The organism is Acidimicrobiales bacterium (genome assembly GCA_036270875.1).
Lineage (GTDB): Bacteria > Actinomycetota > Acidimicrobiia > Acidimicrobiales > AC-9 > AC-9.
This window is the reverse complement of the sequence record DATBBR010000128.1, coordinates 1-43441: the sequence shown is the minus strand read 5'-3', so window position 1 is coordinate 43441 and position 43441 is coordinate 1. Positions and strand designations below refer to the sequence as shown.

General features: G+C 69.3%; 43 protein-coding genes and 1 pseudogene. 23 read left to right on the top strand and 21 right to left on the bottom strand.

All coding sequences use genetic code 11. The annotated features are described in order from the left end of the window. The first annotated feature begins 164 nt into the window (after window positions 1-164). Together VH112_12785 and hypF are read left to right on the top strand one after the other, a co-directional pair. Window positions 165-842 (top strand): SIS domain-containing protein, encoded by a 678-nt coding sequence (locus VH112_12785; protein HEX4541109.1) that lies wholly within the window; start codon window positions 165-167, stop codon window positions 840-842. A gap of 2 nt (window positions 843-844) precedes the next feature. After that, window positions 845-3100 (top strand): annotated as a pseudogene (gene hypF, locus VH112_12780) (carbamoyltransferase HypF). 48 nt (window positions 3101-3148) lie between these two features. On the opposite strand, the gene hypE reads toward hypF, so the two are convergent. From hypE to VH112_12705, 15 genes are all read right to left on the bottom strand, one after another. Continuing rightward, window positions 3149-4339: a hydrogenase expression/formation protein HypE gene (gene hypE, locus VH112_12775; GenBank protein ID HEX4541108.1), complete on the bottom strand. Its 1191-nt coding sequence runs from the start codon at window positions 4337-4339 to the stop codon at window positions 3149-3151. Continuing rightward, a complete protein-coding gene (hypD, locus tag VH112_12770; protein ID HEX4541107.1) occupies window positions 4336-5463 on the bottom strand; it encodes a hydrogenase formation protein HypD in 1128 nt (375 codons plus the stop codon). Before hypD ends, hypE begins: the two co-directional genes overlap by 4 nt. A 65-nt stretch (window positions 5464-5528) precedes the next feature. After that, a complete protein-coding gene (locus VH112_12765; protein HEX4541106.1) occupies window positions 5529-5807 on the bottom strand; it encodes a HypC/HybG/HupF family hydrogenase formation chaperone in 279 nt (92 codons plus the stop codon). Next, window positions 5785-6165 carry a hydrogenase maturation nickel metallochaperone HypA gene (locus tag VH112_12760; GenBank protein ID HEX4541105.1) on the bottom strand — a complete coding sequence of 127 codons (381 nt, stop codon included), beginning with the start codon at window positions 6163-6165 and terminating at the stop codon, window positions 5785-5787. The genes VH112_12765 and VH112_12760 overlap by 23 nt, the downstream gene beginning before the upstream one ends. Window positions 6166-6172: 7 nt before the next feature. After that, window positions 6173-6685 (bottom strand): YceI family protein, encoded by a 513-nt coding sequence (locus VH112_12755; protein ID HEX4541104.1) that lies wholly within the window; start codon window positions 6683-6685, stop codon window positions 6173-6175. A gap of 138 nt (window positions 6686-6823) precedes the next feature. Continuing rightward, window positions 6824-7381: a hydrogenase maturation protease gene (locus VH112_12750; GenBank protein HEX4541103.1), complete on the bottom strand. Its 558-nt coding sequence runs from the start codon at window positions 7379-7381 to the stop codon at window positions 6824-6826. Next, window positions 7378-8754 (bottom strand): hypothetical protein, encoded by a 1377-nt coding sequence (locus VH112_12745; GenBank protein ID HEX4541102.1) that lies wholly within the window; start codon window positions 8752-8754, stop codon window positions 7378-7380. The genes VH112_12750 and VH112_12745 overlap by 4 nt, the downstream gene beginning before the upstream one ends. Further along, the gene (locus VH112_12740; GenBank protein HEX4541101.1) at window positions 8751-9392 is read right to left on the bottom strand and encodes a DUF6084 family protein; all 642 of its coding nucleotides are present in this window, start codon (window positions 9390-9392) and stop codon (window positions 8751-8753) included. Before VH112_12740 ends, VH112_12745 begins: the two co-directional genes overlap by 4 nt. Next, a complete protein-coding gene (locus VH112_12735; protein ID HEX4541100.1) occupies window positions 9385-10017 on the bottom strand; it encodes a DUF5947 family protein in 633 nt (210 codons plus the stop codon). Before VH112_12735 ends, VH112_12740 begins: the two co-directional genes overlap by 8 nt. Beyond that, entirely contained in the window at window positions 10014-10613 is a 600-nt protein-coding gene (locus VH112_12730) for a hypothetical protein (protein HEX4541099.1), read from the bottom strand. The genes VH112_12735 and VH112_12730 overlap by 4 nt, the downstream gene beginning before the upstream one ends. Window positions 10614-10646: 33 nt before the next feature. Beyond that, window positions 10647-12434: a nickel-dependent hydrogenase large subunit gene (locus VH112_12725; protein HEX4541098.1), complete on the bottom strand. Its 1788-nt coding sequence runs from the start codon at window positions 12432-12434 to the stop codon at window positions 10647-10649. A 79-nt stretch (window positions 12435-12513) separates the two neighbouring features. Further along, window positions 12514-13566, bottom strand: coding sequence for a hypothetical protein (locus tag VH112_12720; GenBank protein ID HEX4541097.1), 1053 nt, complete (start codon window positions 13564-13566; stop codon window positions 12514-12516). Between the two features lie 186 nt (window positions 13567-13752). After that, entirely contained in the window at window positions 13753-14028 is a 276-nt protein-coding gene (locus tag VH112_12715; protein HEX4541096.1) for a hypothetical protein, read from the bottom strand. Window positions 14029-14033: 5 nt separating this feature from the next. Beyond that, the gene (locus tag VH112_12710) at window positions 14034-14987 is read right to left on the bottom strand and encodes a helix-turn-helix transcriptional regulator (protein HEX4541095.1); all 954 of its coding nucleotides are present in this window, start codon (window positions 14985-14987) and stop codon (window positions 14034-14036) included. Window positions 14988-15154: 167 nt separating this feature from the next. Beyond that, window positions 15155-15685 carry a type 1 glutamine amidotransferase domain-containing protein gene (locus VH112_12705; protein HEX4541094.1) on the bottom strand — a complete coding sequence of 177 codons (531 nt, stop codon included), beginning with the start codon at window positions 15683-15685 and terminating at the stop codon, window positions 15155-15157. Window positions 15686-15817: 132 nt separating this feature from the next. Between VH112_12705 and VH112_12700 the strand changes: the two genes are divergently transcribed. Next, on the top strand, window positions 15818-16165 hold the full coding sequence (locus VH112_12700; protein ID HEX4541093.1) for a hypothetical protein: 348 nt from the start codon (window positions 15818-15820) through the stop codon (window positions 16163-16165). A gap of 33 nt (window positions 16166-16198) precedes the next feature. Here VH112_12700 and VH112_12695 read toward each other — a convergent pair whose 3' ends face one another. Beyond that, complete coding sequence (locus VH112_12695; protein ID HEX4541092.1) at window positions 16199-16573, bottom strand: hypothetical protein; 375 nt, start codon at window positions 16571-16573, stop codon at window positions 16199-16201. Then, entirely contained in the window at window positions 16573-17253 is a 681-nt protein-coding gene (locus VH112_12690; GenBank protein HEX4541091.1) for a PhoU domain-containing protein, read from the bottom strand. The genes VH112_12695 and VH112_12690 overlap by 1 nt, the downstream gene beginning before the upstream one ends. A 218-nt stretch (window positions 17254-17471) precedes the next feature. Here VH112_12690 and VH112_12685 point away from each other — a divergent pair, with 218 nt between their 5' ends. The 5 genes from VH112_12685 to VH112_12665 all read left to right on the top strand — a co-directional run bounded on the left by VH112_12685 (window position 17472) and on the right by VH112_12665 (window position 21805). Continuing rightward, on the top strand, window positions 17472-18602 hold the full coding sequence (locus VH112_12685) for a glycosyltransferase family 4 protein (GenBank protein HEX4541090.1): 1131 nt from the start codon (window positions 17472-17474) through the stop codon (window positions 18600-18602). After that, entirely contained in the window at window positions 18599-19402 is an 804-nt protein-coding gene (locus tag VH112_12680) for a M48 family metalloprotease (protein HEX4541089.1), read from the top strand. The genes VH112_12685 and VH112_12680 overlap by 4 nt, the downstream gene beginning before the upstream one ends. 78 nt (window positions 19403-19480) lie before the next feature. Further along, on the top strand, window positions 19481-20365 hold the full coding sequence (pdxS, locus tag VH112_12675; protein ID HEX4541088.1) for a pyridoxal 5'-phosphate synthase lyase subunit PdxS: 885 nt from the start codon (window positions 19481-19483) through the stop codon (window positions 20363-20365). 26 nt (window positions 20366-20391) lie between these two features. Next, window positions 20392-21045, top strand: coding sequence for a pyridoxal 5'-phosphate synthase glutaminase subunit PdxT (pdxT, locus tag VH112_12670; GenBank protein ID HEX4541087.1), 654 nt, complete (start codon window positions 20392-20394; stop codon window positions 21043-21045). A gap of 10 nt (window positions 21046-21055) precedes the next feature. Further along, window positions 21056-21805, top strand: coding sequence for a YebC/PmpR family DNA-binding transcriptional regulator (locus tag VH112_12665; GenBank protein ID HEX4541086.1), 750 nt, complete (start codon window positions 21056-21058; stop codon window positions 21803-21805). Window positions 21806-21968: 163 nt separating this feature from the next. Here the strand turns inward: VH112_12665 and VH112_12660 are convergent, their stop codons facing one another. Beyond that, the gene (locus tag VH112_12660) at window positions 21969-22490 is read right to left on the bottom strand and encodes a MarR family winged helix-turn-helix transcriptional regulator (GenBank protein HEX4541085.1); all 522 of its coding nucleotides are present in this window, start codon (window positions 22488-22490) and stop codon (window positions 21969-21971) included. A gap of 126 nt (window positions 22491-22616) precedes the next feature. On the opposite strand from VH112_12660, the gene ruvC reads away from it, so the two are divergent. The 13 genes from ruvC to VH112_12595 all read left to right on the top strand — a co-directional run bounded on the left by ruvC (window position 22617) and on the right by VH112_12595 (window position 37459). Beyond that, window positions 22617-23132, top strand: coding sequence for a crossover junction endodeoxyribonuclease RuvC (ruvC, locus tag VH112_12655; GenBank protein ID HEX4541084.1), 516 nt, complete (start codon window positions 22617-22619; stop codon window positions 23130-23132). Continuing rightward, the gene (gene ruvA, locus VH112_12650; protein HEX4541083.1) at window positions 23129-23719 is read left to right on the top strand and encodes a Holliday junction branch migration protein RuvA; all 591 of its coding nucleotides are present in this window, start codon (window positions 23129-23131) and stop codon (window positions 23717-23719) included. The genes ruvC and ruvA overlap by 4 nt, the downstream gene beginning before the upstream one ends. Then, on the top strand, window positions 23716-24789 hold the full coding sequence (ruvB, locus tag VH112_12645) for a Holliday junction branch migration DNA helicase RuvB (GenBank protein HEX4541082.1): 1074 nt from the start codon (window positions 23716-23718) through the stop codon (window positions 24787-24789). Before ruvA ends, ruvB begins: the two co-directional genes overlap by 4 nt. A 33-nt stretch (window positions 24790-24822) precedes the next feature. Beyond that, complete coding sequence (gene queA, locus VH112_12640) at window positions 24823-25872, top strand: tRNA preQ1(34) S-adenosylmethionine ribosyltransferase-isomerase QueA (protein HEX4541081.1); 1050 nt, start codon at window positions 24823-24825, stop codon at window positions 25870-25872. Next, entirely contained in the window at window positions 25869-26993 is a 1125-nt protein-coding gene (gene tgt, locus VH112_12635) for a tRNA guanosine(34) transglycosylase Tgt (protein ID HEX4541080.1), read from the top strand. Before queA ends, tgt begins: the two co-directional genes overlap by 4 nt. Before the next feature lie 61 nt (window positions 26994-27054). Further along, the gene (gene yajC, locus VH112_12630) at window positions 27055-27480 is read left to right on the top strand and encodes a preprotein translocase subunit YajC (protein HEX4541079.1); all 426 of its coding nucleotides are present in this window, start codon (window positions 27055-27057) and stop codon (window positions 27478-27480) included. Between the two features lie 14 nt (window positions 27481-27494). Further along, on the top strand, window positions 27495-28967 hold the full coding sequence (secD, locus tag VH112_12625; GenBank protein ID HEX4541078.1) for a protein translocase subunit SecD: 1473 nt from the start codon (window positions 27495-27497) through the stop codon (window positions 28965-28967). Next, complete coding sequence (gene secF / locus VH112_12620; protein HEX4541077.1) at window positions 28964-30259, top strand: protein translocase subunit SecF; 1296 nt, start codon at window positions 28964-28966, stop codon at window positions 30257-30259. Before secD ends, secF begins: the two co-directional genes overlap by 4 nt. Window positions 30260-30394: 135 nt before the next feature. Continuing rightward, entirely contained in the window at window positions 30395-32614 is a 2220-nt protein-coding gene (locus VH112_12615; protein HEX4541076.1) for a bifunctional (p)ppGpp synthetase/guanosine-3',5'-bis(diphosphate) 3'-pyrophosphohydrolase, read from the top strand. Window positions 32615-32636: 22 nt separating this feature from the next. Next, window positions 32637-33917 (top strand): histidine--tRNA ligase, encoded by a 1281-nt coding sequence (hisS, locus tag VH112_12610; protein ID HEX4541075.1) that lies wholly within the window; start codon window positions 32637-32639, stop codon window positions 33915-33917. Continuing rightward, the gene (aspS, locus tag VH112_12605) at window positions 33914-35734 is read left to right on the top strand and encodes an aspartate--tRNA ligase (GenBank protein ID HEX4541074.1); all 1821 of its coding nucleotides are present in this window, start codon (window positions 33914-33916) and stop codon (window positions 35732-35734) included. The genes hisS and aspS overlap by 4 nt, the downstream gene beginning before the upstream one ends. Further along, window positions 35731-37170, top strand: a complete 1440-nt coding sequence (locus tag VH112_12600) for a replication-associated recombination protein A (protein ID HEX4541073.1) — start codon at window positions 35731-35733, stop codon at window positions 37168-37170. The genes aspS and VH112_12600 overlap by 4 nt, the downstream gene beginning before the upstream one ends. Before the next feature lie 88 nt (window positions 37171-37258). Beyond that, a complete protein-coding gene (locus VH112_12595; protein ID HEX4541072.1) occupies window positions 37259-37459 on the top strand; it encodes a hypothetical protein in 201 nt (66 codons plus the stop codon). Window positions 37460-38007: 548 nt separating this feature from the next. Here VH112_12595 and VH112_12590 read toward each other — a convergent pair. From VH112_12590 to VH112_12580, 3 genes are all read right to left on the bottom strand, one after another. Beyond that, window positions 38008-39510 carry a peptidoglycan DD-metalloendopeptidase family protein gene (locus VH112_12590; protein ID HEX4541071.1) on the bottom strand — a complete coding sequence of 501 codons (1503 nt, stop codon included), beginning with the start codon at window positions 39508-39510 and terminating at the stop codon, window positions 38008-38010. A gap of 377 nt (window positions 39511-39887) precedes the next feature. Next, window positions 39888-41171, bottom strand: a complete 1284-nt coding sequence (locus VH112_12585) for a peptidoglycan DD-metalloendopeptidase family protein (GenBank protein HEX4541070.1) — start codon at window positions 41169-41171, stop codon at window positions 39888-39890. 486 nt (window positions 41172-41657) lie between these two features. Continuing rightward, window positions 41658-42068, bottom strand: a complete 411-nt coding sequence (locus VH112_12580) for a hypothetical protein (GenBank protein ID HEX4541069.1) — start codon at window positions 42066-42068, stop codon at window positions 41658-41660. A gap of 466 nt (window positions 42069-42534) precedes the next feature. Here VH112_12580 and VH112_12575 point away from each other — a divergent pair, with 466 nt between their 5' ends. Both VH112_12575 and VH112_12570 read left to right on the top strand, forming a co-directional pair. Then, entirely contained in the window at window positions 42535-42936 is a 402-nt protein-coding gene (locus tag VH112_12575) for a hypothetical protein (protein ID HEX4541068.1), read from the top strand. A 3-nt stretch (window positions 42937-42939) separates the two neighbouring features. After that, window positions 42940-43188, top strand: a complete 249-nt coding sequence (locus VH112_12570; protein HEX4541067.1) for a hypothetical protein — start codon at window positions 42940-42942, stop codon at window positions 43186-43188. Window positions 43189-43441 lie beyond the last annotated feature (253 nt).

Sequence of the window (43441 nt, the reverse complement as noted above, 5' to 3'; positions counted from 1 at the left end):
GATCAGGCGACGGCTGTACGACTGGTCGAGTTGCTGGGCGACGGACTGGCCCTCGTCGACACGGGGTCGACCATCGAGCAGGTGAGCGTCGCGCTCGTCGACGCCACTGTCGGTGACCGTCTCCTCGTGCACGCCAAGGAGGCGATCGCCGTGATGGAGGACGGATGAGTCGCGAGGGGGATGTGGCCTCCGGGGGTGTCGAGTCCCTGTACCCCTTCCTCTACGAGGCCGGCACCAGCGTGAGCTCCGTGCTGGAAGAGGTCGCCCGTTCGACCGCAGAGAAGGCCGCCGAGATCGTGGCCCTTCGTGCGACCGTCGCTGAGCGGTACGGAAGCCTGCTCGGCGAATGCGCTGGCCGACTGTCGAGGTCGTTCGCAGGAGGCGGCAGGCTGCTGGCTTTTGGCAATGGCGGGAGCAGCACCGATGCCCAAGACGTGACCCAGACGTTCCTGAGCCCGCCCTCTGGGACAGCGCTCCCCGCCCTTTGCCTGAGCAACGACGTCGCGGTCCTCACCGCTCTTGCCAACGACATCGGCTTCGACGTGGTCTTCGCCCGCCAGATTGCCGCCTTGGGTCGCCCCGGGGACATCGCCCTGGGCATCTCCACCAGCGGCGGCTCCGAGAACGTGCTCGCCGGCTTCGCCGAGGCCCGCCGTCGCGGTCTCGTGACCGTCGGCCTCGCCGGTTACGACGGGGGCAGAATGAGGGATGCCGGCACTGTCGACTACCTGTTCGTGATCCCGTCGTCATCGGTGCACCGCATCCAGGAGGCGCAGACGACCACCTATCACGTGCTGTGGACGCTGACCCAGCAGGCTCTCGGGGAAGGTGGTGTCCACTGATCATGGTGGAGGCGGGCGGTCCTGGAGGCCGCCGGGTACGGTCGCGAATCCTTGTCGATGGGATCGTGCAGGGAGTGGGGTTCCGCCCCTTCGTGCATGCACTGGCGAACGACCTGCAGCTGGCGGGGATGGTCGGCAACGACACCACGGGCGTCTTCGTCGAGGTCGAGGGGAGTCCGGCGGACGTGGCCCGGTTCACCGAGTCGTTGCAGACCCGGGCGCCCCCGCTGGCGCTGGTCGAGCGGGTGAGCGCCGAGCGCGTGGAGCCGACGGGGCAGGTCGGGTTCGCGATCGTGGAGAGTGCGGGCCGCGGTGAGCGGCAGACCCTCATCGCCCCCGACACCGCCACCTGTGAGGACTGCCTGGGCGAGTTGCTCGACCCGGCTGATCGCAGGCATGGCTACGCCTTCATCAACTGCACGAACTGCGGACCACGGTTCACGATCGTGACGGACGTGCCCTACGACCGGCCGTCCACCACCATGGCGGGCTTCGCCATGTGTGCCGAATGCGCCCGTGAGTACGACGATCCTGCGAACCGGCGCTTCCACGCCCAGCCGCTCTGCTGCCCGGTATGCGGACCGACCCTGCGGCTGATCGACCGAGACGGGCGCTCGGTCGACGGCGACCCCTTGGAGGCTGCCGTGGCCCTCCTGCGCCGTGGAACGGTCATTGCCATCAAGGGACTGGGCGGCTACCACCTTGCCGCCGCAGCCGACGACGACGATGCCGTGGCAACCCTGCGCGCTCGCAAGCAGCGGGAGGACAAGCCGTTCGCGGTGATGGTTGCCGACATCGAGCAAGCCCGCGGGCTCTGTCACGTCTGGCCGGCCGAGGAGGCTCTCCTGGCCAGCTCGAGGCGGCCGATCGTGCTGGTCAGCCGCCGGAGCGATGCCGCGATCGCCGCCTCGGTCGCTCCGGGCAACCGGTTCGTGGGCGTGATGCTTCCGTACACCCCCCTGCACCACCTGCTCGCTCGCCAGTTGGGGCGTCCCTTCGTGCTCACCAGCGGCAACGTCTCCGACGAGCCCATCGCCTACACCGACGCTGACGCACTCGAGCGACTGGCGCCGATCGCGGATCACTTCCTGGTCCACGACCGGCCGATCCACACGCGCACCGACGACTCGGTGACGCGGTCCTTTGGTGGCCGCCAGCTGCTGTTGCGTCGCTCTCGGGGCCATGTGCCCCAGCCGCTCACGCTCCCGTGGTCGTTCCCCCGCCCGGTGCTCGCGTGCGGGGCCGAGCTCAAGAACACCTTCTGCGTCGGCAAGGACCGCCGGGCGTTCGTCTCCCATCACATCGGCGACCTCGAGAACTTCGAGACCCTCCGCTCGTTCACCGATGGCATCGATCATTTCTGCCGTCTCTTCGATGTCCGTCCTGATCTCGTGGCCCACGACCTTCACCCGGAGTACCTGTCCACAAAGCACGCCCTGGACCTGGACGGGGTCGAGCTCGAGGGCGTTCAGCACCACCACGCCCACGTGGCCTCCTGCCTGGCTGACAACGGCCAGCGTGGACCTGCCATCGGTGTCGCCTTCGACGGTCTCGGCTATGGGACCGACGGCACCATCTGGGGAGGCGAGCTCCTCGTGGCCGACCTGGCCGGATTCGAACGGGTTGGCCACTTCGAGCCCGTGCCCATGCCAGGAGGCACGGCAGCCATCAGGGAGCCATGGCGCATGGCGGCAGCATCACTCGACCTCTGCGACGAGATCGGAATCCCCGACGATCTCGACGTGGTGCGGAGGAACCGCCGCCGCTGGGATGATGTCGTCCAGCTCGGCCGGGCGCGGGTCAACTCGCCGCTGACATCCAGCGCGGGCCGGCTCTTCGACGCCGTGTCCGCCATCCTGGGCGTGAGGGACACCGTCAACTACGAAGGCCAGGCGGCTGTCGAGCTGGAGCAGCTCGCCGACCCGAACGAGGCGGGCGTCTACCGGGCCGCCATCGGCGGAGACTGGCCCTTCCGTATTGCCGGAGTCGATCTGGTGCGTGCGGTCGTGGATGAACTACGCGCCGGTGAGGACCCCGGGATCATCGCGGCGCGCTTTCACAACGGCGTCGCCGCGACAATCGTCCACGCCTGCGAGGTCATCCGCGCCGAGACCGGGTTGCGGACGGTGGCACTCTCGGGCGGGGTGTTCCAGAACGTCCTGCTGCTCGAGAGGACGGTGGGCGGCCTGGAACGCACCGGGTTCGGTGTGCTCCTCCATTCCCGGGTCCCGCCGAACGACGCCGGCATCAGCCTGGGTCAGGCTGCCGTGGCCGGGGCGAGGGACGCCGACCGCCAGTCCGGTGGGTCAGCAGATGCGGGGAAGAGGGTCGCCCACCAGCACGTCGACGATCCGGGTCCCCCCGAAGGTCGTCTTCAGCAGGACGAGACCGGGCGGATCGTCCTTCACCCGGCCGATGACCGCAGCGCCCGCGCCGAGCGGGTGGGACCGTAGGGCCTCCAGGGCCTGGTCGGCGGCGGCACCGTCCACCACGGCGACCAGCCGCCCCTCGCAGGCGACATAGAGAGGGTCGATGCCAAGGATCTCGCAGGCCCCGGTCACCTCCGGTCGCACCGGTACCGCTTCCTCGTCGAGAACAACGGCGGTGTTCGAGGCCTTCGCGACCTCGTTCAGGATGGTGGCCACTCCGCCCCGGGTGGCGTCGCGCAGGGCGTGCACCTCTGTCGTCGCATCCAGCAGGCGCTCGACCAGGTCGTGCATCGGGGCCGTGTCGGAGCTGACGTCGGCCTCGATCTCCAGCTCACCGCGAGCCAGCATGATGGTGACTCCGTGGTCACCGATGGGGCCGGAGACGATCACCGCGTCACCCGGGCGAGCGCGGGACGCGCCGAGCTGGAGGTCGTGGCGGATCACGCCGATCCCGGCGGTGTTGATGTAGCAACCGTCGGCCTTGCCCCTCTCGACCACCTTGGTGTCGCCGGTCACCACCGCGACGCCGGCCGAGGACGCGGCCTCGCTCATCGATCCGACGATCCGTTCCAGGTCGACAAGCGGGAAGCCTTCCTCCAGGATGAACCCGGCCGACAGGTGGAGGGGCTGCGCCCCCGACATGGCGAGGTCGTTCACCGTCCCGTTCACGGCCAGGTCGCCGATGTCGCCACCGGGAAAGACCAGCGGCGATACGACGAAGGAGTCCGTGGTGAACGCCAGGCGCACGCCGTCGACGACGGGGGTGGCCTGGTCCTCCAGGCCTTCGAGGAGGGGGTTGCGGAAGGCCTCGAGAAACACGGCTTCGATCAGCGTGTGGGTGGCCTTTCCCCCTGAGCCATGGGCAAGCGTGATGCGCTCGTCCTTGACCTTGGCCTTGCGATGTCGGGCCTTGTCGATGCGCTCGAGGACCTGCTGCTCGCGGCTCAGGTGCGCTGCGCCGGCGCGGTGCTCAGCGGGTGCTCCGGGCTCTGTATGAGCGTGCGTTTCCCCGGCGGGCCCATCCTCCGGCCGCTCCTCGGTGGGCGCGTCGGTCCGCTCGGGGCTCACGTCCTGATCGCCTCCTTCACGCGGTCGCGGGAGAATCTCCCGAAGTTGTAGTACGCGGCACAGGCTCCCTCGGAGGACACCATGCAGGTGCCGATCGGTGTCTCTGGTGTGCAGGCGGTCCCGAACACCTTGCACTCCCACGGCTTGATGACGCCCTTCAGCACCTCTCCGCACTGACAGGCCTTGGGGTCGGTCACCCGCACCCCTGGGACCTCGAAGATCCGCTCGGCGTCAAAGGCGGCGTAGCTGTCCCGAACCTTGAGGGCCGAGTGGGAGATGAAACCCAGCCCCCGCCACTCGAAGTAGGGGCGAAGCTCCATCACCTCGCTGATGACGGCGAGCGCCTTGGGGTTCCCCTCCCAGGGCACGACGCGGGAGTACTGGTTCTCCACCTCGGCCCGGCCGCCCGCGAGCTGCTGCATGATCATGTAGACGGACTGCAGGATGTCGAGCGGCTCGAAGCCGGCGCAGACCAGGGGCTTGGCGTGCAGGCGGGCAATGAAGTCGTAGGGCCTGCACCCGATGACGGTGGACACGTGACCGGGCCCGATGAACCCGTCGAGTCGCAGGTCGGGAGAGTCCAGGATGGCCTTGATGGCGGGGATGATGGTGACGTGGTTGCAGAAGATCGAGAAGTTCTCGATTCCCTCCGATGCTGCCCGCAGGACCGTCATCGCTGTTGACGGGGCCGTCGTCTCGAAGCCGATGGCCATGAACACGACCCGCTTGTCGGGATTGTGCCGGGCCACCTTCAGGGCATCCAGCGGCGAGTAGACCATGCGGATGTCGGCGCCCTTCGCCTTCGAGTCGAAGAACGAGCCCCGACCGCCGGGCACCCGCATCATGTCTCCGAAGGTGGTCAGGATGACGTCGGGCTGCTCGGCGATGGCGATGGCATCGTCGACCCTGCCCATTGGGATCACGCAGACCGGGCAACCGGGGCCGTGGACGAGCGTGATGCTCTCGGGCAGGTAGTCGTCGATGCCGTGCTTGTAGATCGTGTGGGTGTGGCCGCCGCAGACCTCCATCAGCTTGTAGTGGCGAGCCGGCTCGCACAGGGCGGTGATCTGGGCGGCCAGCGCCTGTGCCTTCTCGGCGTCTCGGAACTCATCGACGAAGCGCACGGGTTGTCACCTCCTTGTCGGGTTGATCACGACGGGATGCGGGCGCCGAAGCCAGTGGCGAGCGGTCATGGTCCGTCGATCCCGGACTCCTGGAGGGCCCGCAACTCGTCGTCGTAGGCCTGGCCGATCCCCTCAAGGAACTCGAGTGCGGCCCTCGCTTCATCCTCGTCGATCTTGGACATGGCAAAGCCGACGTGGATGAGCACCCAGTCGCCGGGCGACACCACCTCGTTCTCCAGGAGGCCCACGTTGATGGAGCGTCGCACCCCGCTCACGTCGACGGTGGCCAGGTCGGGCTGGTCGGGAAGGAGCTCTACCACCTCACCGGGTATGCCCAGGCACATCGGCACTCCTTTCCACCCGCAGTGGTGCATCGACCTCTATCGACTCGAGGATCAGCTCGTCGCCGCCGCTGAGCTCGAGATCTGTCGCCCCGCAGCCCGCGCAGGCCACGGGCGGCTCGGCCGACTCGGTCGTCAGCCCGCACGACGCGCACGTGCCGCGCACCGGGAGCACGACCAGGTGGAGCTCCGCCCCCTCGGCGAGGGTGCCCTCGGAGGCCAGGGCGAACGCCTGGTCCATTGCCGGCTCGACCACACGGTGCAGCGTGCCGACGCGGACCGTGAAGGCCGACACCCGTCGTCCGGCGGCCCGACGTTCGACCGTATCGAGAATTGCCTCGCACATCCCGAGCTCGTGCATGATCAGCTCACCCCTCTGCCTCGGCGACCACGTGGACCCGGACCGTCACATCCGGATGAACCTTGAGCATGAGGAACTTGGGCGGCTCGATATCGAAGTCCCGGACGTCGAAAGTCTGCTCTCCGTCGATCACCAGTGTCCTGCCGTCGTTGACCTCCACCGTGACCTCCCCGTGCTCGCGCTGGGTGACGCCGTGGAACTTGAGCTCGCCGGCCACGTGATAGCGGTCCGAGGAGTCCAGCTCCCGCATCTCCTTGACCTCTCCGACGATGGTGGGAAACCGGCGTGCGGAGATGCGGCGCAACATCTCCCCGTCGTACAGGGCGTTCCCTGACTTGAGCCGCTCCACGTCCAGCTCGAGGCGGATGCGCGGAGGGACCGACAGGTCGAGTCGTCCGTCCAGCAGCTGGACGTCCATCTCGCCGTGCAGGCCGTCCGCCTCTCCGTGGATCGGGTGCACGCTCGAGCGGGACTCGGTCCAGACGTGGGACCGGCCCGGGTCGATGCGGAACCGTGTCATACCACCCACCGCTTCGCTCCAGCATCCCGCGCTACATGTTCCTGATCCTCAGGTACCTCGCCAGGTCGGGGAGGCTCTGCACCACCACCACAGCCGCCCCGATCAGCAGCGAGGCCGTGAACAAGCGACGTAGCATGTTCAACTCTCCCTTCTCGCTCTGGCACCACCAGACGATCCTGATGCCGACGCGACCGGGTCCGCGCTCGCCCGCTCGTCTTCGAGCAGCGCCAGCACCACCCGGACAGCCTCGCCGACCGCCCCGCGGACAGGCGGGCTGAGCCCGATTCCCTCATCGACGTCAGCGGGCTCACATCCAACGACGAGCACCCGGGTAGCCACCCCGAGCGCCCCGACCATCTCGAGGACCGAGCCGGGCTCCATGGCGTGCGCGTCAGCCAGCGCGCTTGCGATCGCGGCCGGCTGATCCGTCGGGCCGTCTCGGGTCTCGTCCCGATCGGCCTCCATGACAAAGACCGTCCCCGGCTCCTCGCCGCGGGGGCAGGCGTCCACGAGGATGGCGGTCTTGTATCCCTCCAGGAGCTCGTAGGCGAGGTGTATGCCGCCGATACCGAAGTCGGTGAGCGTGACCTCGTCAGGGAGAGCCTCGCTTGCCAGGCGCCTGGCCACCTCCGAGCCGAAGCCGTCGTCGCCGAGGAAGATGTTGCCCACCCCGGCCACCAGCACCCGGTCGTTCACGAGTCCCCCCCGACCGGCTCGACCTCATCCGGTCGGAAGTAGAGGAACCGGCCGTGAGCCTGTTGGAGGTCGGCACCGGGGTCGTCCTCGAGGGTCACGGCGAGATAGGTCTCGTCCTCGACGTCGGAGAAGACAGCCTCGACCTTGGCCAGTCGGCCTTCCAGAAAGAGATCTTGGGCATCAGCCCGTCGTGCCCCCGGGCGGAGCCGTACGCGGCTGCCGCCACACACGGCGGCACCGCTGATCCACACCATGTCGGACTCGGGCGAGACCGATTCGTCCCTGCCGGGATCCCACCAGGGCACACCGGTCGACGCCTCCGTCCCGGCGGAAGGACTCGATGCCTCGGTCCCTCCGCTCGTCCCCCGTAGGTAGCGAATGGCGCCGTGCAGGCGGTCCATCATCTCCGGAGGCATGGCGTCGACCCGGTCGATCAGCTGCGCCGCCCGGGCATCGGTCGCTCGGGCCTCCCGCTTCTCCTCCTCGGTGAGAGCCATCGTCCGAAGGCTCAGGATCTCGTCGATCTCGGTGCCGTCGAAGAGCTCTCCGGGACTCTCAGGTGCGATCTGGGGGTAGTCGTACAGGATGATCGGCGACGACAGCATCACGTCCTTCGCACCCTCGTCGCCGACGAGCACCGGCCAGGTATGAAGGTTGGCGCAGGACTCGACATCGCCTCGAGCCCACTCGGGAGGCTCGAGACACGAGATGAACGACGCGTCCTCGAGGGACAGCAGGCTGTGAACGGCCGCCAGAGAGCGCAAGAGAGCCTCGTCCCGGGTGGCCGCCGGATCATGCCACTCGGTCACGTTCTCGACCCGCAGGCGGACCTTGAGCGCGCCGAACGGGCCTCCGGCGGGCTGAGCGCTCAGGCGCAGCCGCCCCGAGAGCGGCTGGCGGCGCCGCACGATACGTCCCACTTGCCGGCCTCCGGCGCTGACGGGCTCGGCATCGACACCGCTCGGAACCTCGAAGGGCACCACCACTTCGTCGACGAGGGCATCGAGGATCGACGCCGAGGCGCGGACCTCGTGCTCGACCCCCTCGTCCCAGCTCACCAGGACGGAGCCGTCGACCTCCAACGACTCGACGGGCCGGAACGCGCCGGCCCCGACCTCCTCCTCGACGGTCCGGGCCTGCACCTGGATGAACCGCAGGTCGACCTGGAGCACCGGATCGTCACCCGGCTCGAGGAGGCATTCCGTCTGGTTGGCCCACGGCTCGGAACAGCTCTCCTCGCCGTGGGGCCGCGGGACGAGCACACCGAACTGCCACCGGAGCCGGTTCTTCTGTGCCGACGCCCGGTACGGATAGAGCACGTAGCCCTCGTAGAGGACCGCGTCGGCAACCCTGCGGGCCATGTCGAGGCTCATGGTCGGCCCTCGTCGGCCTGCTTGAGCAGCATCTCCAGGGCGTCGTCCCAGGTGGGCAGGGCCATCCTCGACTTGAACCCCTGCAGGGAGTCGAGGGTCTCCCGCCTCATCCGGATCCAGGCGCTGTTTGGGAAGTAGAGGTCCATCACCTCGCGCCACACCCGCACGGGCAGGCGGTAGGAGGTCTCCTTCTCCCACGGCACCGGCTCGACCGAGAAGCCGCTCGGGGCCCTGAGGAAGACCGTGCCACTGAAGAGCAGCAGGAGCGGTACCTCGCCATGGTCCAGGGCGTGGAAGTACTTGCTGGCCGCCACGTCGAAGTCGTAGGTGCACGGCACCGGCATCTCGACATTCGTGGTTCCCTGGAACTCCGGGACCATGAGGGAGACGTTGGTGAACTGCAGTGGCTTCAGCGTGTCGCCCCACCGCGGTCGCTCCCCGAAGAGGTCGGACAGGCGCTCGGCCTCCGTGTCGCTGTACTCGCGGCGCTGGGGCTGGATGCGGATCTGGCACCGGAGCACGACGGCGTGGACACGCTCTCCCGTCGTCTCCGCCACGCGGAGCTTGAACTGGATCGTGGGCGCCGCCGCGAAGCGCTCTGGCCGGGCGTCGATGCACTCGAAGACGAGGTCACTCATCTCCGTCTGCCCCTACGGTGCGGCTTCGCTCCCGCAGGGTGGAGAAGAAGCTGTCGATCTCTTCCCAGACCTCCGAACCCCCGTCGAAGCCCTTCCAGCGGATCCGCACCCGGCCGACGAGCTCGTAGGAGGCGTCGATAGGGGCGAGGTAGCACTCGACGCGATCGCCTGTTCGGCGGAGCAGTAGCGCTTCCACATCGGGGGCTATGGAGCCAAAGGAGGGGTTGGCCTCCATCACCTGCTGCCACGTCTCCAGCGGCAGCAGGGACTCGGTCGCCCCGGCAGGGCTCGGATAGAAGGCGACGAACCGTCCGAGAGAGGAGTTGAGGAAGAAGAACGCCATCCCGACCGGGATCTGGAGCTCGTCCCACTGCCGCTCGCTGAGCGCGAGCGATGCGTCGTAAAGATGGCGGTCGGGAACGGCCCTGTACTTGCCCCCGGCCGCGCCCTCGTGAGTGAACAACAAGTTGCAGGCCGTGCAGGTGCAGAGCAGATTTCTCGACTCGAGGTTGACGACGTGACGGTGGTCGCCGCCCAGCGCCTCGTCACACATCTCGCAGTGCTCGCCGGCACGTCTCGGGGGCGCGGCCTCGCGGAAGCGCCGCAGGTCCGGGGCAGACCTCATGGCCCCACCGCAGTCGGCCGCGTGCCGTCGCCTCCGCGATGCGCCGCCCCGTCTCGGGGCTTGGGCCGCAGCGATGCGGCCGGGATGAACACGGAGGGGGGCGGCTGCTGGGGTGGCCCCTCGACCTCGATCCCGCTCACTTCGGGAGCTGCCTCCTCGATGCCATGCTCGAGCGCCAGCCTGGCGGCGGCCGAGAGCGGGGAGCCGTCACAACCCGGCCCAAGGTGGAGGTGGGCGACCCCCGAGTCGTCGAGACCGGCCAGGTCGACACCTGCGCCCAAGCCGAGATCGGGGCCCAGACGGTCGAGGACGGCCTGCACCCGATCCTCGGTGGGCACCGGGTGCAGGCCGTGGAGGACGAGGAGGCTGGCGACGAGCTCGTCGGAGGCCAGTCGGTCGAGCAGGGCGCGTCCGGCTGCCCCGTCCCCGCCCACCATGTCGACGACCCGCTCCAAGGCGCCCCCGTACAGCTCCACCAGCAGGCGCACCACCTCCTCAGCGCGGTCCCGCACCGAGGCGTCGGCCGCCTTCAGGAGCTCCTGGAGCAGCTCCTCGATCCGTGCTCCCACCTCACGGAGGTCGGGCGGGTCGGACATCGGTCCTCGTCGAGCGGACACCCCGAGCCCGGACTACGGCGTGTTCATCATGGTGGGCGAATGGAGCTTCTTCAACACCTTGCCCTTGCCGAGGAACATGTGGACCCCACACGGCAGGCAGGGGTCGAAGCTCCGAACGGCGCGCATGATGTCGATTCCCTTGAAGTTCTCCGGCTTGTTCTCCTCGAAGATCGGGGTGTTCTGGACGGCATCCTCGTATGGCCCGGGTGTCCCGTAGACGTCGCGAACGCTCCCGTTCCACGGCGTCGGGGGGTACGGGTGATAGTTGGCGATCTTGCCGCCCCGGATCACCATGTGGTGGGACAGGACGCCGCGCACGGCTTCGGTGAAGCCGCAGCTGATGGCCTCCTCCGGTACCTTGAACGGCTCCCAGGTCTTGGTGTTGCCAGCGCGCACCTCGCCCAGCGCCTTCTCCACGAAGTGAAGGGCACAGGCGGCGGCGTAGGCCTGGAAATAGGTGCGGGCCCGGTCTCGCTCGATGGCGTTGCTCCACTGGGGGATCTTCCACTCGAACCTGGCCTCGGGCTTGGTCATCGTCTTGGGCAGGTTGATGACCACGCTGTTGCCGGTCGCCTTCACGTAACCGATGTCGACCAGCCCGGAGAGGGCCGTCGACCACAGGCGGGCGATCGGACCGCCACCGGTGTCGAGGGCGAGATGGTCCTTGCCGTCGAACCAACGAGGTGACATCACCCAGCTGTACTTGTCGTCGAAGTCCCGCTTCTGGGGCTTGGGGATCGTGTGCTGGTTCCAGGGGTGACGACGGTCTACGGGGTTGCCCAGCGGGTCGCGGTTGACGAACATCTCCTGGTCCCCCCAATCCTCGTAGTACGAGCTGCCGAGGAGGATCCGGATGCCGAGGTTGATGTCGACGAGGTCGTTGGTCACCAGCTTGCCGTCCACGACCACGCCGGGGGTCACGAACATCCGCCGTCCCCAATCGGTCATGTCGCGGTACTGGAAGTTGCAGTACTCGGGATCGTTGAGGCTGCCCCAGCAGCCGAGGAGCACACGCCGCTGGCCGACCTTCTCGTACCCGGGGAGGGCCTCGTAGAAGAAGTCGAAGAGATCGTCGTGCATCGGCACCGCACGCTTCATGAACTCGACGTACCGCATCAACCGGGTCAGGTAGTCGGTGAACAGCTGGACGGTGGCGACCGTTCCCACGCCGCCGGGGTACAGCGTCGACGGGTGGACGTGCCTGCCCTCCATCAGACAGAACATCTCCCGTGTCTCGCGGCTCACCTGCAGCGCTTCGCGGTAGAACTCGCCCGCGAGGGGGTTGAGCGACCGCATGATGTCTCCGATGGTGCGGTAGCCGTGGTCGCCCGCGTGGGGTGACGCGGTGCGGTTGGCCATGTCCAGGACGCCCGGATTCGTCTCCTTGACCATCCGCTCACAGAAGTCGACCCCCACCAGGTTCTCCTGGAAGATGTTGTGGTCGAACATGTACTCGGCGGACTCACCGAGGTTGACGATCCACTCTCCGAGATGCGGTGGGCGTACGCCGTAGGCCATGTTCTGGTTGTAGCAGGAGCAGGTGGCGTGGTTGTCGCCGCAGATGCCGCAGATCCGGCTGGTGATGAAGTGGGCGTCTCTCGGGTCCTTGTCCTTCATGAAGATGCTGTAGCCGCGGAAGATCGACGACGTGCTGTAGCACTCGGCGACCTCCTTCTTGCTGAAGTCGATCTTCGTATAGATGCCGAGGCTGCCGACGATCCTCGTGATCGGATCCCATGACATCTCCACGAGCCCGGTGCGAGCCTCGTCGGTCTTCTCTCCCCGCAGCTTCGTGGCCATCTTCCTCATGCCTCCCTTGGGCGCCCTGTTGGCTGGGTTCGGTCGGTCCTGTCCGCGTTCCTCGGTTCTCCTCGTCGGCTCACCACGGCGGGCGGTAGCCGGTCGTCAGCTCGCGCCCTCGCTTGCGCCACTTGGGCTCCTCGTCGACGGTCTTCTCGGTGACGCCGCGAAGGGTGCGGATGAGCTTGCCGTAGATGGAGCTGGCGGTCGATGAGACGTGGGCGCCAGGGGGTTCGTCCATGAAGGGCATGAACTTGTCCGGAAAGCCGGGCATCGTGCATGCGATGCAGATGCCGCCCACGTTCGGGCACCCGCCGATGCCGTTGATCCATCCCCGCTTGGGGACGTTGCATTTGACGACCGGCCCCCAGCAGCCGAGCTTCACCAGGCAGGTCGGCGAGTCGTAACCGGTGGCGAACTGACCCTGCTCGTAGTAACCGGCGCGGTCGCAGCCCTCGTGCACGGTGGCGCCGAACAGCCAGCGCGGCCGGAGCGCCTCGTCAAGGGGGATCATCGGAGCCTGTCCGGCCGCCTGGTACAGGAGATAGAGGATCGTCTCCGAGAGGTTGTCCGGGTGGGTCGGGCACCCGGGCACACAGACGATCGGGAGGCCGGCCTTGGACTTCCAGTCCCATCCCAGATAGTCGGGCACACCCATGGCGCCGGTCGGGTTGCCGGCCATGGCGTGGATCCCGCCGTAGGTGGCACACGTACCGGCGGCCAGGATGGCCAGCGCCTTGGGAGCCAGCCGGTCGATCCACTCGCTCGTCGTCATGGGCTGGCCCGTAGCCGGGTTGTTGCCGAACCCGCACCAGTAGCCCTCTGACTTGATGGACTCGTTGGGGATGGACCCCTCCACGACCAGCACGAATGGCTCCAGCTCGCCGCGGTCCGCCTTGTGGAACCACTCGATGAAGTTGTCTGCGCCCTGCTCCGGCCCGCACTCGAAGTCGATCAGGGGCCAGTGCACCGCGACCTTGGGCAGCCCGGGGAGCGCACCGAGCGCGATCTCCTCGATCGTCGGCTGGGTCGCCGAGGTCAGGGCGACCGAGTCGCCGTCACAGCTCAGCCCGGCGTTGATCCACAGCAGATGGACCACGGTCTCATCGGGTGGGGCTTCTACCGTCGTCACTCCGCACCTCCCGCGCTCAGCCGACACTGACTGCAGACCACCGCGTGGCCGCCACCGCGGACGCGCCCGGCTCGGCGGAAGTCTGGAAGTTGATCTAATGCTGTCGGCAGGCGCAGTCAATGGGTGCGTTCGGTACCCATTGGGCCGGGAGCGGAGTGCGGGACGACCCGCCGGACCCGAGCCCGGTCAGGCGCCGCGCGAGGGAGGATCCATGCCGGCCACGGGGTTCCGCAGGCGGCCGAGGAGGTCGGTGACCGTCTGGGGCCGTTGGGTCTCGGGAGCGAGCGATTCGCCCAGCTCCTGGAGGGCATGGCTCAGGTACGACCGCAACGCCGAGACGAGGGCCTCGAACTCCTCGGAGTCCCGCAGGACCCGGATGGACGCCGCCACCTCCTCGAGCCCCTCGGTACCAGCTCTGGCGCCGAGGGCGTACCCCACGGCGAAGGCGACGAGGATTCCCACGGCCGTCAGATCGCCAATCCGGCCTCGACGTGCAGGTGCACCTTCACGTCGGGATAGATCTTGAGCAGCGGCATCGTCGGGAGTGACATGGCGAAGTCCCGGACGTCGACGGTCTGTTCGCCCGTCACGATCATCGTGCCCTCATCGAGCAGGGCCGCGGTCACGGCGCCACCAAGGCGCCGGGTCACGCCGTGGAACGTCACGTCGCCTTCGAGCTGGTATCGGTTGCCGTCTCCCATGCGAGAAACCTGATGGAGGTCGACAACCGCGGTCGGGAACCGGCGGGCGTCGGCTCTGCTGAGGAGCTCGGCATCGTAGAGGGCGTTGCCCGAGCTGAGCTGCTCGAGCGAGACCTCCAGCCACGCCGTGGGAGAGCTGTCCACGGCGACGAGCCCGTCGAGGAGCTCGGCGTCGATCCAACCCCGCACCCCCGTCGTCCCGAAGGCAATCGGCCCGATGCTGGACCTGGCCTCGATCACCACGGCCGAACGGTCGTTGATGACGTCGAAACGGTGCCGCTCCCCGGCTGGACCGACCTCGGCCGGATGCCCGAAGCCGTTGACCGATTCGTCTGATGTGTCCGGCGACGTTCGCTCCACCGACTCGCCAGGCACCGTCTTGACGACGGCCAGCCTGTGGGCATTGCAGTACCAGTACTTCTCGAGCACAAGATCCAGGCTGGCCCGTTCCTGGGCGATCACCGACATCCAGGCCTCGAGGGCTTGCTGGCCTTCTGCCGTAAGGGCGTACACGTGACGGGCCGAACCCGCTGTTGGTGGCTCGAGCCAGGAGCGGACCAGACCGTCACGCTCGAGCTCGGCGAGCGCCCGGTAGACCTGGGGGCGCTCGACTGGACCGAACCCAAGGGCCGTGAGCGGCTCGATCAGCCGATAGCCGTGGCGTGGCTTCTCGGCAAGGAGGAGGAGGATGGCGGGATACAGAAAGTGCCGCGGCGGCACCAGCGTGAACTGGCAACGGGTGGGTGGCAGACGATCAGGGCCCGCTGCGTCTTCGGCTGTTCGACGGCTCGCCGTCGCCATCGCTGCTTTTCATAGCTGGAACAGGCCGGAGGTGTCAATGGTCGGGTGGCTCTGACGTCGTATCTTCGACGGCGCCGACCTGGGGGCTAACCCGTCTCGGCATCGAGCGCAGTGAGCAGCGCCTTCATCCAGGGCCCCAAGTCTGCGGGGGTTCGGGCCGAGATCAGGTTTCCGTCGACCACCGTCGCCTCGTCGACCCAGTCGACCCCCGCGTTGACCATGTCGTCGCGAATGGCATCGACGCTCGTCGCCCGCCGACCCTTGACCACCTGGGCCGAGATCGGGACCCAGCCGGCATGGCAGATGAAGGCGATCGGCTTCGCCGCGGTGTCGAAGCTGCGCACCAGCTCGAGGACGGCCTCTGAGCGACGGAGCTTGTCGGGCGCGTAACCGCCGGGAATGATCAGCGCGTCGAAGCCGTCACAGCTGACATCGTTCACCGTGGCGTCGACGGGCACGGGTCCGTGGCCCTTCTTGCCGGTGACCGGGTGATCGTCGAGCCCGGCGGTCGTGACGTCCACGCCCTCCTCGGCGAGCCGGTACAACGGATAGAGCAGCTCCATGTCCTCGAAGAGATCGGCGGCGAGCAGCAGGACCGTCTTGTCTGAGAGAGCCATGGTCCGACCTTACAGATGCAATGACAGCTTCGTTCGTTGCTCATCTGAAGGTAACCATTTCGCCACCCCAGCCTTCTAGGGTGACGAGCGGTCGCCCCGACCAGGCCAGTCACGGAGAGGAGAGGCGTAACCATGGACACACCGGTGCAGGAGTCCACGCAGGCCGCTCGCAGCGCAGCCCGACGCTCCCTGATGCCCGCGGGAGACGGCCAGGGCCCGTCCAACGGCGAGGTCAAGCTCACCGACCAGATCGTCCTCTCGACCGCCGCCCTGGCGACCGAGGGGATGGATGTCGCCCGCACGGCGATGACCGGTGTCGTGCAGGCCGTCGACACCATCGTCCTGGCCACGTTGGACACGGCCGAGTCGTTCGTGAAGTCGAGCCCGGTCGAGCCGATGGCGGCACCGACGATCGACGTGGCCCGGCAGGTGTGGAGCACGAGCACGGCCACGTTGAACGAGGTCCTGGCCCAGGTCTGAGCGGACTCGACCCGTAGGGCGGGACAGGCTGGCTCAGTCCGCCCCGACCCGGATCCGTACGTCACGGGCGGGAAGCGCCTCGATGAGGAACGTCGCGGCGCGCCGGAGGAACGGATAGGCGTCGGCGCCGCACGGCTCCTCGTCGAGCTCCCCGGCCGCGAGCAGGAAGGCGTCGAGCCCAGCCCAGGAATCGACCAGGGCCTTGGTCACGTTCGTCGGCAGCGTCGAGTCCATCGCCGCCGTGCCCAGGGCCTGGCTGGCGGCCGCGAGGAGCCGCTGCGCTCTGAGGAGGTCGCCCCCATGGTCACCGCCGGGGTCGTAGGCCAGGAGGTGGCGTCGGGCCCAGATGGCGTGTGAACGGGCCCGTTCGATGAGCTCGATGCTCTCGGAAGAGGGGGGAGAGCTCATCATGCGCCGCTTGGCAGGGTCTCGAGCCGCCGGGCCACGTTCACGGCATGATCGCCGAGCCGCTCCATGAAGCGGGCGACGAGGCCCATCTCGATGGCGGTTGCCACGGGAAGCGCGGTCGTCGCCAGCTCGACGGTCAGCGTCACGTGGAGGTCGTCGAGCTCGTCGTCCCAGCGGCGGAGGCGCTCGGCCATCGTCCGGTCGCGCTGGAGGTAGGCCGAGGAGGCGGCCCTCCACATCATCGTCGCCCGATGGCCCATGCGCTCCACGAGGTCACGGCTCGTCGGCGTGAGGGACCGGGCCAGGCCCTGCCTGGCCCGCCACCGGATGTGGTCGACCAGATCCCCGCTGCGCTCGAGCTCGGGCACGATCTGGAGGATCACCAGCAGGCGCGCCAGTCGCGGCTCCGACGGGGGCGTGCGGGACACCACCTCGGCTCGGATCAGGTCTTCCACAGAGTGGAAGACGGCATCGACCTCCTCCTCCTCGGCCACCAGCAGCGCGGCGGCCTGGCGGGCACTGGCCAAGAACGCGGTCGTCGCCCCCGTGATGCCCTCGGCCACCAGACTGAACAGGCGAATGACCTGGCCGTCGAGGGCGTCGATATCGCTCGCAGGTTCGACCAAGGTGGTCTGATGAAGCCCCGACTGCTCGCCGGATACTTGGCCAAGCACGGTCATGGCGGCGCCCTCCCTCGGGTAGACGAATCGTGAGGGTAGGCGGGGCGCCCTGTGTGCATCCAGGGCACAACTTGTGGATTTGCCGTGGGTATCGCGACACGGAGCGCCTCGGGCGGAGATGCTTCACCCAGCCGAAAGCTCCTGTTCACCACGGGTTCGGACCGGAGGCGGCGATGTCGGCGGTAACGGCCCTGGTGGCCCGGGGCTACCGTTGATCCGTGCGCGTCGCCCAGGTGTGCCCGTACAGCTTGACGATCCCCGGTGGCGTGCAGGGCCAGGTGTTGGGTCTGGCGCGCGCCTTGCGGTCACAGGGCCACCAGGTGCGGGTGCTGGCGCCGTGCGATGGGCCACCGCCCGACGGCGGGGTGGCGCCGCTCGGCCGGTCGATCCCGCTGGCGGGCAACGGCTCGGTGGCGCCGCTGGCGCCCGACCTGCCCTGCGCGCTGCGAACGATTCGGACGCTCCGCGACGAGGACTTCGACGTGGTGCACCTGCACGAGCCGCTCGCCCCGGGTCCGGCCCTGACGACCCTTCTGTACAGCGACCGGCCCATGGTCGGCACGTTCCATCGTTCGGGCGCCAGCTTGGCGTACTCGGTGCTGCGTCCGCTGGTCCGGACCGCCGTGGCCTTTCTGGCCTGGCGCTGCGCCGTGTCGGCGGACGCCCAGGCGACGGCGCAGGCGGCCCTCGGCGGCGTCTACGAGCCGGTGTTCAACGGGATCGAGACGGAGCGGTTCGCCAAGGCCACGGCGTGGCCGACGGCTGGTCCCACGATCGTCTTCATCGGCCGCCACGAGCCCCGGAAGGGAGTCGAGACCCTGCTGGCGGCCTTCAGCCGGCTCCCGCCCGACACCCGCCTGTGGATGGTGGGTGAGGGCCCACAGACCGCGGAGCTGCGCCAGCGGACGCTCGCCGACACCCGGATCGAGTGGCTGGGGCGGATCGGCGACTCGGAGGTGGCCTCCCGGCTCCGGGGCGCAGAGGTCTTCTGCGCACCCTCGCTGCACGGGGAGTCCTTCGGAGTGGTGCTGCTGGAGGCGATGGCAGCACACACGGCCATCGTGGCCAGCGACCTTCCCGCCTACCGCAAGGTCACTGGCGACGGTCGCGACGCCCTGCTGGTGCCACCCGGTGACGTGGACGCGCTCGCTGCTGCGCTGCGCCTTGCCCTGCAGGATCGCGGGCTGGCGGAGCGGCTGGCCATCGCCGGCGAGGCGAGAGCCGGCGGTTTCGCCATGGACAGGCTGGCCGAGCGATACGTGCAGATCTACACCGAGATCATGCGCCAACCGGCCCGAGTCGACGCCCGAGGCCGCCCGTATGCCGGCCGGGCCATGCCGGATCGATGAAGGGTCAGGGAGCGACGCTGTCGAGAAAGCCGTCGAGCGGGCCCGAGGCGCCGGGACGGGCTGCGATCGCCGCCAACCACAGGCGAGCCGTGCTGCTCGCCGCGTTGCCGGCCCTCGTTGTCTTCGCGGCCGGCGTGGCGATCGCAGGTGCCCTCGTGTCCGTGGTCGTCGGTCTCGTCCTCGGCGCTGTCGCCGGAGCAGGCACCGGGTTGGCTATCTGGTGGGGGGGAGCGGCGGCGGCCGTCCGCTTGACGGGTGCGCGAGTGGTGGGGGTCGACGAGCAGCCGAGGGCGCACAACCTCATCGACGGGTTGTGCGCCGCGTCCGGGATCCCGAAGCCGACGCTGCGTATCGTCGACGACCGGGTCCCCAACGCGATGGCCGTCGGGGTCCACCCTCGGCGGGCGACCATCGTGGTCACGACCGGCCTCGTGTCGTCGCTGGCGCGGATCGAGCTGGAGGCGGTGCTGGCCCACGAGCTCAGCCACGTCAAGACCGGTGACATCCTCCCCGGCACCGTGGCCGTCCCATCTCTGGGGGCGGTGGCTGTCCTGTTCCCCGCCGCCGCCCGCCTGCCCTTCTGGGGCGCAGGGGACCAGCGCGAACCGCTCGCCGACCTCGCCGCCGTCGACCTGACCCGCTATCCGCCTGGGCTGATCTCGGCGCTGCAAAAGATTGCCGACCACCCTCGCCGGTCCGGCCGCTCCCGGCGGGCACGCGCCAGGGCAACCGATCATCTCTGGATCTTCGCTCAGGGACGCCCGCTCGACGAGCGCCTCCAGGCGCTGCGGGAGCTCTGAGCGGGGCCGACGGCCAGTACACTGACGGGTGTGGGCGAGAACGCACCAGTGAGCGGGCCAGCGACGGCGCGGGGAGCCGTGGACGCGCGAGTGACGGCGACCAGCCGGGTGAAGCGCGGCCTGGCGGAGATGCTGCGGGGCGGCGTCATCATGGATGTCGTCGACGCCGAGCAGGCCAAGGTGGCCGAGAGCGCCGGTGCCGTGTCCGTCATGGCGCTCGAGAGGGTGCCGGCCGACATCCGTCGTGACGGTGGGGTCGCCCGCATGAGCGATCCCGCGCTCGTCGAGGCCATCCAGGGCGCCGTGACCATCCCGGTGATGGCGAAGGCGCGCATCGGCCACTTCGTCGAGGCGCAGATCCTGGAGGCCCTCGGTGTCGACTACGTGGACGAGAGCGAGGTGCTGACGCCGGCCGACGAGGCTCACCACGTCGACAAGTGGGCGTTCTCGGTGCCCTTCGTCTGTGGCGCGACGAACCTCGGGGAGGCCCTGCGCCGCATCTCGGAGGGGGCTGCCCTCATCCGTTCGAAGGGCGAGGCGGGGACGGGCAACGTCGTCGAGGCGGTGCGCCATCTGCGGTCCATCCTCGGCGATATCCGCCGCGTCACCCAGGCCGACCCGGCCGAGCTGTACGGATGGGCCAAGCAGCTCCAGGCCCCTGTCGCCCTCGTGCAGGAGATCGCGGAGACGGGACGGCTTCCGGTGCCGCTTTTTTGTGCGGGCGGGCTGGCGACTCCGGCTGACGCCGCGCTGGTCATGCAGCTTGGTGCGGAGGCCGTCTTCGTGGGGTCTGGCATCTTCAAGAGCTCGGACCCCGCCCGGCGAGCCCGGGCGATCGTCGAGGCGACCACGCATTTCCGCCGACCCGACATCCTGGCCCAGGTCAGCCGCAATCTCGGCGAGCCAATGCCTGGCAGCGAGATCGACGGCCTCGAGGTGCGGCTGTCCGAGCGAGGCTGGTGACCGGATGAACGAACGGGTGCCGCCAGGTGAAGGTCGGGGTCCTCGCGCTGCAGGGCGACGTCCGGGAGCACGCCGGGGTCCTGTCTGACCTCGGAGCCGACCCGATCGAGGTCCGGTCTCCCCAGGAGCTGGCTGGTATCGACGCCCTGATCCTCCCTGGCGGGGAGTCGACCACGATGTCGATGCTGCTGGAGTCGTCAGGACTGTTCGCTCCCATCGCTGACCGTTTGGCGGAGGGCATGCCGGCCTTCGGCACCTGCGCGGGCATGATCCTCCTTGCCACGGAGGTCCTGGACGGGCGGCGCGACCAGCGCTGCTTCGGGGCCATCGACCTGTCGGTCCGCAGGAATGCCTTCGGCCGTCAGGTCGAGTCCTTCGAGAGCGATCTCGAGGTGAGCAAGATGACGGGCGGACCCATGCGAGCGGTGTTCATCCGGGCTCCCGTCGTCGAGCGCACCGGCCCCGGCGTCGAGGTCCTCGCTAGCGTGGCGCGCCCGGTGGGCGAGGCCGGCCCGGGAGGCCGGTCCGTGGGCGAGGCCGGCCCCGAGACGCAGCCGGTCGTGTGCCGCCACGGGAGCGTGCTGGTCGCCGCGTTCCATCCCGAGCTGGCGGGCGACTGGCGCCTGCACGAGCTCTTCCTGTCGAGCGTCGGCTCCACCACCGGCCGCCAGGTCCAGTAGGAGGGTTGCCATGTCCGGTCATTCGAAATGGGCGACCATCAAGCACCGCAAGGGCGCTCAGGACAAGGCGCGGGGGAAGCTGTTCGCCAAGATCCTCCGCCAGGTCGAGGTGGCGGCGCGGGAGGGCGGGGGAGACGTCAGCTCCAATGCGACGCTGCGGACCATGTTCGGCAAGGCGCGGGATGCGTCGGTACCGACCGACACCATCGAGCGCGCCATCAAGCGGGGGACCGGCGAGCTCGAAGGTGTCCGGTACGAGTCGGTCACCTACGAGGGCTACGCGCCGGGCGGCGTGGCCGTCATCGTCGAGTGCCTGACCGACAACCGCAACCGCACGGGCGCCGACGTCCGCAGCACCTTCACCCGCAACGGCGGGTCGATGGCTGAGCCCGGTGCGGTGTCGTGGCAGTTCGAGCGCAAAGGCGTGGTGATCATGCCGAAGACGGTCGCGGAGGACGACCTCATGCTGGCGGCCCTCGAGGCGGGGGCGGAGGACCTCTCCGACGAGGGCGACACCTGGCAGATCACCTGTCCCCCGACAGAGCTCGGGCGCCTGCGAGCCGCCCTGGACGAGGCCGGTTTCGCCTACGACTCCGCTGATCTCACCATGCTGCCCACCCAGACGGTGCCCCTCGCCACCGAGTCCGACGCCCGGCGGGTGCTACGGGTCATCGATGGGCTCGAGGAGGATGACGACGTGCAGAACGTCTACTCCAACTTCGACATCCCGGACTCCATCCTGGAGCTCGTCGAGGCCTAGTCGCCGAGGGTCTGGTCGCCGGAAGGAGCCGCCTCGGGACCGTTGTCCCGTTTCACCTTTGGTCGAAAAGGGTCGCGGCTGCTGCGAGCGCATCGCCCACTTTCGACAAAAGGTGGAACGAGCGGAACCTGCCGGTCGCGCCCGGCGTCGGCGCGAGGGTGCCCTATCCCGGCTGGGCGACGGCGGCATGGGCGCCGAGGTCCGAGAGCGGGCCGGCGCTGGCGAGGCGCAGGAGCAGGTCGTGAAGCGTCCTCCGCTCCCGCTCGTCGAGCTCGGCGAACATCTCGTCGCGCAGGGCTGCGGCCACCTCCTGGGCTCGGGTGCGCACGGAACGTCCCGTCGCGGTGAGGTGGATGGCATAGCGGCGGCGGTCCGTCGGGTCGCGCCGGCGCTCGAGGAGCCCGGCCGACTCGCAGTCGTCGATGACGGCCACCATGGAGCTCGGGTGGATCCGCAGCCGGTCGGCCAGGTCCTGCTGGGCGACCCCGTCGTGGGCGCCGAGCACGGTGATCACGGCGAACTGGCGGGGATCGAGGCCGAGGGGCTCCATGGCCCGAGCGAAGCGGCGGCTGGTGGCCAGGCCGAGCTTGGACAGGAGAAACCCAGTGTGCTGCGCCAGCTCAGCGGGCACGCCGCCGATGAGTGGCTGGGTGACCCGCTTCTCGCCGGCAGCCGAAGCCCCCATGTGCCACACGTTACAGCGCGGCGATAGTTTGGCCGAGAAACGATCAGCTGGCCACAGGCGTCGCGGGGCCGGTGGGTCGGGGCACGATCCGCGCCGTCGGGCGTGGGCTCAAGTAGGCTCGAACGAGTGTTCGTGCTCGGGATCGATCCTGGGGTGTCGAGGTGTGGCTACGGCTGCGTCGCCGGCGGTGGGGGCGAGCTGTCGACGGTCGTCGCCGGCGTCATCACCACGGAGGTGGGGGCCCCTTTGCCCCAGCGGCTGGCCGACCTGGCCCGGGAGCTGCGCCTGCTGATCGCCGAGCTGTCGCCGTCCGCCGTCGCCGTCGAGCGGGTGTTCTTCCAGACCAACGCCCGCACGGCCATGTCGGTCGGGCAGGCCAGCGGCCTGGCCCTGGTGGCGGCGGCCGAGGCCGGGTGCACTGTCGCTCAGTACACGGCGAACGAGGTCAAGCAGGCGGTGACCGGCTACGGATCGGCGACCAAGGAGCAGGTGCAGCGAATGGTGGCCGTCCTTCTGGGCCTCCCGGATCCGCCTGCGCCGAGCGATGTGGCCGACGCACTGGCCCTGGCCATCTGCCACCTCACCGTCGCCCCTCGCGCCCGGCGGATCGATGCGGCCGCCACGAAGGGCGGCCCAACGTGATCGGCTCGCTGCGCGGCGTGGTGATCGACCGCGGCGAGGGTGAGGTGCTCGTCGAGGTGGGCGGCGTGGGTTACCGCGTGACGGTCCCGACGTCCACGCTCGTCCCCTTGGAGCTCGGCGCCCCCGCCTTTCTGCACGTGCACACCCACGTGCGTGAGGACGCCATCGTGCTGTACGGGTTCGCGACCCGCGAGCAACGTCGTTGCTTCGAGGCCCTGGTCGGCGCCCACGGAGTGGGACCCTCGCTGGCGCTCGCCATCCTCTCGGCGCACTCACCGGTGTCGTTGCAGCGGGCGGTGCTGGCCGACGACATCGACGCACTGGTGCTCGTCCCCGGCGTCGGCCGCAAGACCGCCGCTCGCCTGCTGATCGAGCTCAAGGCTCGCCTCGATCTGCCCGACCTCGGCGCCGAGCCCACGACCGCGACTCGGGGCGGAGCGGGGGTTCGCGCCGAGGTCCGCGCCGCGCTGGCGGGACTGGGTTACGGTCCCGAGGAGGTGCGACAGGTGCTGCAGTCGGTGCCCGCGGAGGGTGCGACCGAGGAGGTGTTGCGGGCGGCCCTCCGTGAGCTGGCAGCAGCGCCGTGAGCCGGCGCCGGGATGTGGTGAGCGCTGACGGGCAAGCCGGGCAGGACGACCGGGACGCCCGCGCCGTCGACCCCGCCGCGGCCCCGGTGGAAGCCGCCGAGGAGGTCGGGCTCCGTCCCCGGTACCTGGTCGAGTTCGTCGGCCAGTCCCAGCTGAAGGAGCACCTCGAGATCGTGCTGGAGGCGGCCCGGCGGCGGCGCGAGGCCGTCGACCATCTGCTCTTCGCCGGGCCGCCAGGGCTGGGGAAGACGACGTTGGCCGGCATCGCGGCCAACGAGATGGGCGCCGGCCTGCGGATCACGTCCGGTCCGGCGCTGGTCCGCGGCGGCGACCTGGCGGCGATCCTCACCGACCTGGCCGAGGGCGACGTCCTCTTCATCGACGAGATCCACCGGTTGGCGCGGGCGGTGGAGGAGATCCTGTACCCGGCCATGGAGGACTTCCAGCTCGACATCGTGATCGGCAAGGGCCCGACCGCCCGCTCGATCCGCCTCGACCTGCCGCGTTTCACGCTGGTCGGTGCGACCACCAGGACGGGGCTGGTCACCGGTCCCCTGCGAGAGCGGTTCGGCTTCGTCGCCAGGCTGGACTACTACAACGCCGGCGAGCTCGAGACCATCATCGGCCGGACCGCGCACATCCTCGGCGTGGAGATCGATCGTGGCGGCGCCGAGGAGATAGCTGGCCGTTCGCGCGGCACACCCCGCATCGCCAATCGGCTGCTCCGGCGGGTCCGGGACTTCGTCGAGGTCCGTGGTCAGGGGATCGTCACGCGGGAGTCCGCGTCGGAGGGACTCGAGCTGTTCGGGGTCGACCACCTGGGCCTGGACAAGGTGGACCGGTCGATCCTCGAAGCGCTGTGCCGGCGCTTCGGTGGGCGCCCCGTGGGGCTCAGCACGCTCGCCGTCAGCGTGGGTGAGGAGCCCGAGACGGTCGAGGATGTGTACGAGCCCTTCCTCCTGCAGCGGGGGCTTCTGATGCGCACGGCCCGCGGCCGGGTGCCGGCGCCGGCGGCGTGGAGCCACCTGGGACTGGCCAGCCCGCCGACTGCTGAGGGCCTGTTCGACTGAGGCGCGGGGTCCGGTCGCCCCTACGCTCGTGGCGTGGAGCTGGACCGCTTCGACTACGACCTGCCCGCCGAGGCCATCGCCCAGCGCCCCGCCCGGCGGCGATCGGACGCCCGGATGCTGGTCGGACTCGACGACCCGGCGCCGGCGCGCCATCTCACGGTCGGCGACCTGCCGGCGGTCCTGGAGGCGGGGGACCTCCTCGTGGTGAACGAGAGCCGGGTGATCCCCGCCCGGCTGAGGCTGCGCAAGGCCACTGGGGGGGCAGTCGAGGTGCTCCTCCTCGAGCCGGCCGCCGCCGGGGCCGGCTGCTGGGAGGCGCTCGTCCGACCGGGCCGACGGGTGGCGCCGGGCACGACCCTGTTCGCTGACGAGTCGCCCGCCGTCGAGGTGCGCGGGCCCGCGGTCGGCCCCCGCGGCGGGCAGGACACGCGGGAGAAGCACGAAGGGGGCGACGGGCGTCGGATCGTGCGCTTACTCGATGACGCGCTGCCCGACTCCCAGGGCCAGCTCCCCCTCCCGCCGTACATCCACGAACCGCTCGACGACCCTGGCCGATACCAGACGGTGTTCGCCCGCCGACCGGGCTCGGTAGCCGCACCGACCGCCGGTCTCCACTTCGACGCCGAGCTCGTCGAGCGGTGTCGGGCCCGCGGCGCCGAGCTGGCGACGGTCGACCTGGCGGTCGGTGCAGACACCTTCCGGCCGGTCACGGCAGCCCGCCCCGAGGACCACACCATGCACAGCGAGCGCTACTCGGTGCCGGCGTCGACGCTCGAGGCCTGCGATCGCGCCCGGCGGGTGGTGGCCGTGGGTACGACGGCCGTCCGCGCCCTCGAGTCGGCAGCCGCCAGCGGAGAGCTGTGCGGGCGTACGTCGCTGTTCATCCACGGCGGCTTCCCGTTCCGGGTGGTGGACGTGCTGTTGACCAACTTCCACCTCCCGCGGTCGTCGCTCCTACTCCTGGTGGACGCCTTCTGCGGTGAGCGGTGGAGAACGCTCTACGACCTCGCCCTCGCCGAGGGCTACCGCTTCCTGTCCTTCGGCGATGCCATGATCGTGAGCAGGAGTTCGGCAGCCTCGTGACCCTGCGGTTCACGGTCGCAGCCAGAGACGGGGCCGCCCGCACGGGATCGGTCGAGACCCCGCGCGGCCGCTTCACGACCCCCTGCTTCATGCCCGTCGGGACCCGAGGCAGCGTGAAGGGGCTCTCCAGCGCCGACCTCGAGATGCTCGGCGTGGAGGTCACCCTGGCCAACACCTACCACCTGATGCTGCGCCCGGGCGCCGACGTGGTGGCTGCGATGGGCGGCATCCACCGCTTCGCGGCCTGGGACGGCCAGGTGCTCACCGACTCGGGTGGGTACCAGGTCTTCTCCCTGGCGGCGAGGGTGGACGACGACGGGGTGACGTTCCGTTCCACCTACGACGGCTCGACTCACCGCCTGACGCCCGAGGACGCCGTGGCCGTGCAGGGCCTCCTGGGTGCCGACATCCAGATGGCCCTCGACGTGTGCCCACCGCTGCCCTCCTCCCCAACGGTGCTGCGCCAGGCCGTCGAACGGACGGTGGCGTGGGGTCGGCGGGCCAGCCAGGCCCATCGCCGGGGAGGGCGGGAGGGCCAGGCCCTCTTCGGCATCGTGCAGGGAGGGATCGACGAGGCGCTGCGGGCCGAGAGCGCACGGCGGACCGTGGAGCTCGACCTCGCCGGGTACGGCATCGGGGGCCTCTCGGTCGGCGAGAGCAGGAGCGAGATGCTCGCCGCCCTGGCCCCGACCGTGGCCGAGCTGCCCGCAGACCGGCCCCGTTACCTGATGGGCGTCGGGGACCCCGTCGGGCTCGTCGAGGCGGTCGCCGTCGGTGTCGACATGTTCGACTGCGTGCTGCCGACCCGATTGGCCCGGCATGGCACGGCGATGACCACCGAAGGTCCCCTCCGGTTGCGCAACGCGGCATTTGCCCGGGACGGGGACCCCATCGATCCGGCCTGCCCCTGCGCCGTCTGCGGACGCTGGTCGCGGGCCTACCTGCGCCACCTGTTGGTCATCGGCGAGGCGTCCGCCCGGCGACTGCTGACGATGCACAACCTGGCCTGGATCCTCGCCCTCGTGGCTCGCATGCGGGCGGCCATCGGAGACGGGACCCTGACGGGGCTGCGGGCCGAGCTCGCCGGCCAATGGAGGCCTCTGCCCAGCACGTCAGCCTGAAAACTCCAGCCAGCCCGCCTGGAGTAATCTCGATGACTGCTCCCCTTGGAGGTCCAAATCCATGGAAATCCTCCTCTTCCTGCCCCTGCTACTCATCTTGATGTACGTCCTGCTCATTCGCCCCCAGCAGCAACGCGTCCGCCAGCAGCAGGCCCTGGTCTCGTCCATCGACGTCGGTGACGAGGTCGTGACGGTCAGCGGCATCGTCGGCCACGTCGAGGCGATCGAGGAGGACCGCGTCTATATCGAGGTGGCTCCCGGCGTGACGATCGCCATGCTGCGCCAGGCGCTGGGCCGCAAGGTGGAGCATCCGACGGAGTCCGACGAGTCCGACGAGTCCGACGAGTCAGACGCGGCGGACGTCGCCCACGAGGTCGACGACACCAACGAGGTCGACGACGAGCGTCACGAAGGCTCCCACGATGAGCGGGCTCAGGGTTCGGGCCGCCACCGGGACGACAACGGACCCGAGGAGATCGCCGGGTAGATGGGAGCGTTTCGTTGAGACGGCGCCTGATGGTGTGGGCCATCGGGACGGTGCTGGTGTGCCTGGGGGCACTGGGGGCCGTGATCGGCCTCGGGTACTCGCCGGCTCTGGGGCTGGACCTCCAGGGCGGTGTGTCGGTGGTCTACCAGCCGGCCCATCAGGTCCCCCAGGACCAGCTCGACCAGGCCATCTCGATCATCCGCAACCGGGTGGACGCCCTCGGCGTGGCCGAGCCCAACATCGCCCGCCAGGGCAACAACATCATCATCCAGCTTCCGGGCGTCAAGGACCAGCAGCGCGCCATCCAGATCGTGGGTCAGACGGCGCAGCTGTTCTTCCGCCCGGTGCTGTGCACGGCTCCGCCGTTCACGCCTCCGGCACCGGGCCAGCCCCCTCCGCCTGCGGGGCCGCCGTCCTGCTCGTCGGCCGCCGGCGGGCAGGCCGACCCCACTCTCGCCAGCGTGCCCAGCACGCCCAAGGGCGGCGACGTATCGCAAAGCAACGTCCTGTTGCCGCAGATCAACTCGACGACCCGCTACGTCCTCGGCCCGGCCATCCTCAACGGGAGCATCATCAAGAGCGCGAGCGCCGCCGTGCCCCAGAACGGCGGCGGGTGGCAGGTCAACTTCACCCTGACCAGCTCGGGATCGCCGAAGTTCGACCAGCTCGCCCAGCAGAACTACCAGAAGCAGGTGGCCATCGAGCTCGACGGGACCGTTCAGTCGGCGCCGACGATCAACGCCCAGAGCTTCGGCGGCCAGGGCCAGATCACCGGGAGCTTCAACGAGTCGTCGGCCAAGAACCTGGCCCTGATCCTGCGCTACGGCGCCCTGCCGGTCCAGCTCAACCAGCAGACCGTCACCACCGTGTCGCCCACCCTGGGCCATGACTCGCTGCACGCCGGGTTGGTGGCCGGTCTCGTGGGGCTGGGCCTGGTGATGCTGTACATGATCGCCTACTACCGGGCCCTCGGGATGATCGTGGTCGCGGGACTGGGCCTCACCGCCGCACTGCTCTGGGCGATCGTGTCATACCTGGGCCACAGCAACGGCCTCGCCCTCGACCTGTCAGGCGTGATCGGCATCATCGTGTCCATCGGCATCACGGTCGACTCCTACGTCGTCTACTTCGAGCGATTGAAGGACGAGATACGGTCGGGCAAGACGATCCGGTCGTCGGTGGACAGGGGCTTCCGCTCCGCCTTCCGCACCGTACTGGCGGCCGACGCGGTGTCGTTCATCGGTGCCGCCATCCTCTACTGGCTGAGCGTCGGCGCCGTCCGCGGCTTCGCCTTCTACCTGGGCCTGTCCACCCTGCTCGACGTCATCATCACGTTCACCTTCACCCGGCCCATGGTTGTCATGGTCGGCCGCAACCGGTTCTTCACCGAGGCCCGGTGGCTGGGCGTGGCCAGCGGTCTGGCGTCAACGCCTGCGCCCAAGGCCGATGGCGCCCCCGCCCGGCCTCCGGCGAGGACTCCGGCGTGAGCGAGGGGAGGGGCGGGCTGCGCGGCCTGTGGTCGCGCCTGTACCGGGGCGAGACCGCCTTCGACTTCGTCGGCAAGCGGTGGCGCTGGTTCCTGCTGTCGGCCGTGGTGATCATCGTGGGGTCCGTCTCGCTCGGCGTGAAGGGCCTCAACTTCGGCATCGAGTTCAAGGGCGGCACGTCCTGGCAGGTGGTGGCGCCCAACGTCAGCGTGAGCCAGGCCCGTTCGGCCGTGGGCTCGGTGGGAGTGCCCGATCCCACCATCACGGTGCTCGGCGGGAAGACGCTCGATGTGGAGGCCAACGTCAACTCGGGCTCAGCCGCCCACCAGGCCCAGGTGAAGCAGGCCGTCACCAACAAGCTGGCGTCGGTGGCCCACGTGCAGCCGTCCCAGGTCAGCATCAACGACGTGGGCCCGACGTGGGGCCACGAGATCACGACCAAGGCCGAGTACGCGCTCTTGGCCTTCTTCCTGGCCATCGCCTTCTACATCACGCTGCGCTTCGAGTGGAAGATGGCGGTGGCGGCCATCGTGGCGGTCATCCACGACATCCTCGTGACCGCCGGGATCTACTCCTTGTCGGGGTTGCAGGTCACCCCGGCCACGGTGGTGGCGTTCCTCACCATCCTTGGGTACTCGCTGTACGACACCATCGTGGTGTTCGACCGCGTCCAGGAGAACACGAAGGGATTGGCGTCGACGGGTCGGCTCACGTACAGCGACGTGGTCAACCTCTCCATGAACCAGACGCTGATGCGCTCGATCAACACGTCGTTCGTGGCCCTGCTGCCCATCCTGTCGATCCTCGTGATCGGGGCCCAGTTCCTCGGGGCCAAGCCCCTGCAGGAGTTCGGCCTGGCCCTGTTCATCGGCCTGGCCAGCGGGGCCTACTCCTCGATCTTCATCGCCTCCCCGTTGCTCGCCATGATGAAGGAGCGCGAGGGTCGCTACGCCACGATCCGACAGCGGCTGAGCGCACGGGGCGAGGCCATGACGCTGCTCACGCCGGCGGCGGCGGCCGCCGCTCGGGGGGGCGGCAGCCAACCGGGGGCCCTGGTGCGAGCCGGGTCTGGGGCCGGACGGGGCGGTCGCGCCGGGCACGCGGAAGCGGACGGCGCCGCCGTCACTGGCGATGGCGGGAGGCCCGGCGAGGACGGTGTGGCAGCGGAATCGACAGACGGTGCCGGCCAAGGACCCGCGCCCACCGGTCGGCCCCGACCGAGCTCGACCAGGGGGCGTCCGTCGGGTCGCCGCTCGTCGCCTCGCCCTCGAAAGAAGGGCAAACGGCGATAGACACTCCGCGGCAGCGGCTCGACAACACAGCCTGTTGGGGCGGGATGGTGCCCTCACGCCGCCCCGACGACTACCGTAGAAGAGTGGAGCTTGGTCTATCCCCGATCAGGGTCGCGACGTGAGGGTCGGATCGTGATGCGCATGGTGGGCGTCGATCGGGCCCTGTTGCCCTGGCATCGGCAGACGTCCGCGCCCACGCCGGCGGTGACACCCTTGGTCAAGGCCTTCCGGGCCCGGCATCCCAAGGCCTCGCCCTCGCTCATCGTGCGGGCCTACGGGGTCGCGGAGCGGGCCCACGTCGACCAGGTTCGCAACTCCGGCGAGCCCTACATCAACCACCCGCTCGCCGTGGCGACCGTCGTCGCCGACCTGGGCCTGGACGACGTCACCATCGCCGCGGCCCTCCTCCATGACGCCGTGGAGGACACGGGGTTGTCGCTCGACTCGGTGTCGGAGGACTTTGGCCCCGTGGTGGCGGCCATCGTCGACGGTGTCACCAAGCTCGACCGGCTGCGGTTCGACTCGAGGGAGGCGCAGCAGGCCGCCACCATGCGCAAGATGCTGGTGGCGATGGCCAAGGACTGGCGGGTCCTGATCATCAAGCTGGGCGACCGCCTGCACAACATGCGGACCATCGCCAGCATGCCGGCGTGGAAGCAGCGCCGGACGGCCCAGGAGACGCTCGACATCTATGCGCCGCTGGCGCACCGCCTCGGCATCCAGGAGATCCGGTGGCAGCTAGAGGACCTGGCCTTCGCCACACTTCACCCCAAGCGCTACGCCGAGATCGAGCAGATGGTCGCCACCCGGTCGCCGGAGCGGGACATCTACCTGGCCCAGGTGCTGGAGTCGGTCCGGGAGCGCCTCCAGGAGGTGGCCATCAAGACCGAGGTCACGGGTCGACCCAAGCACCTCTGGAGCATCTACGAGAAGATGGTCGTCAAGGGCAAGGAGTTCGACGACATCTACGACCTCGTGGGCATCCGGGTCCTCGTCGACTCCGAGAAGGACTGCTGGGCGGCGCTGGGTGCCATCCACGCCATCTGGAGCCCGGTGCCGGGGCGGTTCAAGGACTACATCAACACGCCGAAGTTCAACCTCTACCAGTCGCTGCACACCACGGTCGTGGGAGCGATGGGCAAGCCCCTCGAGGTCCAGATCCGCACCCGGGAGATGCACAACCGAGCCGAGTACGGCATCGCCGCCCACTGGGGCTACAAGGAACGCTCGTCGCCCGCTGAGATCGCCTGGCTCCAGCGCATCGTCGATTGGCAGCGGGACACCCCGGATCCCACCGAGTTCCTCGAGACGCTCAAGCTCGACCTGGACCAGGACGAGGTCTACGTCTTCACCCCGAAGGGCAAGGTCCTCACGCTGCCCACGGCGGCCACACCAATCGACTTCGCCTACGCCATCCACACCGAGGTCGGGCACCGCTGCATCGGGGCCCGGGTCAACGGGCGGCTGATCCCGCTGGACTCCGCCCTCCACTCGGGCGACACGGTCGAGATCTTCACCTCGAAGGTGCCCACCGCGGGACCGTCTCGCGACTGGCTCAAGCTCGTCGTGACGCCCCGCGCCCGCAACAAGATCCGCCAGTGGTTCAGCCGTGAGCGGCGGGAGGACGCCATCGAGACGGGCAAGGACGACCTCGTCAAGGCGCTCCGGCGGGAGGGCCTGCCGGTGCAGAAGCTCGCCGCCTCGGCCTCGATCAGCACCTTGGCGGAGTCGATGAACTACGCCGACCTGGACGCGCTGCACGCGGCTATCGGCGAGGGCCACGTATCGGCCATCTCGGTTGCCCAGCGCCTGTCCCGCCAGCTTCGGGGCGGGGGCCACGACGAGCAGCTGCCGACGACGGCGCGCCCGCCGCGGCGTCCGAGCCGGCGGCAGTCGACCGGGGTGTACGTCGAGGGCCTGGACGACGTGATGATCCGTCTGTCTCGGTGCTGCACGCCGGTCCCGGGCGACGTGATCCTCGGCTTCATCACCCGGGGCCGTGGGGTCTCGGTCCATCGTGGCGACTGCGCCAACGCCATGTCGCTGTCGTCGCAGACCGGCGAGCGGCTCATCGAGGTGGAGTGGGACCGCGACGCGACGGGGGTCTTCGTGGCGTCGATCGAGGTGAAGGCGCTGGACCGGGCCCGCCTGCTCGCCGACGTGGCCAAGGTCCTGGCCGAGCACCACATCAACATCCTCGCCAGCTCCAGCCACACGGCGGCCGACCGGGTGAGCCGGATGCGCTTCGAGTTCGAGCTGGCCGACCCGAGCCACCTCGACTCGGTGATCGGGACCATCAAGCGCCTCGACAGCGTCTATGACGCCTACCGCATACTCCCAGGCAAGGGCGCCTGAGGCCTCACTAGTCTGAGAAGTCGTGCCCCAGCAGCGTCAAGCCTTCCAGGCACCCGCCGGGACCCGCGATGTCCTGGCTCCCGACTCCTCACGATGGGAGGCCCTCGTCGTGGCCTTCGCCCGTCTTGTAGAGCGAGCGGGCTACGGGCTGGTGCTGAGTCCCATGTTCGAGGAGGTGGGGGTCTTCGTGCGCGGGATGGGAGAGGGCACCGACGTGGTGGGCAAGGAAATGTACGAATTTCGGGACAAGGGCGACCGTCACCTCGCTCTTCGACCCGAGGGGACCGCCTCCATCGTGCGGGCGTTCGTCCAGCTCCGGCCGCCCGTGGTGTGGAAGGCGTGGTACGTCACGCCGGCGTTTCGCTACGAGCGTCCCCAGGCGGGGAGGTACCGCCAGCACCACCAGCTCGGGGTGGAAGCGCTTGGCACCGAGGATCCCGATCTCGACGTCGAGGTCGTGACCCTGGCGTCCCGATTCTTCACCGGCCTGGGCCTGACCCGTATCGACCTGAAGCTCAACTCGATGGGTGACGCGGCCTGTCGGCCCGCGTATATCGATTCGCTCCGCACCTTCCTGGAGGCGCACCGGGCCGAGCTGTGCGACGAGCACGGCGAGCGCTACGCCGCCAACCCGCTGCGGGTGCTGGACTGCAAGGACGAGGCGTGCGTGCGGGTCACGGCGAACGCGCCCCGGCTGCTCGACTCTCTGTGCGAGCCGTGCGCGAGACATTTCGCCCGGGTCCTCGAAGGGTTGGAGTCCCTCGGCGTCAGCTACTCGATCGACCACCGCTTGGTGCGCGGCTTCGACTACTACACCCGCACGACCTTCGAGTTCTCGGCCCTGGCGCTCGAGGCGGCGCAGAACGGCGTCGGTGGTGGTGGCCGCTACGACGGCCTGGTCGAGGCGCTCGGAGGACCGCCGACGCCTGGCATCGGCTTCGGGATCGGAATCGAGCGCCTGCTCCAGGCCTGCGATGCCGAGGGCGCCTTCCCGACGCCGGCGACCTCGCTCGACGCCTTCGTGGTCGACCTCACTGGTGGTGGCGCGGCGCGCGACCTCACCGACGAGCTGCGAACGGCCGGCGTTCGTGTCGACCGGGCTTTTGATCGACGCTCGGCCCGAGCCCAGCTCAAGGCGGCCGATCGCTCGGGGGCCGAGGTAGCGCTCATCGTCGGTCCCGACGAGGCGGCGGCCGGCACGGTGACCGTGCACTGGTTGCGTTCGGATCGTGACGAGGAGAAGGTGCCCCGCCACGAGGTCGCCAAGGCGGTGCAGACTGCGCTCGAGCGGGCCCGATCGTGAGCGAGCCGGCTGACTCCTCGGGCCGGCCTCCCGGGCCGGCTGGTTCCTCGGGCCGGCCTCCCGGGCCGGCTGCCGTCGGGATGCGGTCCGACTACTGCGGGACGCTTCGGGCGTCCGACGCCGGCCGGTCCGTGCGTCTGTGTGGCTGGGTGGCCAGCCGCCGCGAGCACGGCGAGCACCTCGCCTTCGTGGACCTGCGTGACCACACCGGAGTCGTGCAGTGTGTCGTCGACCACGCCCATGACCTCCGGTCGGAGTACGTCGTCGCCGTGGCTGGCACCGTGCGCCTCCGCCCCGAGGGCACGGTCAACCCGGCGCTGTCGACCGGTGAGGTCGAGGTCGGTGACTGCCAGGTCGAGATCCTCGCCACGGCCGAGCCGCCCCCGTTCCCGGTCACCGACCGCATCGACGCTGACGAATCGCTCCGGCTCCGCTATCGGTACGTGGACCTGCGGCGCGATCGGATGCAGGCCAACCTGCGGCTGCGGGCGCGTGTCAACGCCGCCATCCGGGCGGCGATGCAGCGCCAGGGTTTCACCGAGGTGGAGACTCCGCTGCTGTGGACCCCGACGCCCGAGGGGTCCCGGGAGTTCGCCGTGCCTTCGCGCCGCCAGCCCGGCTCGTTCTATGTGCTCCCCCAGAGCCCCCAGATCGCCAAGCAGCTCCTCATGGTCGGTGGGTTCGACCGCTACTACCAGCTGGCACGCTGCATGCGGGACGAGGACCTGCGGGCCGATCGGCAGTTCGAGTTCACTCAGCTCGACCTCGAGGCCTCGTTCGTGGGTCAGGACGACGTGATCGAGTTCGTGTCCGAGGCCGTCCTCGAAGCCGACGACGCGGCCACCGGTCGGTCCCGGCCATCGATGGAGCGCATGGCGTGGGCCGAGTCCATGGACCGGTTCGGTACCGACAAGCCGGACCTGCGCTTTGGCATGGAGCTGGTGGATCTCACCGGCGTGCTCGCCAACACCGAGCTCAACGCGCTCCGGGCCCCGTCGGTGAAGGCGCTCCGGGTGCCCGGCCAGGGCGGGCTCAGCCGGTCGCGGCTCGACGCCCTGGTCGACCGGGCCAAGGGGCTCGGGGCCAAGGGGCTGGTCTGGGCCCGGGTGGTCCCTGGTACCGATGGCGGATCGGGCCCGGTGCTCGAGTCGCCGATCTCGCGGTTTCTGAGCGCGAAGGAGGAGGCCGGCATCATCGCCGCCGCGGATGCCGAGCCCGGCGACCTGGTGCTGGCCGTGGCCGACGAGCATGATCCGGCATGCTCGGTGATGGGACAGCTCCGGCTCTACCTCGGTCGGCCGCCCGTCGGGGAGGGCCCGGCCCGCTACGTGTGGATCGTCGACTTCCCGCTGTTCGACGGGGTCGGCGACGACGGCCGACCCGAGGCCGCCCATCATCCGTTCACGATGCCGAACCCGGAGGATCTTTCGCTGCTGGAGTCGGACCCGCTGCGCGTCCGCTCCCTCGCCTACGACCTCGTGCTGGACGGGTGGGAGCTGGGGTCCGGCAGCATCCGCGTCCACCGGGGCGACATGCAGCGTCGCATCTTCGCCGCCCTCGGCATCAGTGACGAGCAGGCCGAGTCGCGGTTCGGGTTCCTGCTCGATGCCTTCCGGTACGGGGCGCCGCCACACGGCGGCTTCGCCATGGGGATCGACCGGTTCGTCGCAGTCCTCGCCGGGCAGGAGAACATCCGCGAGGTCATCGCGTACCCGAAGACACAGTCCGGGCTCGACCCGATGACCGGGGCGCCCAAGCCGCTCGACCCGGGGTCGCTGGCCGAGCTGGGCATCCGTGTCGCGCCCCGCAAGCAATGACGCCGACGGCCCGGCCGGCCCGGGAGGGTGGCCCGAGGGCAGGGGCTGACCGGCCGGGTCTGTTCGACGCCGCCCTCGAGGAGCAACTGGCCCGGCAGGCGCCGCTGGCTGCCCGGCTGAGGCCCCGCAGCCTCGACGAGGTCGTGGGCCAGGACGACCTTCTGCGCCCGGGCGCTCCTCTCCGAGCCCTGATCGAGACGGACCGGCTGTCCTCGATCATCCTGTGGGGTCCGCCCGGAACGGGGAAGACCACGCTCGCCCGGCTGGTGGCCGAGAGCAGTGCCAAGGCCTTCGTACCGCTCTCGGCTGTGACCGCCGGGGTGAAGGACGTGCGAGAGGTCGTCGATGGCGCCCGTCGGCGTCTGGCCGAGCAGGGGCAAGGGACGATCCTGTTCCTGGACGAGGTGCACCGGTTCAACAAGGCCCAGCAGGATGCCCTGCTGCCGTCGGTCGAGGACGGGACGCTCGTCCTGATCGGGGCGACCACCGAGAACCCCTTCTTCGAGGTGAACGCGCCCCTCATGAGTCGCTCGAGCCTGTTCCGACTGGTGCCGCTCGGTCCTGATGACCTGCAGGAGGTCGTGCGCCGGGCGCTCACCCGTGAGGCCGCCGAGGCCGACGACGACGCCGTGCACCACCTCGTCGACCAGGCCGACGGCGACGCCCGGGTGGTGCTCAACTCTCTCGAGGTGGCGCTCGCCCTCGCTGCCCGCCGGACGGAGCAGGCGGCACCGGGAGACGACGGCGCCCTCCGGGTGACGCTGGACGACGCCGAGGCGGCGCGGGGGACCAGGGCCCTGCGCTATGGGGAGGACGACCACTACGACATCATCAGCGCCTTCATCAAGAGCGTCCGAGGCTCGGATCCCGACGCCGGGCTCTACTGGTTGACCCGCATGTTGGAGGCAGGTGAAGACGCTCGCTTCATCGCCCGGCGCCTGGTGATCCTGGCCAGCGAGGACATCGGCATGGCCGACCCGCAGGCGCTGGTCGTGGCCGACGCCGCGGCCCGAGCCGTCGAGTTCGTTGGGCTACCCGAGGCCGGTCTCAACCTGGCTCAGGCGGTGGTGCACCTGGCCTCCGCACCCAAGTCGAACCGGGTCACCCTGGCGCTCGGCCGGGCTCACGAGGACGTGCAGCGTCTGCCCGCGGGCGCGGTACCGGCCCGGCTGCGAGACAGCCACTACCGCGGGGCGCGACGCCTGGGACACGGAGACGGCTACGAGTATCCCCACGACGACGAGAGCGGGTGGGTGCGCCAGGAGTACCGTCCTGCCGAGGTCGCCGGCCATCGCTACTACGAGCCGTCGGAGCACGGGGCGGAGGCAGAGGTGCGGCAGCGGCTTCGCGCCCTGTGGGGCCCTCACGGCAACGATGCACCCGAGCCTGAGCAAGGAGCCCGACGGGACCCAGACGACGACGACGCGTCAGCGTGAGGCCTGCCCGCGCCTCGCCGACAAGCGTCGGTGGCACGTGGTGTCAGGGCGAAGAGAAACGCGCTCTCACCTGCCTTCGGTTGTCGAGGTGGTCGGCGGGGTGGTTGTCGACGTGGTGGTCGTGGTCGAAGACGTCGTCGTGGGAGTTGGTGGGCTCGAGGTCGTCGGTGGGCTCGACATCGCAGGTGGGCTCGACGTTTTCGGTGCGCTAGATAGTGTCGTCACCCCAGGACCCATCGTCCACGTGGTGCTCGTGGTGGTGGCGCTCGGTGCCCTGGCTGACGGATGAGCGCGGGTAGTCGACGTCGAGAGAGTGGTCGACGTCGTCGGGCTGACCGAGGACGGTGCAGCCGACGTGGTGGTGAATGGTGTGGACGCCGTCTGAGGTGTGCGAGCTGTGGCGCTCGACCCGGTGAGGCGGCCGCTCGGGACCTTCTGCGCAGCGCCGCCGGTCAGCCCCAGGCCGAGAGAAAGCCCAACGATGATTGCGATAGCGGCGACGACGATGATCGGCACATGCAGTCGTCGCTTTCGCTCACCGGTGTTCGTTGCAGTGGCGCCAACGTGTACCTGGCTCCGTGCGATCACGCGAGCGTGTACCTCGCCGTGGACGCGACTGCTCAGGTCGACGTTCTGACGTGTGTCCATCGTCTCCGTGCGTGGTGCGGTGATTGTCAGGGATTGTCCCACGCTGCGGCGATGAGGCCGAATTTGGGAGCTCCGTCGTCTGACGGCGGGCGTGGCGCTATCGCGCCTCACCCATCCGGGTGACACGGATGGGTGAGAGGTGATGTGGCCGTCCGTGCCCGGAAGTGCCCTATGGGCTCGCGAGGGGCCTCAGCAGCTGGAGACGGCCGTCTGGACAGCCGGGGCGACCACGGTGATCACGCCGCGCTGGAACGTGTTCTGCGAGCCGGTCGGCGTCTTCGTCTGGTCGCTGGTCGGATAGCCCAGACAGCTGTGATCCGAGCCGAGGCTGAACCATTTCGCCCTGATGATGCCGTGCACCTCGTGGGCGCCCGTGGTGGGAGTCCAGTAGATCGAGCCGTCGACGTTGCCCAGACTGTGGTTTGAGGAGAAGTGATTGGCCAGTCCGATCTTGTCCGGAGCAACGTGCTCGTCGGTGACGGGAAAGCCGAGCACGCTGGTCTCCCAGCCCATGCTGGCCCACTTGTCGAGGATTGCCCCCCGGATCGACCAGGCACCGGTGGGTCCGGTCCAGTAGATGGCCCCGTGGCCTCTGAAGAAGTTGTAGCGCCCGATCTTGTTGGGTGTGACGCCCTCGTCGGTAACTGGATAGCCGAGGACGCCGCGCTCCCAACCCATGCTGGCCCACTTGGCCCGGATCGCCCCGTGGATCGCATGCGCTTGGGTGGCCGGCGTCCAGTAGATCGAGCCGGCGTTGAGGAAGTGGTTGAAGCGCCCGATCCTGTCCGGCGTCGGGCTCTCGTCGGTAACCGGATAGCCGAGGACGCTGCGCTCCCAGCCCATGGCCGCCCAATGGTCCCTGATGGCGCCGTGGATCGACCATGCCCCCGTGAACGGAGTCCAGTAGATCGACCAGCCGTTGGAGAAGTGGTTGAACCGTCCGACCCCGTCCGGAGTCGGCAATTCGTTCGTGACGGGGGCGCCGAGCACGAAGCCACCGCCGAGGGCGAGATACTTGTCCCGGATCGCCCCGCAGACCTGGTGGCCGCCCCAGACGGTGCAACTCGAGTTGTCGCTGGGGCCAGTCGAGTTGATGTAGTTCAGCATCGCCTGGCCGGCACCGAAGGGGCCCGGAGGGTAGAACCCGATCTCCAGGTGTGGTCCGGTGGAGAGCCCGACGATGCCGTAGCCCACCTCGGTGATCTGCTGGCCGCTGGAGACGTGGGCGCCGACCGGGACCAGGTCGGGTCCGGCATGGCCGTAGTAGACGGCCCGACCGGCGAGCGGCCCGTCGTCGATCTGAAGGATCGGCGCCCACGGGCCGAAGCCGCCGAGCCCCGGTCCTCCTTCGCCGATGATCGTGCCGTCGCCCATGGCGCACTCCGGCGTTCCACCCGGTGCGGCGTAGTCGACTCCCTGGTCGACGCTGCCGCCGCCCAGGTAACCGGCCGGCAGCGGCATTCCCCAGCCGTTGGCCGCACCAAAGCTCCCGAGCCCACACGGCGACCCGACAGACGCAAGGGTCGCTTTGATCGGTCCTCTGCTCGACCCGTGGCCGGCCTGTGCGTGCTCGGCGGGAGACTGCGTCGCCGCGAGCTCACCGAGGGCGACACCCGCGATGCCCCCCGAGACGAGCATGATCAGCCCGATTACGGCAACTGCGCTGCCCCTAGCGCGAGCGACTACTCGCATACCCCCCACTCCGCCCTCGGTGTCTGACCCGCGGCCGCGACAACGCAGCAGAGAGTCACAAGGATTGCGGTTACCCTAAAGGATTCGCCGAATCTGGCAAGAGCTGGTTCGCGGCATTTGTCGGCGTGTCCCACGGACGGGGGAGTGATCGTGAACGGCCCGGCTTGCGGCGACGAGGGCGTTGCGAGCCTGGTCAGCGCGAGTGTTCCGTATCGGCTGGACAGGATCAGGACCGGCCAGCACGCGGTGCGAACGGCTGGCACTGACTGCCGGTTCACCCGGTTGAGGGACGAATCCGGTGTGGCCCAGCACGCTGAGCTCGAATGGCCCCTCGGAGACGACTCAGCACCGACCGGATGGGAGCGAGCCGAAGGGTCTCAGGCGCCGCAGCTGGATGTCGCCTGCAGGGACGTGGCGTCGAATGTGATCACGCCCTGCTGGAAGTTGCTCTGCCGGCCACCCGTGATGGCGAGCTCGTCGCTCACGGGGTAGCCGAGACAGCTGCGCTCCCAGCCGAGGCTGGCCCACTTGTCTCGGATCGCTCCATGCACCTCGTGCGCCTGGGTCGCGGGCGTCCAGTAGACCGAGCCGCCGAGGCTGAAGTGGTTGAAGCGCCCGATCCCATCGGGCGTGCCGGACTCGTCTGTCGTCGGAAAGCCGACCACGCTGTTCTCCCAGCCCATGCTGGCCCACTTGTCGAGGATGGCCCCGTGGATCGACTGCGCCCCGGTTGGGCCGGTCCAGTAGATGGCTCCGTGGCCGCTGAAGTAGTTGAAGCGCCCGATCGTGTTGGGAGTGGTGCCCTCGTCAGTGACCGGGTAGCCGAGGACGCTGCGCTCCCACCCTGCGCTGGCCCACTTGGCTTGGATCGCGCCATGCACCTCATGCGCCTGGGTGGCGGGTGTCCAGTAGATCGAGCCCCCGTTGAGGAAGTGGTTGAAGCGCCCGATCCCGTCGGGCGTACCGGTCTCGTCGGTGACCGGGTAGCCGAGGACGCTGCGCTCCCAGCCCATGGCTGCCCAGTGGGTGAGGATGGCACCGCCGATGGACCACGCCCCGGTGGCCGGAGTCCAGTAGATGGCCACACCGTTGGCGAAGTAGTTGAACCTTCCGACCCCATCTGGGGTCGGGCTCTCGTCTGTGATGGGGTTGCCGAGCAGGAAAGGTCCTCCGAGGGACACATACTTGTCCCTGATTGCCCCGCAGACCGCATGACCGCCGAACACGGTGCAGTTCGGGTTCGAGCTTGGAGCCGCCGAGTTGATGTAGTCCAGCATCGGCTGGCCGGCACCGAATGATCCTGGTGATCCCGCCAGTGGGTTCGTGCTTATGACATTCCAGAAGCCGATCTCAATATGGGGGCCCGTCGAGAGGCCGACGATCCCGAAGCCGACAATAGAGATCTGCTGGCCATTCGATACGTGTGCGCCCACCGGTACGAGGTCCGGCCCAGCATGCCCGTAGTACACATATCTACCGGCGAGCGGCCCGTCTTCGATGTGCAAGAGAGGAGCGTTCGGCCCGAAGCCTCCGAGCCCTGGTCCGCCCTCGCCCACGATTGTCCCGTCTCCCATGGCGCACTCCGGCGTTCCCCCTGGGGCGGAGTAGTCGACACCCTGGTCGACAGCGCCGTTCACGAGATACTGCGCCGGCAGAGGCATGCTCCAGCCGGTGGCCGCACCGCTAGTCCCCAGTGCGCACGGCGATGCGACGGACGCGAGAGTCGCCTTGGTCGGTCCCTTGCTCGATACGTGGCCGGGCTGTACACGGCCGGGCTGTGGCTGGTCGGCGGTGGGCTGTGTCGCGGCGAGCTCGCCCAAGGCGACGCCTGCGGTGCCCCCCGTGATGAGAATGATGACGACTATTGCTGCAACTGCGCCGCCCCTGGCGCGAGAAAATACTCGCATCCACCCACTCCGCCCTCGGTGTCTGACCCTCCTGCCGCGTCAAAGCAGCAGAGAGTCACAAGGATCAAGGCTCACTTTAAAGCAATCGTCGAATCTGGCAAGCCCTGGTTCTAGACAATGGGTCCGTGTGCGCCACAAATACCGGACTGATTGTGGCCGCCGGCTGTCATCGTCAGGAGAGCGGTGACGAGCTGCTCATAGCAGGTTTTGGATACGGGCGTCGGAGAGGATCTGGACCAGCTAAGACGTGCCGCGACCGGCACCATTGACGGTCTGGATCACCTGGCTGAGCGCAGTCGTTCCCTGGTTTGCTTCATATATCAACCGAGAAGAGGCTGTCGCATCACCGGTTGCGAAGGCCGCCGCGCAGTCTCGGGCGAGCTGACTGAGGTCGGCCAGACCGGTCTGCAGTTGGCTCGCCGTCGCGGCGTCGGGCGGCGGCGGCAACGACAGGGCCGCTTGTGCGTGCGAGCCCAGCGCGCTGCACGCGAGCTTCACCTGATCGGCGCTGCCGGCACCGCCGAGAAGATGCGACGCCTCGTCGCTCAACGACTGAATCGTCGCGACGTGCGCGGCGCCCCATGCCTGAAGGGCCTTGGCGGACGGGGCGTGGGACCCGCTCGCGGGCGCGGTGGTGCTCGTGCCGTTCACGCTGGCTCCGCAAGAGCCGGGCAGACACGGGCTGGGCGGTGCTGGATTGGCCTGGGCCGAGCTGGTCTTGGACTGGCTGGCCTTGGCTTGGCCGGCGTTGCCGTGGCTCGCTCCACAGGCAGCGAGAAGCAGGCTGCTCGTTACCGCCGCTGCCAGACATCGCCGGGTCCGCACATCGCCCCCCCTTGTCCTACGGACCGCAGGGTACCGTCCCCGGGTCGTACGGCGGGTGGTTCTGGGCGCGCCGGTCCGCAGCGGGTGGGCAAACGTCGCCTCCTGGGCCCCGTATCGACTGTGTTCGAGGGTAGGCATCCCGGCCGCTCGGAGCCCTGCGCTGTGAAGCGCCGCTACGTTAGTGATCGACGGGGGTCGTGATCGGGGTATGTCGAGGTTGGTCGCTCCTGCATCGTCGGTCGGTGCGGGAGCAGGGTGGATAGGGAGTGGGGCCGATGGGGACGGTTACGAGGTGAGCAGTTGGGAGGTGGCGGCGGTGGCGGGTGGCGTCGCGGCCGCGGCGGTCGTCACGCTCGTCCTCACGGTCCTACTCGCCCGTCTGGTCGCGGCGGTTGGCCGCCTGGACCAGGCGACCCGGGAGCTGGGCCGCGGTGTCGCGGAGCTACGAGCCGAGGCGGAGCCGCTCGGCGTGGGTGGCATGGTCGGGTCCGCTGGGTCGGCCGCGCGCTCCAACGGCGACGGAGTTGGCGGCGCCGACCACGTGGACAACGGCGCGCTGCTGTCGTCCGGCCGGGCCGATGCGCGTACCCGGCTGCCCGACCTCGCTCTGGTGAGCCCGGTTATCAAGGCCAGGGCCCTGGGAAGGGGCACGAGCCTGGCAGCCCGTCAGTTCCGCCAGCGGAGGGAGCGCTAGATCGTGTTCAAGCGGCTGTTCTGGCTGATGATGGGGGCCGGGCTCGGCTTCGGCATGTCCTTCTGGATCATGCGGACGGTGCGGGAGACGGTGGAGCGGTACTCGCCGCACCGGATCTCGTCCGACCTGAGCGAGGCGGCCCGCGCCGTGGGCGTCGACGTGCGGCAGGCCGTCGCCGACGGACGAGACGCCATGCGCGCCCACGAGGCCGAGCTTCGGGCCCAGGTAGACACCCGGCACGCCCACCGCTGACGTCATCGAGAGCGCGACGGCGGTGGCCGTCGCCGTCGCCGTCCAAGGCGCGTTGGCGGCGTGAGGCCGGGGGCAGCATCGACGGCCGGAGACCGTCGGGATGCGGCCGATAGGCTTCGTCTCCGTCATGGTGAAGATGGACTCCAACGAGCTGCGCCAGGCCTTCGTGGGCTACTTCGTCGAGCGGGGCCACCACTACCTGGCCTCGGCGTCGCTGGTGTCCAAGGACCCGACGGTGATGTTCACCGTGGCC

Excerpts from the sequence above, each read along its gene's own strand:
- VH112_12785 (HEX4541109.1), top strand. The coding sequence starts at position 165 with ATGAGTCGCGAGGGGGATGTGGCCTCCGGGGGTGTCGAGTCCCTGTAC.
- VH112_12765 (HEX4541106.1), bottom strand. The coding sequence starts at position 5,807 with ATGTGCCTGGGCATACCCGGTGAGGTGGTAGAGCTCCTTCCCGACCAG.
- VH112_12760 (HEX4541105.1), bottom strand. The coding sequence starts at position 6,165 with ATGCACGAGCTCGGGATGTGCGAGGCAATTCTCGATACGGTCGAACGT.
- VH112_12755 (HEX4541104.1), bottom strand. The coding sequence starts at position 6,685 with ATGACACGGTTCCGCATCGACCCGGGCCGGTCCCACGTCTGGACCGAG.
- VH112_12745 (HEX4541102.1), bottom strand. The coding sequence starts at position 8,754 with ATGAGCCTCGACATGGCCCGCAGGGTTGCCGACGCGGTCCTCTACGAG.
- VH112_12740 (HEX4541101.1), bottom strand. The coding sequence starts at position 9,392 with ATGAGTGACCTCGTCTTCGAGTGCATCGACGCCCGGCCAGAGCGCTTC.
- VH112_12735 (HEX4541100.1), bottom strand. The coding sequence starts at position 10,017 with ATGAGGTCTGCCCCGGACCTGCGGCGCTTCCGCGAGGCCGCGCCCCCG.
- VH112_12730 (HEX4541099.1), bottom strand. The coding sequence starts at position 10,613 with ATGTCCGACCCGCCCGACCTCCGTGAGGTGGGAGCACGGATCGAGGAG.
- VH112_12725 (HEX4541098.1), bottom strand. The coding sequence starts at position 12,434 with ATGGCCACGAAGCTGCGGGGAGAGAAGACCGACGAGGCTCGCACCGGG.
- VH112_12705 (HEX4541094.1), bottom strand. The coding sequence starts at position 15,685 with ATGGCTCTCTCAGACAAGACGGTCCTGCTGCTCGCCGCCGATCTCTTC.
- VH112_12700 (HEX4541093.1), top strand. The coding sequence starts at position 15,818 with ATGGACACACCGGTGCAGGAGTCCACGCAGGCCGCTCGCAGCGCAGCC.
- VH112_12695 (HEX4541092.1), bottom strand. The coding sequence starts at position 16,573 with ATGAGCTCTCCCCCCTCTTCCGAGAGCATCGAGCTCATCGAACGGGCC.
- VH112_12690 (HEX4541091.1), bottom strand. The coding sequence starts at position 17,253 with ATGACCGTGCTTGGCCAAGTATCCGGCGAGCAGTCGGGGCTTCATCAG.
- VH112_12680 (HEX4541089.1), top strand. The coding sequence starts at position 18,599 with ATGAAGGGTCAGGGAGCGACGCTGTCGAGAAAGCCGTCGAGCGGGCCC.
- VH112_12665 (HEX4541086.1), top strand. The coding sequence starts at position 21,056 with ATGTCCGGTCATTCGAAATGGGCGACCATCAAGCACCGCAAGGGCGCT.
- VH112_12660 (HEX4541085.1), bottom strand. The coding sequence starts at position 22,490 with ATGGGGGCTTCGGCTGCCGGCGAGAAGCGGGTCACCCAGCCACTCATC.
- yajC (HEX4541079.1), top strand. The coding sequence starts at position 27,055 with ATGGAAATCCTCCTCTTCCTGCCCCTGCTACTCATCTTGATGTACGTC.
- VH112_12615 (HEX4541076.1), top strand. The coding sequence starts at position 30,395 with ATGCGCATGGTGGGCGTCGATCGGGCCCTGTTGCCCTGGCATCGGCAG.
- VH112_12600 (HEX4541073.1), top strand. The coding sequence starts at position 35,731 with ATGACGCCGACGGCCCGGCCGGCCCGGGAGGGTGGCCCGAGGGCAGGG.
- VH112_12590 (HEX4541071.1), bottom strand. The coding sequence starts at position 39,510 with ATGCGAGTAGTCGCTCGCGCTAGGGGCAGCGCAGTTGCCGTAATCGGG.
- VH112_12585 (HEX4541070.1), bottom strand. The coding sequence starts at position 41,171 with ATGCCTCTGCCGGCGCAGTATCTCGTGAACGGCGCTGTCGACCAGGGT.